Source organism: Sphingorhabdus sp. 109 (genome assembly GCF_902506555.1).
In the GTDB taxonomy this organism is placed as follows: domain Bacteria; phylum Pseudomonadota; class Alphaproteobacteria; order Sphingomonadales; family Sphingomonadaceae; genus Parasphingorhabdus.
The window spans coordinates 267,033-323,256 of the sequence record NZ_LR732707.1 but is presented as its reverse complement, the minus strand read 5'-3'; the positions used below and the strand labels follow the sequence as shown (position 1 = coordinate 323,256).

57 protein-coding genes, 1 tRNA gene and 1 other RNA gene are annotated in these 56,224 nt (G+C 58.4%); 24 read left to right on the top strand and 35 right to left on the bottom strand.

Features of this window, described 5'->3' with window-relative positions; all coding sequences use genetic code 11:
* Positions 1-102 precede the first annotated feature (102 nt).
* The 4 genes from BOSE62_RS01620 to BOSE62_RS01605 all read left to right on the top strand — a co-directional run bounded on the left by BOSE62_RS01620 (position 103) and on the right by BOSE62_RS01605 (position 3,908).
* On the top strand, positions 103-1,311 hold the full coding sequence (locus BOSE62_RS01620) for a hydrolase (protein WP_159640827.1): 1,209 nt from the start codon (positions 103-105) through the stop codon (positions 1,309-1,311).
* The gene (locus tag BOSE62_RS01615) at positions 1,308-2,318 is read left to right on the top strand and encodes an arginine N-succinyltransferase (protein ID WP_159640824.1); all 1,011 of its coding nucleotides are present in this window, start codon (positions 1,308-1,310) and stop codon (positions 2,316-2,318) included. The genes BOSE62_RS01620 and BOSE62_RS01615 overlap by 4 nt, the downstream gene beginning before the upstream one ends.
* A gap of 5 nt (positions 2,319-2,323) precedes the next feature.
* The gene (locus BOSE62_RS01610; protein WP_159640821.1) at positions 2,324-3,577 is read left to right on the top strand and encodes an N-succinylarginine dihydrolase; all 1,254 of its coding nucleotides are present in this window, start codon (positions 2,324-2,326) and stop codon (positions 3,575-3,577) included.
* 100 nt (positions 3,578-3,677) lie between these two features.
* A complete protein-coding gene (locus BOSE62_RS01605) occupies positions 3,678-3,908 on the top strand; it encodes a hypothetical protein (RefSeq protein ID WP_159640818.1) in 231 nt (76 codons plus the stop codon).
* Positions 3,909-4,016: 108 nt separating this feature from the next.
* On the opposite strand, the gene ssrA is transcribed toward BOSE62_RS01605, so the two are convergent.
* The 4 genes from ssrA to mscL all read right to left on the bottom strand — a co-directional run bounded on the left by ssrA (position 4,017) and on the right by mscL (position 5,811).
* Positions 4,017-4,369, bottom strand: a transfer-messenger RNA (tmRNA) gene (ssrA, locus tag BOSE62_RS01600).
* An 81-nt stretch (positions 4,370-4,450) separates the two neighbouring features.
* Positions 4,451-4,717: a hypothetical protein gene (locus BOSE62_RS01595; protein WP_159640815.1), complete on the bottom strand. Its 267-nt coding sequence runs from the start codon at positions 4,715-4,717 to the stop codon at positions 4,451-4,453.
* A 165-nt stretch (positions 4,718-4,882) separates the two neighbouring features.
* Positions 4,883-5,113, bottom strand: a complete 231-nt coding sequence (locus BOSE62_RS01590) for a hypothetical protein (RefSeq protein WP_159640812.1) — start codon at positions 5,111-5,113, stop codon at positions 4,883-4,885.
* Positions 5,114-5,385: 272 nt separating this feature from the next.
* Positions 5,386-5,811 carry a large conductance mechanosensitive channel protein MscL gene (gene mscL, locus BOSE62_RS01585; RefSeq protein ID WP_159640809.1) on the bottom strand — a complete coding sequence of 142 codons (426 nt, stop codon included), beginning with the start codon at positions 5,809-5,811 and terminating at the stop codon, positions 5,386-5,388.
* A gap of 145 nt (positions 5,812-5,956) precedes the next feature.
* Between mscL and BOSE62_RS01580 the strand changes: the two genes are divergently transcribed.
* The 4 genes from BOSE62_RS01580 (at position 5,957) to BOSE62_RS01565 (ending at position 8,615) form a co-directional block, all read left to right on the top strand.
* Complete coding sequence (locus BOSE62_RS01580) at positions 5,957-6,547, top strand: LemA family protein (RefSeq protein ID WP_159647838.1); 591 nt, start codon at positions 5,957-5,959, stop codon at positions 6,545-6,547.
* 65 nt (positions 6,548-6,612) lie between these two features.
* Complete coding sequence (locus tag BOSE62_RS01575) at positions 6,613-7,344, top strand: TPM domain-containing protein (RefSeq protein ID WP_159647837.1); 732 nt, start codon at positions 6,613-6,615, stop codon at positions 7,342-7,344.
* Positions 7,344-8,021, top strand: coding sequence for a TPM domain-containing protein (locus BOSE62_RS01570; RefSeq protein WP_159640806.1), 678 nt, complete (start codon positions 7,344-7,346; stop codon positions 8,019-8,021). Before BOSE62_RS01575 ends, BOSE62_RS01570 begins: the two co-directional genes overlap by 1 nt.
* An 81-nt stretch (positions 8,022-8,102) precedes the next feature.
* A complete protein-coding gene (locus BOSE62_RS01565; RefSeq protein ID WP_236553767.1) occupies positions 8,103-8,615 on the top strand; it encodes an NUDIX hydrolase in 513 nt (170 codons plus the stop codon).
* Between the two features lie 40 nt (positions 8,616-8,655).
* Here BOSE62_RS01565 and BOSE62_RS01560 read toward each other — a convergent pair whose 3' ends face one another.
* Positions 8,656-8,934, bottom strand: a complete 279-nt coding sequence (locus BOSE62_RS01560) for an ETC complex I subunit (protein WP_159640803.1) — start codon at positions 8,932-8,934, stop codon at positions 8,656-8,658.
* Between the two features lie 24 nt (positions 8,935-8,958).
* On the bottom strand, positions 8,959-9,972 hold the full coding sequence (locus BOSE62_RS01555) for a polyprenyl synthetase family protein (protein WP_159640800.1): 1,014 nt from the start codon (positions 9,970-9,972) through the stop codon (positions 8,959-8,961).
* A 116-nt stretch (positions 9,973-10,088) separates the two neighbouring features.
* Here BOSE62_RS01555 and BOSE62_RS01550 point away from each other — a divergent pair, with 116 nt between their 5' ends.
* Positions 10,089-10,370: a chorismate mutase gene (locus BOSE62_RS01550; protein ID WP_159640797.1), complete on the top strand. Its 282-nt coding sequence runs from the start codon at positions 10,089-10,091 to the stop codon at positions 10,368-10,370.
* On the opposite strand, the gene BOSE62_RS01545 is transcribed toward BOSE62_RS01550, so the two are convergent.
* From BOSE62_RS01545 to BOSE62_RS01525, 5 genes are all read right to left on the bottom strand, one after another.
* A complete protein-coding gene (locus tag BOSE62_RS01545) occupies positions 10,367-11,686 on the bottom strand; it encodes a sensor histidine kinase (protein ID WP_159640794.1) in 1,320 nt (439 codons plus the stop codon). The two genes, BOSE62_RS01550 and BOSE62_RS01545, sit on opposite strands and share 4 nt — an antisense overlap.
* A gap of 95 nt (positions 11,687-11,781) precedes the next feature.
* Entirely contained in the window at positions 11,782-12,447 is a 666-nt protein-coding gene (locus BOSE62_RS01540; protein WP_159640791.1) for a response regulator transcription factor, read from the bottom strand.
* Positions 12,448-12,545: 98 nt separating this feature from the next.
* On the bottom strand, positions 12,546-12,851 hold the full coding sequence (locus BOSE62_RS01535) for a hypothetical protein (protein ID WP_159640788.1): 306 nt from the start codon (positions 12,849-12,851) through the stop codon (positions 12,546-12,548).
* A gap of 65 nt (positions 12,852-12,916) precedes the next feature.
* Positions 12,917-13,630 carry an SIMPL domain-containing protein gene (locus tag BOSE62_RS01530; RefSeq protein WP_159640783.1) on the bottom strand — a complete coding sequence of 238 codons (714 nt, stop codon included), beginning with the start codon at positions 13,628-13,630 and terminating at the stop codon, positions 12,917-12,919.
* A gap of 16 nt (positions 13,631-13,646) precedes the next feature.
* Positions 13,647-14,504: an aminotransferase class IV gene (locus BOSE62_RS01525; protein ID WP_236553765.1), complete on the bottom strand. Its 858-nt coding sequence runs from the start codon at positions 14,502-14,504 to the stop codon at positions 13,647-13,649.
* A gap of 125 nt (positions 14,505-14,629) precedes the next feature.
* Here BOSE62_RS01525 and BOSE62_RS01520 point away from each other — a divergent pair, with 125 nt between their 5' ends.
* On the top strand, positions 14,630-16,444 hold the full coding sequence (locus BOSE62_RS01520; protein ID WP_159640777.1) for an ABC-F family ATP-binding cassette domain-containing protein: 1,815 nt from the start codon (positions 14,630-14,632) through the stop codon (positions 16,442-16,444).
* On the opposite strand, the gene BOSE62_RS01515 is transcribed toward BOSE62_RS01520, so the two are convergent.
* A complete protein-coding gene (locus tag BOSE62_RS01515) occupies positions 16,445-16,975 on the bottom strand; it encodes a DUF6456 domain-containing protein (RefSeq protein WP_159640774.1) in 531 nt (176 codons plus the stop codon).
* An 85-nt stretch (positions 16,976-17,060) separates the two neighbouring features.
* Here BOSE62_RS01515 and BOSE62_RS01510 point away from each other — a divergent pair, with 85 nt between their 5' ends.
* Complete coding sequence (locus tag BOSE62_RS01510) at positions 17,061-17,624, top strand: helix-turn-helix domain-containing protein (protein ID WP_159640771.1); 564 nt, start codon at positions 17,061-17,063, stop codon at positions 17,622-17,624.
* A 24-nt stretch (positions 17,625-17,648) separates the two neighbouring features.
* Complete coding sequence (locus tag BOSE62_RS01505) at positions 17,649-18,827, top strand: glycosyltransferase (RefSeq protein WP_159640768.1); 1,179 nt, start codon at positions 17,649-17,651, stop codon at positions 18,825-18,827.
* Here BOSE62_RS01505 and BOSE62_RS01500 read toward each other — a convergent pair.
* From BOSE62_RS01500 to yajC, 4 genes are read right to left on the bottom strand one after another with little or no spacing between them, the layout of a single operon-like run.
* Positions 18,824-19,204: an Mth938-like domain-containing protein gene (locus BOSE62_RS01500; RefSeq protein WP_236553764.1), complete on the bottom strand. Its 381-nt coding sequence runs from the start codon at positions 19,202-19,204 to the stop codon at positions 18,824-18,826. The genes BOSE62_RS01505 and BOSE62_RS01500 overlap by 4 nt on opposite strands.
* Before the next feature lie 3 nt (positions 19,205-19,207).
* Positions 19,208-20,191 (bottom strand): protein translocase subunit SecF, encoded by a 984-nt coding sequence (gene secF / locus BOSE62_RS01495; protein ID WP_159640765.1) that lies wholly within the window; start codon positions 20,189-20,191, stop codon positions 19,208-19,210.
* Positions 20,188-21,792, bottom strand: a complete 1,605-nt coding sequence (gene secD / locus BOSE62_RS01490) for a protein translocase subunit SecD (RefSeq protein ID WP_159640762.1) — start codon at positions 21,790-21,792, stop codon at positions 20,188-20,190. The genes secF and secD overlap by 4 nt, the downstream gene beginning before the upstream one ends.
* A 27-nt stretch (positions 21,793-21,819) precedes the next feature.
* Positions 21,820-22,152: a preprotein translocase subunit YajC gene (gene yajC / locus BOSE62_RS01485; protein WP_159640759.1), complete on the bottom strand. Its 333-nt coding sequence runs from the start codon at positions 22,150-22,152 to the stop codon at positions 21,820-21,822.
* Between the two features lie 200 nt (positions 22,153-22,352).
* On the opposite strand from yajC, the gene BOSE62_RS01480 reads away from it, so the two are divergent.
* Together BOSE62_RS01480 and BOSE62_RS01475 are read left to right on the top strand one after the other, a co-directional pair.
* Positions 22,353-22,429, top strand: a tRNA-Pro gene (locus tag BOSE62_RS01480).
* A gap of 453 nt (positions 22,430-22,882) precedes the next feature.
* Positions 22,883-23,662: an SDR family oxidoreductase gene (locus tag BOSE62_RS01475; RefSeq protein ID WP_159640756.1), complete on the top strand. Its 780-nt coding sequence runs from the start codon at positions 22,883-22,885 to the stop codon at positions 23,660-23,662.
* 414 nt (positions 23,663-24,076) lie between these two features.
* Here BOSE62_RS01475 and BOSE62_RS01470 read toward each other — a convergent pair whose 3' ends face one another.
* The 6 genes from BOSE62_RS01470 to BOSE62_RS01445 all read right to left on the bottom strand — a co-directional run bounded on the left by BOSE62_RS01470 (position 24,077) and on the right by BOSE62_RS01445 (position 31,065).
* Complete coding sequence (locus BOSE62_RS01470) at positions 24,077-25,978, bottom strand: sensor domain-containing phosphodiesterase (protein WP_201295627.1); 1,902 nt, start codon at positions 25,976-25,978, stop codon at positions 24,077-24,079.
* Positions 25,979-26,164: 186 nt separating this feature from the next.
* Positions 26,165-26,611, bottom strand: coding sequence for a hypothetical protein (locus BOSE62_RS01465; protein ID WP_159640754.1), 447 nt, complete (start codon positions 26,609-26,611; stop codon positions 26,165-26,167).
* A 74-nt stretch (positions 26,612-26,685) separates the two neighbouring features.
* Complete coding sequence (locus BOSE62_RS01460) at positions 26,686-27,846, bottom strand: M24 family metallopeptidase (protein WP_159640751.1); 1,161 nt, start codon at positions 27,844-27,846, stop codon at positions 26,686-26,688.
* A gap of 75 nt (positions 27,847-27,921) precedes the next feature.
* Positions 27,922-29,073, bottom strand: coding sequence for a serine hydrolase domain-containing protein (locus tag BOSE62_RS01455; protein WP_159640748.1), 1,152 nt, complete (start codon positions 29,071-29,073; stop codon positions 27,922-27,924).
* Positions 29,074-29,119: 46 nt separating this feature from the next.
* Complete coding sequence (gene fghA / locus BOSE62_RS01450; RefSeq protein WP_159640745.1) at positions 29,120-29,956, bottom strand: S-formylglutathione hydrolase; 837 nt, start codon at positions 29,954-29,956, stop codon at positions 29,120-29,122.
* Positions 29,956-31,065 carry an S-(hydroxymethyl)glutathione dehydrogenase/class III alcohol dehydrogenase gene (locus BOSE62_RS01445; protein ID WP_159640742.1) on the bottom strand — a complete coding sequence of 370 codons (1,110 nt, stop codon included), beginning with the start codon at positions 31,063-31,065 and terminating at the stop codon, positions 29,956-29,958. Before BOSE62_RS01445 ends, fghA begins: the two co-directional genes overlap by 1 nt.
* A gap of 301 nt (positions 31,066-31,366) precedes the next feature.
* On the opposite strand from BOSE62_RS01445, the gene purU reads away from it, so the two are divergent.
* The 3 genes from purU (at position 31,367) to BOSE62_RS01430 (ending at position 34,463) form a co-directional block, all read left to right on the top strand.
* Complete coding sequence (gene purU, locus BOSE62_RS01440) at positions 31,367-32,227, top strand: formyltetrahydrofolate deformylase (protein ID WP_159640739.1); 861 nt, start codon at positions 31,367-31,369, stop codon at positions 32,225-32,227.
* 260 nt (positions 32,228-32,487) lie between these two features.
* Positions 32,488-33,636: an acyl-CoA dehydrogenase family protein gene (locus BOSE62_RS01435; protein WP_159640736.1), complete on the top strand. Its 1,149-nt coding sequence runs from the start codon at positions 32,488-32,490 to the stop codon at positions 33,634-33,636.
* Positions 33,636-34,463 (top strand): FAS1-like dehydratase domain-containing protein, encoded by an 828-nt coding sequence (locus BOSE62_RS01430; RefSeq protein WP_159640733.1) that lies wholly within the window; start codon positions 33,636-33,638, stop codon positions 34,461-34,463. Before BOSE62_RS01435 ends, BOSE62_RS01430 begins: the two co-directional genes overlap by 1 nt.
* 109 nt (positions 34,464-34,572) lie before the next feature.
* On the opposite strand, the gene katG is transcribed toward BOSE62_RS01430, so the two are convergent.
* Positions 34,573-36,810 (bottom strand): catalase/peroxidase HPI, encoded by a 2,238-nt coding sequence (katG, locus tag BOSE62_RS01425; RefSeq protein ID WP_159640730.1) that lies wholly within the window; start codon positions 36,808-36,810, stop codon positions 34,573-34,575.
* Between the two features lie 1,171 nt (positions 36,811-37,981).
* Between katG and BOSE62_RS01420 the strand changes: the two genes are divergently transcribed.
* Complete coding sequence (locus tag BOSE62_RS01420; RefSeq protein ID WP_159640727.1) at positions 37,982-38,188, top strand: hypothetical protein; 207 nt, start codon at positions 37,982-37,984, stop codon at positions 38,186-38,188.
* 128 nt (positions 38,189-38,316) lie between these two features.
* Here BOSE62_RS01420 and BOSE62_RS01415 read toward each other — a convergent pair whose 3' ends face one another.
* The 5 genes from BOSE62_RS01415 to BOSE62_RS01395 form a co-directional block, all read right to left on the bottom strand.
* Positions 38,317-39,003 carry a DUF4197 domain-containing protein gene (locus tag BOSE62_RS01415; protein WP_236553762.1) on the bottom strand — a complete coding sequence of 229 codons (687 nt, stop codon included), beginning with the start codon at positions 39,001-39,003 and terminating at the stop codon, positions 38,317-38,319.
* Positions 39,004-39,113: 110 nt separating this feature from the next.
* Positions 39,114-39,644 (bottom strand): hypothetical protein, encoded by a 531-nt coding sequence (locus tag BOSE62_RS01410; protein WP_159640724.1) that lies wholly within the window; start codon positions 39,642-39,644, stop codon positions 39,114-39,116.
* A gap of 68 nt (positions 39,645-39,712) precedes the next feature.
* Positions 39,713-40,504: an SDR family oxidoreductase gene (locus tag BOSE62_RS01405; protein ID WP_159640721.1), complete on the bottom strand. Its 792-nt coding sequence runs from the start codon at positions 40,502-40,504 to the stop codon at positions 39,713-39,715.
* 11 nt (positions 40,505-40,515) lie between these two features.
* On the bottom strand, positions 40,516-41,652 hold the full coding sequence (locus BOSE62_RS01400) for an acyl-CoA dehydrogenase family protein (RefSeq protein WP_159640719.1): 1,137 nt from the start codon (positions 41,650-41,652) through the stop codon (positions 40,516-40,518).
* 81 nt (positions 41,653-41,733) lie between these two features.
* Positions 41,734-42,927 (bottom strand): acyl-CoA dehydrogenase family protein, encoded by a 1,194-nt coding sequence (locus tag BOSE62_RS01395; RefSeq protein WP_159640716.1) that lies wholly within the window; start codon positions 42,925-42,927, stop codon positions 41,734-41,736.
* Between the two features lie 231 nt (positions 42,928-43,158).
* Here BOSE62_RS01395 and BOSE62_RS01390 point away from each other — a divergent pair, with 231 nt between their 5' ends.
* The 6 genes from BOSE62_RS01390 to BOSE62_RS01365 all read left to right on the top strand — a co-directional run bounded on the left by BOSE62_RS01390 (position 43,159) and on the right by BOSE62_RS01365 (position 49,792).
* Positions 43,159-43,995: an SDR family NAD(P)-dependent oxidoreductase gene (locus BOSE62_RS01390; RefSeq protein ID WP_159647832.1), complete on the top strand. Its 837-nt coding sequence runs from the start codon at positions 43,159-43,161 to the stop codon at positions 43,993-43,995.
* The gene (locus BOSE62_RS01385) at positions 43,992-45,422 is read left to right on the top strand and encodes an MFS transporter (RefSeq protein WP_159640713.1); all 1,431 of its coding nucleotides are present in this window, start codon (positions 43,992-43,994) and stop codon (positions 45,420-45,422) included. The genes BOSE62_RS01390 and BOSE62_RS01385 overlap by 4 nt, the downstream gene beginning before the upstream one ends.
* A 102-nt stretch (positions 45,423-45,524) precedes the next feature.
* Positions 45,525-46,826, top strand: coding sequence for an acyl-CoA dehydrogenase family protein (locus BOSE62_RS01380; protein WP_159640710.1), 1,302 nt, complete (start codon positions 45,525-45,527; stop codon positions 46,824-46,826).
* Positions 46,827-46,832: 6 nt separating this feature from the next.
* Complete coding sequence (locus BOSE62_RS01375; protein ID WP_159640707.1) at positions 46,833-47,921, top strand: Zn-dependent alcohol dehydrogenase; 1,089 nt, start codon at positions 46,833-46,835, stop codon at positions 47,919-47,921.
* Between the two features lie 16 nt (positions 47,922-47,937).
* Positions 47,938-48,999, top strand: a complete 1,062-nt coding sequence (locus tag BOSE62_RS01370; RefSeq protein WP_236553761.1) for a phosphotransferase family protein — start codon at positions 47,938-47,940, stop codon at positions 48,997-48,999.
* Position 49,000: 1 nt separating this feature from the next.
* On the top strand, positions 49,001-49,792 hold the full coding sequence (locus BOSE62_RS01365) for an SDR family NAD(P)-dependent oxidoreductase (protein WP_159640704.1): 792 nt from the start codon (positions 49,001-49,003) through the stop codon (positions 49,790-49,792).
* A gap of 9 nt (positions 49,793-49,801) precedes the next feature.
* Here BOSE62_RS01365 and BOSE62_RS01360 read toward each other — a convergent pair whose 3' ends face one another.
* The 7 genes from BOSE62_RS01360 to rpsM form a co-directional block, all read right to left on the bottom strand.
* Entirely contained in the window at positions 49,802-50,419 is a 618-nt protein-coding gene (locus tag BOSE62_RS01360) for a hypothetical protein (protein WP_159640701.1), read from the bottom strand.
* Between the two features lie 119 nt (positions 50,420-50,538).
* Positions 50,539-51,039 carry a hypothetical protein gene (locus tag BOSE62_RS01355; RefSeq protein ID WP_159640698.1) on the bottom strand — a complete coding sequence of 167 codons (501 nt, stop codon included), beginning with the start codon at positions 51,037-51,039 and terminating at the stop codon, positions 50,539-50,541.
* A 131-nt stretch (positions 51,040-51,170) separates the two neighbouring features.
* The gene (locus BOSE62_RS01350) at positions 51,171-53,321 is read right to left on the bottom strand and encodes a prolyl oligopeptidase family serine peptidase (protein WP_236553760.1); all 2,151 of its coding nucleotides are present in this window, start codon (positions 53,319-53,321) and stop codon (positions 51,171-51,173) included.
* An 87-nt stretch (positions 53,322-53,408) separates the two neighbouring features.
* Positions 53,409-53,831 (bottom strand): 50S ribosomal protein L17, encoded by a 423-nt coding sequence (rplQ, locus tag BOSE62_RS01345; RefSeq protein WP_159640695.1) that lies wholly within the window; start codon positions 53,829-53,831, stop codon positions 53,409-53,411.
* Positions 53,832-53,947: 116 nt separating this feature from the next.
* Entirely contained in the window at positions 53,948-55,006 is a 1,059-nt protein-coding gene (locus BOSE62_RS01340) for a DNA-directed RNA polymerase subunit alpha (RefSeq protein WP_159640692.1), read from the bottom strand.
* A 105-nt stretch (positions 55,007-55,111) separates the two neighbouring features.
* A complete protein-coding gene (gene rpsK / locus BOSE62_RS01335; RefSeq protein ID WP_067198370.1) occupies positions 55,112-55,501 on the bottom strand; it encodes a 30S ribosomal protein S11 in 390 nt (129 codons plus the stop codon).
* 50 nt (positions 55,502-55,551) lie between these two features.
* Positions 55,552-55,920, bottom strand: coding sequence for a 30S ribosomal protein S13 (gene rpsM, locus BOSE62_RS01330; RefSeq protein WP_089132899.1), 369 nt, complete (start codon positions 55,918-55,920; stop codon positions 55,552-55,554).
* Positions 55,921-56,224 lie beyond the last annotated feature (304 nt).

Here is a 56,224-nt window from a genome sequence, read left to right as displayed (position 1 = left end):
ACTTCGGATTGCAACCATAACGGTGCCCCGCACTGTAGGACAGCGTTTTTCCCCGTGACAGAGCGACTGGCATGGACTCACGACAAATGCTATCGGTTTCAAATGAAAGCAGATTCCTCCTCCGAGATGACAATATTGGAAAAGGCCAACGACCTGCCGCTTTTGCCGCGCACGCTCCAATGGGCGGAGGTCAATAGCGGCACCACCAATCTCGATGGCCTGGCGACCGTCGCAGCCATGCTCGCGGACGCTTTTTCAGTGTTGCCGGGAGAGACCAGCCTGATCGATCCCGAACCGGTCGAGGCTGTGCGCGCGGACGGCTCGGTTGACCAAGTCCGGCGCGGCCGGCATCTGGTCACTTCGGTGCGACCCGAAGCGCCGGTGCGTCTGCTGTTGACCGGCCATATGGACACGGTTTTTGCGGCGGATCACCCGTTCCAGCAGATCGTCGAGCTGGAAAGCGGCATTTTGAACGGCCCGGGCCTCGCCGACATGAAGGGCGGTCTTTCCGTCATGCTCGGCGCGCTGCAATTGCTCGAGCATAGCGAATATGCCAGCCGGATCGGCTATGACGTGATGATCAACAGCGACGAGGAAGTGGGTTCCGGATCTTCGGCAGCGCTGATCAGGCGACTGGCGAAGAGTAAAACCGCCGCCCTCACCTACGAACCCGCCCTGCCCGACGGTACGCTGGCCGGAGAACGCGGCGGCAGCGGCAATTTTTCTATCATCTTCACCGGCAAGAGCGCGCATGCCGGACGCAATCCCGACGAGGGCCGCAACGCACTGGTCGCGGCAGCGGACATGGCGGTGCGGCTGAAAGCGCTGCACCGCAAGGGGTTGAGCGTCAATCCGGCGAAGATCGACGGTGGCGGACCGAATAATTCGGTTCCCGATCAGGCCATATTGCGCGTCAACTTCCGGCCGAAGACGCTGGAAGATCAGGCTGTAGCGCAAAAGGCTCTCGACCAGATGGTCTCAGATATCGCGAAACTGCATGATGTCGGCGTTCATTGCCATGGCGGCTTTGGCCGCCCGCCCAAGCCGATTGACCCGCAGGCGGAAAGGCTGTTCGGCCTTGTGAAGCAATGCGGCGCAGAGTTGGGTCTGGATATCCGCTGGCGCGGCACCGGCGGGGTTTGCGACGGCAATAATATCGCGGCCTGCGGTATCCCGGTTGTGGATACGATGGGCGTGCGCGGCGGGGCGATCCACAGCGCCGACGAATATCTGATCACGGACAGTCTGGTCGAACGGACACAATTATCGGCGCTGACGATCATGCGGATCGCCGAAAAAGGAGGATTATGAGTTTCCGGATACGCGCGGCGCGGGTCGATGATCTGCAGCATCTCTACGAAATGGCGAAACTGACCGGCGGCGGCTTTACCAACCTGCCGGCCGACCGGGATTCGCTGACCCATAAGCTGGAACGATCCGAACGCGCCTATCAGAATGACAGCAATGAACATGGCGATGACCTGTTTGTCATGGTGCTGGAAAATGTCGAAACCGGCGCGGTGCGGGGCACCTCGCAACTGTTCACCAAGGTCGGGCAGACCTGGCCCTTCTATTCCTATCGCCTGAGCACCCTGTCGCAGACCAGCAAGGAGCTTGACCGGACGTTCAGCGCCCAGATGCTGAGCCTGGTCACCGATCTGGAAGGGGCCAGCGAAGTCGGCGGTCTGTTCCTGCATCCTGGCGAGCGCGCCGGCGGTCTCGGCATGTTGCTGGCCCGCAGCCGCTATCTGTTCATCAAGGAACATCGCGCGCGCTTCGGTGACAAGATTTTTGCCGAACTGCGCGGGATCATTGACGAGGCGGGCGGCTCGCCCTTCTGGGACGGTCTTGCCGGCCGCTTCTTTGGCATGAGTTTTCAGGAAGCAGACTATTTCAACGCCATCCACGGCAACCAGTTCATTGCCGACCTGATGCCCAAACATCCGATCTATACCGCCATGCTGAGCGAATCCGCGCGCGCCGCGATCGGCGTGCCCCATCCCAATGGCCGGGCTGCCATGCGGATGCTGGAGAACGAGAATTTCTCCTATGACGGCTATGTCGATATTTTTGACGGTGGCCCGACGATGATCGCCCGGACCGAAGATGTCACCAGCGTTCGCAATGCAAAATCGGCAATGATTAGCGCGCTCGGTGAAGGCGAGACGAAAGCGATCATTTCACGCGGCAAGCTCGGTGATTTTCAGGCGACCTATGCGATGCTGGGCGAGAATGACGACGGCGTGGTGATCGACGAACAGGCTGCCGCCAATATCGGCCTCTCGGTCGGCGACGAAATCCGGTATATTCCGCGATGAGCCGGATGGTTGAAATCAATTTTGACGGCATTATCGGGCCGAGTCACAATTTTGCCGGGCTGAGCCTCGGCAATATCGCCTCCTCGACCAATGCCGGCGCGACCGCCTATCCGCGGGAAGCGGCGCTGCAGGGTATCGCCAAGATGCGGCACAATCTGGAGCTTGGGCTGGCGCAGGGCTATTTCATGCCGCTGGACCGGCCGAACAGCGGCTGGCTGGAAGCACTGGGAACAGATGTTGCTGCCGCTGAACCGCATTTGCGCGCCGCGGCCTTCTCCGCTTCGTCGATGTGGGCGGCCAATGCCGCGACCGTGTCCCCCGCGCCGGATGCGCCCGACGACAAATGCCATCTCACCGTCGCCAATCTGCAGACCATGCCGCATCGCAGCCATGAATGGCCGGGCACGCTGGCGCAATTGCAGCTCGCCTTTGCCGATCACGAGCATTTCGCCGTGCACGCGCCGGTTCCCTCGCCATTCGGCGACGAGGGCGCGGCCAATCATATGCGGCTCTGCTCCGGCCATGACGCGCCGGGCCTCGAGATCTTTGTCTATGGCAAGAGCGGCGGCCCCTTCCCCGCCCGCCAGCATATCGAGGCGAGCAAGGCGGTGGCGCGCAAGCATGGGCTGCACGAGCAGCGCGTGATTTTCGCGCAGCAGGCGGAAATGGCTATTGCTGCGGGGGCCTTCCACAATGATGTCGTCGCGGTGGCCAACGAGCGGGTGCTGTTCACCCACGAACAGGCGTTCGAACAGCCCGATGCGCTTTATGAGGCGATCCGGGCCAAGCTGCCGGAGGCGGAGATCATCATCGTACCGGCCGACCGGGTCAGTCTGGCCGACGCGATAACATCCTATCTGTTCAACGCCCAGCTAGTGAGCCTGCCGGACGGCGGCGGCATGGCGCTGATCCTGCCGAGCGAGGCGCACGAAAATGAGGCCGTCTGGACCTATCTGACCGACCTGGTGGCGGGCAATGGTCCGATCCGCCGGCTCTGTCCGGTCGATGTCCGCCAGTCGATGGCCAATGGCGGCGGCCCGGCCTGTCTGCGGCTCCGGGTGGTTGCGGATCCGGCTACGGTCGATCCGCGCTTTATGGCAACGCCGGAGAAGCTGGATATGATCGCGCGGGTGGTGAGCGAATATTGGCCGGAAGCGATCAGTCCCGATCAATTGCAGGATCCGCCGCTGGCAGATCTTGTCAGGCAGGCCCGAAGCCGCTTGCTCGACGTCTGCCGTCTGGCCGAACTCGAAGACTGATCTTACCGCGCGACTGTCGGGTTAACTTACAGTTTACCATATTTCACAATAGAAAGCGCCGGTTTTCTGGGCTTGGCACAATGCTTGCTATGCAATCGTCATGTGGAAAAAATTCAGACGGCTGTTCGTTATCAAGACCAAGTTCGAGGCTTTCCTGATCATCTATGCGCTTGCGACCGGTGCGGTCCAGCGCGGCCAGCATTATCTCGTTGAATATCCCGGATGGGGCGGCAAGTTGCTGTTTCTGGCGGTGACCGGAGCGGTGTTCATGGCCGGGGCCAAGATGATCGAGGCCATCGACCTCAACCGGATCTACAGCTCCGAATATTGAATGCGCCGCGCAGCAGAGCCGTTTTCGCGGCGCCACTGGACTGAGGCTATGCTTACATCTTTGCGAATGAAGTGGAAGGCTTCTGTTGCCCGGTGCCTTCCAAACCGCTGAATTCCCTTCTGTTGCCCGGTGGGTTCAACCGCGCGTAGCTTTCTAACTTATGACCGTGAGGTCAATGGGTTAGGCAGCAATAGCGAGTGCTTCGTTATCGTTTGCACTTATAGGTTTTGAGCAATCACGGCATACTCAGGCCGGGTAAAAATAACGCCTTTGAACACCCGTCGATCCTGGTTCGGCCCCATCAGCAAAAGCGCTTCGCATCGCTGCAAATCGCCTGAAATGGTGGAGCCGCCGGGTACTGCCCCCGGGTCCGTAGTGTCTATTACACATCACAATTTATCACCATAGTCCGTCGAAACGGACGCTTCCTATATAGGGATATAATTCTGAATGAACAGTGCACAGACAAGAAAAAGGGCCAACCGGCCTCCCGGTTGACCCTCCTCTAGTTCCCCAAGGGGAATTCGTAATGGCTGGGCGAATTACTGGGCGAGAACGCCTTCTTCGGCATCAGCCTTGTCTTCCAGCACATCAGCCTTGTCTTCCATCGCGTCCGCCTTGTTTTCCAGCGATTCTTCAGCCGACTCGGTCATCGCATTGTCAGCAGCTTCGTCGAGACGGTCTGCTTCCATTTCGGCTTCCTGAGCCTGCACCTCGGTTTCGGTTTCCGCACCGCTAGTGTCTTCCTGTGCACAGGCGCTGAGTGCCAGAGCTGCAGTAGAAGCGGTCAAAATCATCAATTTACGCATATTAATCCCTCGTCAATTGGAAGGAGCGAAAAAGGCTCCTCGGTCCCATCAACCCGTCGACCATCAATTGGTTCCCGCGTTTCAAAAAAATATAAAAAAAGGGTCAACCGGTTGCCCGGTTGACCCTTCTCTAGTTCCCCAGAGGGAATTTCGGTTGTTGCGAGCTTACTCGGCAACAGCTTCTTCAGCTGGTGCAGCAGCTTCGTCTGCAGGAGCAGCTTCAGCGGTTGCTTCTTCAGCGACCGGAGCAACTTCTTCAGCAGCCATGGCATCTTCAGCAGGTGCTACTTCTTCGGTAGCAACTTCGTCGGTGACAACAGCATCTTCAGCTGGAGCATTGCAAGCAGACAAAGCGAATACAGCTGCGGATGCAGCCAAAACAGCGAATTTACGCATAATAATTAGTCCCCATATCGTCGTTCAAATTGGCTGAGAATCAATCCAGCCGAGCGAGCCTATAGGATTGAAAATTCCGAATGTATCTCAAAAAATGCAGATGCCCGTTATAACATTGTAATATAACGACTATTATTACAAATTTGCGGCATTTCGAATGATTTCAACCGGCCGTTTTCCGGCTACAGACATAAAAATCGTCCCCTTTGCCATGCCTGTTGTGCATCGCACAAACCAGGCTGCAAAAGGGACGATATCGCCAATCGCGAGCGTTACTTCTTCAGGCTGTCCCGGATTTCCTTCAGCAGGTCAATTTCGCTCGGACCCGGATCTGCCGCTTCTTCTTCGGCCTTCTTCATCACCTTGTTGGCGTAGCGGACAATCATGAAGATGATGAACGCCAATATGACAAAGTTGATCACCACGGTCAGGAACTGGCCCCAGCCGAGCATCGGTACGCCGGCTTCCTTCAGCGCTGCATAGTCGGTCATCGCACCGCTATAATCGGCTGGCGGCGAGCCGAGCAGGATGAACATTCCCGAGAAATCAGGCATCCCGAACAGGGCGCTGACAACCGGCATGATCACATCTTCGGTCAATGACGTGGTAATCGTTGCAAAGGCGGCGCCAATGATGACAGCGACCGCCAGATCGAGCACATTGCCCTTCAGAATAAATGCCTTGAACTCGTTTAACATAAAAATTCCCTTCCCGTTTCTAAAGCCGTGTAAATGTATGAAAAATCCAAAATTGTCGAGGGAAGTCGTTGCAAAGGCGACCATTGATACCTATTTTTACAACGTGGTGCGGCGTTTCGCCGTGTGGATGGAGGGTTTCAAAAAAATGCTGAACAAGTTGATCAAAATTCTGGTGGTGCCGGCCGTGGCCCTGTCGCTGAGCGCCTGTGGAATCAACAGCGTGCCGACAGCGGAAGAAAATGCCAAAGCCAAATGGGCTGATGTTGAAAGCACCTATCAGCGCCGCGCCGATCTTATCCCCAATCTCGTTGAGACCGTCAAAGGCTTTGCTACGCAGGAACAGGACACGCTGACCGCCGTGGTGGAAGCCCGGGCTAAAGCAACCTCGATTCAGCTCAGCGCCGATGATCTCGGCGATGCCGCGAAGGTTCAGGAATTTGCCGCCGCACAGGGTGCCCTCTCGCAAGGGCTTGGACGTTTGATGGCAACGGTGGAAGCCTATCCCGAGCTCAAATCCAACCAGAATTTCCTTGCCCTGCAAAGCCAGCTCGAAGGCACGGAAAACCGCATCAACGTAGCGCGGCGCGATTATAATGAAGCGGTCCGCGAATATAATACGACGATCCGCACCTTCCCCGATATCATCGGCGCGAAGATTATCCACGGTGCCGAACCGATGGAGCCCTTTGCTGCCACGACAGAAGGCGCGGACGAAGCGCCTGAAGTCAGCTTTTAAGAGTGAAAGCTCTTCGGCCCCTTTCGCCGCTAAAGACTACCATCTTCGGCTTGGTTATCGCCTTCATGGCGGTAACCAGCCCGGCTTTTTCCCAGAGCTTTCCCGAACTCACCGGCCGCGTTGTCGATCAGGCGGATCTGCTCAATCCTGCGCAGGAAGCCGAGCTCACTGCGAAGCTTGCGGCGCTGGAAAGCCAGTCCAATCGCCAGCTGGTTGTTGCAACGGTCAGCAGTCTCGAAGGCTATGATATCGCCGACTATGGCTATCAGCTTGGCCGGACATGGGGCATCGGACAGGATGGAGAAGGCGAAGCGGAAAAGGATAACGGCCTGATCCTGCTGGTCGCGCCCAATGAGCGCAAGGTGCGCGTCGAAGTCGGCTATGGCCTTGAAGGCATCATGACCGACGCCCTGTCGAGCATCATCATTCAGAATGATATCCTTCCCCAGTTCCGTAATGGCGATATGGCCGGCGGCATCATTGCCGGCGTCGACCGTATTTCGAACCAACTGGTGCTGCCGGAGGAAGAAGCGCTCGCGGTCGCGCAGCAGGCCAGTCAGCAAGCCAGCAAAGGCGATGGCGAGAATATTGGCCTGATCATTTTCTGGATATTCGTCCTGATATTCTTCGTCATCATCCCGATGTTCTCCAACCGCGGTGGCAAACGCTACCGGCGTGGTGCCGGCCCGGTCGTTATCTGGGGCGGCGGCAGCGGCGGTTCCGGCTTCGGCGGAGGCGGCGGCTTTAGCGGAGGCGGCGGCAGCTTTGGCGGCGGCGGCGCTTCGGGAGGATGGTGATGGCCAAAGTCAATCAGTTCACCCCGGACGATCACAAGATCGTCACGTCCGCAGTCTCGCAGGCGGAGAAATCGACCGATGGCGAAATCGTCACTATCGTCACCGGCGAGTCCGACCATTATGGAGACGTCGCCTGGGCGATATCCGGTCTGGTGGCGCTGACCGCCCTGCTGGTGATCAGCCTGTTTCCGGAAATCTATCTGGGCATCGTCGACTGGCTGGCCGGTGGCTGGAGCGGCATCACCGCCCTGCCCTATTGGGCGCTGTTCATCTTTGCGGCGCTGAAATTTTTCGGTACGCGGCTGATCCTGATCTGGAAGCCTCTGCTCTTCCTGCTCATCCCGCCACCGATCAAGAAATCACGGGTGCGCAAGCGGGCGATATCCCTGTTCCGCGTGTCCACGGATCATCGCACGGTCGGACGGACCGGCATCCTGCTCTATCTGTCGATGCGTGAACATCGCGCGGAAATCGTGGCTGATGAGGCTATTGTCGCCAAGGTGGAACCGGACGTCTGGGGCAACGCAATGGTCGGCATGATCGACCTGGTACGCGCTGGTACGCCGGGCGAAGGCATGGCCGAAGCGGTCCGCCAGATGGGCATCGTCCTGGCCGAACATTTTCCCAAATCCGACCAGAATCCCAACGAATTGCCCGACCGGCTGATTGAACTTTGACTTTCCCTTCGCCCTGAGCTTGCCGACCGGCCGTTTTTGCGGCAGGCACATGTCCAGACGCACAACAGGCACGGGATCAATATGTTCGACAATATCGAGATCATGTGGGAAGGCCGATTCATCACGGCCAAGCGCGAGGGCAAATGGGAATATGTCTCCCGCAGCCGCGGCATCAAGGCCGCGGTCATTCTCGCCGTCGACGATGGCCATGTGCTGCTGGTCGAGCAATTTCGCGTACCGCTGGGCAAAAACTGTATCGAACTGCCCGCCGGACTGGTCGGCGATCATGATGATAATGCCGAGGAAAACAGCGCTGTCGCGGCGATCCGCGAACTGGAGGAAGAAACCGGATATCGTGCGGAAGTGATGACGGATCTGGGCGAATTTTATTCATCTCCCGGCATGGTTTCCGAAAGCTTCTCGCTGTTCAGAGCCGAAGGATTGACCAGGACCGGCGTAGGCGGTGGCGTGGATGGAGAGGATATCACCGTTCATCGTGTCGCATTGCACGCGTTGAGTGATTTCATCGACAGGAAGCGACAAGAGGGCGCCGGCATCGACGTCAGGCTGATGATGTTTCTAAAGCTGGCCTGAGCAGCCGCCTGCACCGGTAGCCGTCGGCGGGGCCAGAATATTAGCGAAAATTATCCGCGTAAGCCTGGATTTTCAGGGTTTTGTGCGGTGTTGGAATGACCGCATAGGCAATACCATATTTTTCGGCATAGGCCTTTGCCGCATCGCAGCTGTCAAAGGTCAGCTTTACCTGCCGCTGGGTATCGCCGGATCCGGCCCAGCCGGTCAGGGGATCGGGTTTTCGGGCTTCTGCCGGTTCGAATTCCAATACCCATTTGTCGGTCAGTGCCCTGCCCGACTGCATCGCATTTCTGGGCGTTTGATAAATTCGTGCGGCCATATTCTGTTCCTGTGTTGAACCGGTTCAATAAGCGCGCGAAATGGCAAATTCAACCGCTTCGGTCATCGCCTCCTTCGCTTTGCCCGCAGCGAATATACCGAGTGCGTCAATTGCCCGCTGACCATAGTGGCGGGCCCGCGACATCGTGTCGTCCATGGCTCCGGTTGCGTGGATCAACGCAGTCGCCCGGGCCAGATCGTCATCGGACGATTTATGCCCGATGATCGCGTCTTTCCAGAATTTGCGCTCTTCGTCATTGCCGCGGGCATAGGCCAGTATGACCGGCAGCGTCACCTTGCCTTCGCGGAAATCGTCGCCGGCATCCTTGCCCATGGTTTCGCGATCGGATGAATAGTCGATCGCGTCATCGACCAGCTGAAAGGCTATGCCCAGATTGCGGCCATAGCTGTCCAGCGCCAGTTCGACTTCGTCGTCGCATTCCGCGACCACGGCGGAAATCCGGCTGGCCGCTGCGAACAGGGCAGCTGTCTTGGCGCCAATGATATCGAGATAGCGGTCTTCATTGGTTTCGATCTTGCGCTGCGCGGTCAACTGGTTGACTTCGCCTTCGGCGATGACAGCAGAAGCATTGGACAATATCTTCAGCACTTTGAGCGAGCCGTCCTCGACCATCAGCTCGAACGAGCGGCTGAACAGGAAGTCACCGACCAGAACGGTCGCCGGATTACCGAAAATGAGATTGGCGGCGGTTTTTCCGCGCCGCATGTCTGAGCCGTCGACCACATCATCATGCAACAGGGTCGCCGTGTGAATGAACTCGACCGCTGCCGCGAGCTTGAAATGGCGGTCTCCAGGATAGCCGATCAGCTTCGCCGCGGCCAGCGTCAGCATCGGCCGCATCCGCTTGCCGCCACCGGCGATCAGATGCCCCGCCAGTTCGGGAATAAGCGGAATTTCCGACTGCATCCGGTCCAGAATCACGCTGTTGACCTGGTTCATGTCGCTGGCGACCAGAGACATGATGGGTTCTAGTGAAGGCGCGTTATCCCGCCCGATATGATGGACCGTTGCTGACATGTTGCACCGGATGTGGCAATTCACTAGGGATAAGGCAAGTGAAATCAGGCCATATTCGGTTGCACCTCGTGCATGAGATGCCGAAATCGAAACAGGTGCAATTGGGGCAGCGTAAAATGGACGAAAAGCTTAAGCAATATCGCGAAAGCATCAACAATATCGACGCGGCGCTGGTGTTCATGCTGGCCGAACGGTTCAAGGTGACCCAGGCCGTCGGTGAATATAAAGCGAAAAACAGCCTGCCGCCTGCCGATGGCGCCCGCGAAAAGGAACAGATCGCCCGGCTCCGCCAGCTCGCCATCGACGCCAATCTCGATCCGGAATTTTCGGAAAAATTCCTGCGTTTCATCATCGACGAAGTGATTCGGCACCACGAGCGAATCCGCAGCGAGGCTTAGGACTCGACAATCTCGCTCTTCGGCAGTCTGAGCCGCACCAGCAGACCGCCCAGATCCTCGCTTTCTTCCAGCGATACCGAGCCTTCGTAGATTTCCGCGACGTCACGGACAATGGCAAGCCCCAGACCGGTGCCCGGCTTGCCGCTGTCGAGCCGGACGCCGCGGTCGAATATCCGCTGGCGCTCTGCTTCGGGAATGCCGCGACCGTCATCCTCAATCAGCAGTTCCACAAAGTCGCCGTCGCTTTCGACCGTGATGAAGACGCTGCCGCCGCCATATTTAGCGGCATTTTCAACCAGATTGCCGATCATTTCATCGAGATCTTGGCGCTCGACCGAAGCGACCGCATCCTTGTCGCCGTCAATATCGATCCGGACATGCGGATAAAGCCGGCCGACCGCCCGTTCGACCGCCTGCAGGCTTTGCCACACTCTCGCCCGGCTGTGCGCGTTGCCGCGCCGGCCGACGGCCCGGGCGCGGGCGAGATGATGGTCAACCTGCCGTCGCATCACGCCGGCCTCGCGAATCACCGTATCGGCGAGATCGTCGGCCTTGGCGGTGGCGCTGTTCATAATGACGGTAAGCGGGGTTTTCAGCGCATGGGCGAGATTGCCCGCATGGCGGCGCGCTTCCTCTGCCTGCTTCTCATTATGGTCGAGCAAGGCGTTGAGTTCGTCAACCATCGGCGTGACCTCGATCGGCATCGGTTCGACCACGCGGCGCTGCTGGCCGGTCCGCATCGCGGCGATGGCGCTGCGGATCTTGCGCAATGGCCAGAGACCGTAAAGCGTTTGCAGCGCCGCCATGCCGATCAGACCAAGCGCGAGTATCAGGAAACTGTTAATCAATATCGAGCGGATCGTGGCGATCTGGGCATCGAGACCGTCGCGGCTTTGCGCCACCTGAAACAGCCATCTGGTGTCGCTATCGGGCAGAATGATCGTACGCTCGAGCACCCGCAGCGGTTCGTCCTCAAACTGGTTGCTGTCGTAAATATGGATTTCACGGTCGTCATGGGTGATGTTGGAGACCAGCGTCCGGTCCCACAGGGATCGTGAGGGGAAATCGTCATGCCCCTTGCCGCTGATTTGCCAGTAGAGACCGCTGTTTGGCTCGAGAAAGCGCTGGTCGCCAAGCGGCCGGTTCAGGAACACCTCGCCATCCGGACCGATTTCCGCCGACGCGATCATCGCGGTCAGCACATATTCCAGCTGATTGTCGAAATTGCGGGTAACCGCATCGTTGAGCACCCGGTCCAGCGCAAAGCCGCCACCGAACAGCAGGATCATGATCCACGCCGCAGCAATACCGATCATCCGGCGACTGAGCGATCCGGTGGTCTGCGTGCCTAGCCGAGATTGGGTTGCCGGTGCCTTTTCTTCGAGCGGACGATCTATCTGGGCCGGTTCATTCAGGCTTCGGGATCCTCTAGACTATAGCCAAGTCCCCGGATGGTGGAAATGACATCGGCCCCCAATTTCTTGCGGATGCGAGTGACAAAGACTTCGATCGTGTTGGAATCGCGGTCGAAATCCTGATCGTAAATATGCTCGATCAATTCGGTCCGCGACACGACTTTGCCCTTGTGGTGCATCAGATAGGACAGAAGCTTATATTCCTGGGCGGTGAGCTTGACCGGACTGCCGTCGAGCGTGACCTTGCCCGATCTTGTATCTAGACGCACATTGCCGGCGGTCAGCTCCGACGAGGCATTGCCCGAGGCACGGCGGATGAGCGCGCGCAACCGGGCAATCAGTTCTTCGGTCTGGAACGGCTTGGCCAGATAGTCATCGGCACCGGCGTCGAGCCCGGCAACCTTGTCGGACCAGCTGTCCCGGGCGGTCAGCACCAGCACCGGAAAATTGCGCTCTTCCTTGCGCCAGCGATCGAGCACGGTCAGGCCGTCGATTTCGGGCAGGCCGAGATCCAGGATGACCGCGTCATAATCTTCGGTCGAGCCCATGAAATGGCCATCTTCACCGTCGGTCGACAGGTCGATCGCATAGCCATTGGCCTCCAGTGTCGATTTGAGCTGCTGACCCAGCGTAGGTTCGTCTTCAACGATCAAGACGCGCATGCTTGTCCTCCGAAATAAAGCCTGGTTTTCTGGAACAGCCTATATCACCATCCCCCACAGGCACAATGCTATTAGAAAATCGCGACAAGTGCAGTGAATCAGCGGGACTGGCGCAGGATCGAGCCGGTGCGGCCATCGACATCGACAAATATTACCCGGCCATCGCGAATGAACTTCAGCCGGTAGACCTGCGCACCGGGATCGAATTCGGGGCCGATATATTCGCTGTCCCTCATGCGCGGCAGAATCCGGTTCTCGATCGAACGGATCGATTTCACCTTGCCCGCCATCATCTGGGCCCTCGCCTCATTCTGCTCACCGCGACGGTCCGCAGCCGAAGCCTGCGGTGCGACAACGGACACACCGAGCACCAGGAGGGGGAAAAAGGCTGTTAATTTCAACATCAATACCCTCCTAGCCCCGGTGGTTTTAACATCACGTGAATAAGATTTCAGCGAACATGCAGTGATTATCGCGTCATTTCATAGGTAATATTGAGCGAAACGACGGTTCCGACCTGTCCCGGCGCTACCGGAGGCGCTGAGGGGGATGCCGATGCTTCCATCCGCATCATTGGCGCTTCGGACTGACGGGACATGCCCTCGCTGATCGAAAGCACCCGGACGCCGCTATATCCCTCGGCCCGGGCATAGCTCATGGCGCGCGCCTTGGCGTTGGCCAGCGCCCGCTCGCGCGCAACATCCTTCAGCTTGCTGTCATCGCTGATCGAGAATGACGGGCCGTTCAGATTGGTTGCGCCGCTGCTGACAATCGCATCGAGAATTTCGCCCAGCTTTGAGATCTCGTTCACGGTCGCCGAGACCTGATTGGACACGACATAACCGACGAAGCGGTTCTGCCGGCTTTCCTGATCATAGTCATAATCCGCCCGCAGGTTGATGCCGCTGGTCTGGATATCCTTCTCGGCGATCCCGAGCGATTTGAGCCGGTCCATGACCGCCCGGGCCTGCACCGAATTCTGGCGCAACGCTTCGGTTGCGGTTTTTGCCCGCGTCTCGACACCCGTGCTGAAAGTGGCTGTGTCCGGCGCGCTATCGACCTGTTCCGATACGCTCAGCTCGATCACGGGGTTTTGCGCGACAATTTCTACATTTGCGGCTTGCGCGATATTGATCGGGCTCAGAGCCAGGGCCGCACCGGCCAGTATAACTGGGAATTTCATAATCTTCTCCATTGATTCAGTTCGCTGTAGACGAAGCACTCTGAACGGCGGTTAAATAGTTCTGCCGGATTATTTCCGTTCTTGCCCCCGGCTGTCCGTTTCCGATCTTGTGGCCATCAATCTCCACGACCGGCATGACCAGCAGGGTAGAAGACGTCACAAAGGCTTCCGCCGCCCGCTTCGCTTCGTCTATGGAGAAAGCGCGCTCTTCGATCGTTAGTTCCATCGCCTTTGCCTGTTCGAGCATTTCAATTCGGGTGACGCCGGGTAAAATGCGCCGGTCAAGCTGGTGCGAGACCAGAGTGCCGTCCCGAGTGATGATATGGGCATTTTGCGATGTGCCTTCGGTGATCATATCATCGCGCGCCATCCAGACATCGTCGACACCAGCTGCCATGGCCTCCATTTTCATCAGCGATGCATAGAGCAGCTGGGTGGTCTTGATGTCGCATCTTTGCCAACGCAGATCGGGTCGTGTGATGATCTTCATACCGCGACCGGCCATCGGATTGGCGATCAATGCGCGAGACTGGGCAAAGGCAAATATTGTCGGGGCGGTATCGGGAGCAGGCCAGCGATAATCCCGCTCTTCCATCACTCCACGCGACACTTGCAGATAGACCATGCCTTCCTGCAAATCATTTTCCGCCACCAGATTCTGCGCTATTGTCGACCAATCGGCAAAAGCGTTGATCGAAAGTTCGCCCAGGGATCGCTCCAGCCTGGCAACATGGCGCTGCATGTCGATCAACCGGCCGTCGATCACCGAAATTACCTCATATACCGCATCGGAAAACAGCAACCCCCGGTCAAATACGGAAATTCTGGCAGAGGACCTGGAAACATATTCGCCGTTCAGATAGACTGTGTTCACGCTGTTACCGATCTCCAAAATGCCATATCCGTCCCTACAATCCGATATGGCGCGACAGGTCAATGGCCTTTGACCTGAAGAGAAGGCTTGAGCCGGAGGCCGCTTGGCCCTAACGCCCGGGAACCATGGCTCAACCCCCGATCTTTGCATATGAGAATCTCTCGCTCCATCAGGGCGAAGGCTGGCTTTTCGAAAATCTCGATCTCCACGTCGGTCCGCGTGACCGGCTGGCCCTGATCGGCCGCAATGGCGCTGGCAAAACCACGCTATTGCGCCTGATCGCCGACCAGATCGAAGCGGACAAGGGCCAGCGAATGGTCCAGCCCGGGACCAATATCGTCTATCTGGAACAGGAACCGGATTTTACCCGGTTCGAAACCCTGCGCGACTTTGCCGTATCGGGCGAGCAAGGCCCTGCCCTGCACGAAGTGGAGGCCATAGCGGATCAACTGGGCACCGATCTTTCCAAGGGGGCTGCGAAAGCCAGCGGTGGCGAGAAACGCCGCGCGGCGATCTGCCGCGCACTGGCGTCCGATCCCGACCTCTTGCTGCTGGATGAGCCGACCAACCATCTCGATCTCGGCGCGATTGACTGGCTGGAAGACTGGCTGGGGCGATACAAGGGCGCATTCATTACGATTTCGCATGACAGGACCTTTCTGACCCGTCTGACCAAACAGACAATCTGGCTAGATCGCGGCGCCTTGCGGCGGCAGGAAGTCGGATTCGGCGGCTATGATGCGTGGATGGAGAAAATTCACGCGGATGAAGCCCAAGCCGCCAGCAAGATCGACGCCAAGCTGAAGCTCGAAGCGCGCTGGCTCGAACGCGGCGTGACCGCACGCCGCAAGCGCAATCAGGGACGGCTTGAGAAACTGTGGGAAATGCGTGCTGCGCGCGCCGCGATGATCGGCCCTGCGGGCACCGCCAATCTCAAGATCCAGAATGACGACAGCCGGACAAAATCGGTCATCACCGCAGAGCATATTTCGAAATCCTTTGGCGAAGGCGAAAACAAACGCCAGATCATCCGCGACTTCTCTCTGCGCATCCAGCGCGGGGACCGGATCGGTATCGTTGGCGCCAATGGTGCGGGCAAGACGACATTGCTGAAGATGCTGACCGGAGAACTGGAGCCGGATAGCGGCACCGTCACTCTCGCCAAGACACTCAACGGCGTGTTCATTGACCAGCAACGCAGCCTGCTCGAAGGCAACAAGTCTGTCCGCGACGTGCTCGCCGACGGCAGCGACTGGGTGGATGTGCGCGGCGACAAGAAACATGTGCAGGGCTATCTCAAGGAATTTCTCTTTGCGCCGTCACTGATCGACGCCAAAGTCGGCACCTTGTCGGGCGGCGAACAGTCGCGGCTACTGCTGGCGCGGGAATTTGCGCGAATGTCCAACCTGCTGGTGCTCGACGAACCGACTAACGATCTCGACCTCGAAACGCTCGATCTCCTGCAGGAAGTGATCGCCGATTATGAAGGCACAGTGCTGCTGGTCAGCCATGACCGCGATTTTCTCGATCGGACGGTGACCGTGACACTCGGCCTGGATGGCAGCGGAACCGTCGACATTGTCGCCGGCGGCTATGCCGAATGGGAAGCCCGGCGCAAACCCCCAACCCGGACCCCGAAATCGGCGCCGAAACCGGTCCAGAAAAGCAGCAGCGACAACGCCAGAAACGCGAGTTCCAGCAAAAAGCTGAGCTACAAGGACCAGCGGGACTATGACCTTCTGCCAGCGCGAATCGAAGCGATCGACAAACGCATGGGAGAAATTGAACAGCTGCTTGCCGATCCCGACCTCTACACCCGGGACTTTCCGCGTTTCGAGGCGTTAACCAAAGAGAATAGCGCCCTGATCGAGGAAAAAGACGAGGCCGAAATGCGGTGGCTGGAACTGGCGGAAGAAGTCGAGCGTCTGGCTGGCAGCTGATCACCCCGGCAACCGATAATATCCTGCCAGCCGGTCCAGCGCGATTCTCAGCACCAGTTTGCCGGACCGCGCCGGCCAGCCGAGACGTTTCTCCGCCACCGGCACCCCCTCGCCGCCACAGATGATCCGCCAGGCGATGTCCGACAGGTCGCTTCCCAGATCGTTCATGGCCTTTTCGAAGCGCAATCTGGCTGCGAGCTGGGCTTCGGTCTCGTTCAATATTTGCGGTGCCCCACGCTTGCCGCCGGCAACCGGCGCGGCATCCCAGCGCATCGTCACACTCGGTGCCAGATTGGCGCGTTCCCAGTCGGCCCGCAGCTTTTCTCCCGCGTCGAACTGGCGGTCGGACAAATGGCCTCTCGCGTGCAGCCAGCCCAGAGGCGATTCAGCGAGATTGACCGTGACACTTCGCACCCGCCTGCGCGGCGCTTCGCGTCCCTTCCGTTCCTCGCCATCCTGCGGCAGCGCCCGTTCGGCAAGCAGACGCGGACCGGATAATGATTTGTCTCTTCTGGTTCTGCTGGCGGACATATAATCTCCTCTTTGGCTTGCAACCCTCTTGCCATTTTGGCAATATTGTAGGAAAGGATAAAACCATATAGGTTTGGAGATTTATATGATCAGCCGTATCAGAGAGGTTCGCAAGGCCAAGGGACTGACGCTGGACGATGTTGCTGGCAGGTGTGAACCGCCGACCACGGCGCAGACCATCGGCCGGCTCGAGACCGGCACGCGGACCCTGTCGCTCGGCTGGCTGAACCGGATAGCCGATGCGCTGGGCGTCGACAGCGCCACGCTTCTGTCCCTGCCCGATCAGGAGGAACTGCCCGTGGCTGCTGTTCTGGACCACAAGGGCGCGCACGCTCTGGGCAAGGTCGAACATATCTATCAGCCCGCGATCGAACCGGCGATGGTGGCGCTGCGGGTCAAGAGCAGCGTCGGCGACTATCGCACCGGCGACGATGTCTGGCTGTCGCGACGCAGCCCGGACCAGTTTGGCGGTGCGCTCAACCGCGATGTGCTGGTCCCTCGCCCCGCCGGGCGCTATCTCTTCGGCCGTCTGATCGGTCGCCAGGACAACAAGTTGCAAATCCTGCCTCTCGGCAGCGGCGCGCGTCAGCAGATTGTCAGCGATCCGGAATGGATCGGCGTCGCGGTGCGGCTGGTAAGAGAGCTTTAGGAACCGGGTGCGAGAATATTTGCCATGACCGAGCCGCTCCGCATTCTGACCCTGTCGACATTATTCCCGAACGCGGCAGCACCGAATTTCGGAATATTTGTCGAACGGCAGACGGCAGAACTGGCGCGCCGACCGGAAGCCAGCGTGACGGTTGTCAATCCGGTCGGGATACCGCCATGGCCGCTGAACCGGCTTGCCCAATATCGGTCGCTGGAAAAATTGCCGGATCATGAAATGTGGCGCGGACTCGACGTGCATCGCCCCTGCTTCCGGCTGATTCCGAGGATAGGCGGCCGCTATAATCCGGGCCGTATCACCAAGGCAGTCCTGCCGCTGGTAAAAAAGCTGCACGAAAAAACCCCGTTTGACATCGTTGACGCCGAGTTTTTCTATCCCGACGGACCAGCGGCCATGCGCATTGCCGAGGCGCTCGGCATTCCCTTCACAATCAAGGCGCGCGGCGCGGATATCCACCACTGGGGAAGCGATCCGAAATGCCGCGTTCAGCTATTGCAGGCAGCGGAAAAGGCCAGCGCCTTGCTGGCGGTATCCGGGGCACTGAAGCAGGATATGCTCGCCCTTGGAATGGCTGGAGGCAAGATTTCCGTCCATTATACCGGACTGGATCAGGACAAGTTTGTACCGGTCGACAGGGTTGCTGCGAAGCGGCAGCTTGGTGTCAACGGGCCACTGTTCATCTCCACCGGCGCTCTGATCAAGCGCAAGAGCCAGGATCTGGTAATCCGCGCCCTGCGTCATATTCCCGATGCAGAGCTGCTGCTCGCCGGAGCAGGCGAAGAAGAACAAAATTACCGCGCCCTTGCCGATCAGCTCGGCGTCACCGGCCGCGTCCGTTTTCTCGGCAGCGTGCCGCACGAACAGCTGCCACAACTGACCGCCGCTGCCGATATCGCTATTCTGGTGTCAAAGTCCGAAGGGCTCGCCAATGCCTGGGTTGAGGCACTGGCCTGCGGTACGCCTGTCATCATCAGTGAAGCCGGCGGCGCGCGTGAACTGGTGACCAGCCCGGAATCCGGCCGGATCGTCGACCAGAGTGTCGAGGCCATTGTAGCGGCCGCCAGGGCCGTTCTCGCCGCTCCGCCGGCGCAGGACATCGTCCGTTCGTCGGTCAGCCGGTTCAGCTGGCAGAATAACGGCGATCAATTGCTGGAAATCCTGGGTCAGGCGGCGGGCAGGACCTAGGCGAGCGGAAGAAGCGCGCCGATGATCCAGCGTTCCTCGGCCCGCAATACGCCCCAGGTCCGCGCCGCAGCGCGGCTGTCCATGACCTCCAGCCCCATGCCGGCGGCTTCCACTTCCCGCCGGAACGCAGCCGGCGGTTGCAACATGGCAGGGCCACTGCCCAGCAACAGGAATTCCGGTCGCGGCGACAGGTTGAGACTGGACAATATCTCTGCGAGATTGAGGCTATCGAGCGCCGATCCTTCCCAGCCAATGACCTGTTCGGGCGAGATCAGCAGGCCCTGTTCAAACCGCCGGTCACCGCTCTTGAAACCACTGGCCGTAAAGCCAGTGATGATCGGGCCGGCAAACTCGACATCCTTGCGCAGCTCTACCAAGGATCAGCCAATCTGTTCCGGACCGCCCACTTTTTCCGCTGCCGGATTATCCTGCTCGGCCGGGACAAATGTATCCGGGCCAACCTTGAGCCAGATCAGGATCGGGGCTGCCATATAGATCGAGCTGTATGTGCCGACGAACACGCCGAAGAACATCGCCACGGAAAAGCCGAAGATCACATCGGGACCCGACAGGATCAGGGCACCCAGCGCGATCAGCATGGTCAAGCTGGTCATCACGGTCCGGGCCAGGGTTTCGTTCACCGACAGGTCAAGCAGGCCGATGATGTCCATCTTGCGATATTTCTTCAGATTCTCGCGGATACGGTCGAACACCACGATCGTGTCGTTGAGCGAATAGCCGATGATTGTCAGCAGCGCGGCAACGATATTGAGGTTGAACTCCATCTGCGTCAGCGCGAACAGACCGAAGGTGAGCGCGACATCGTGCACCAGTGCAAAGAGCGCACCGACACCGAACTGCCATTCGAACCGGATCCAGATATAGATGGAAATTGCGATAATCGCGAAAAGCAGGGAATAGGCCCCGGTTTCAAACAGTTCCGACGACACCTTGCCGGACACGGACTCGACGCCATCGATGCGGACATCGGGATGGTCCGCCTTGATCGCAGCAACGATCTTTTCGGTCATTTCATTGGCCGCTTCCGGGCGCGATTCGGCTTCAGCGGGCAGACGCATGCGAATCGACACTTCATTGGCATCGCCAAAGCGCTGGATCGTCGCTTCGCCATAGCCAAGCGCGCCGACGCTTTCCCGCAATTCGGTGATCGGTGCCGTTTCGGTCTCGGTAAAGGTTGCCTGGATCATCTGGCCGCCGATAAAGTCGACGCCAAAGTTGAGGCCCTTGGCCGCGACCAGGCCAATCGAGGCGATGATCGTCAAAATGCTGAACGCCATCGCGATATTGCGCCATTTCAGAAACCTGAAATTGGTGTCGTCAGGTACGAGTTTCAGCAATTTCATATGATCAACTCCTGCGGCCGGGCTCTTCTGGCCCAGAGCGCCACGAACATGCGGGTGACAACCACGGCAGTGAATACGGACGAGATGATGCCGATCATCAGCACAACCGCAAAGCCTTTCACCGGTCCGGAGCCGAACATGAACAGCAGCACACCGGCAATGACGTTGGTCACGTTAGCGTCCAGAATGGCCCGCGAGGCTTCCTTGTAGCCGACTTCAATCGCCTGGATGACACGCCTGCCCCGTTTTCGCTCTTCGCGTATTCGTTCATTGATCAGCACATTCGCGTCCACCGCCGAACCGACGGTCAGCACGAAGCCCGCAATACCCGGCAGCGTCAACGTCGCGTTGAACATCGCCATAACGCCGATGATGATGAACAGGTTCAATGCCAGCGCGATATTGGCATACATGCCAAAGCGGCCATAGGTGACCACCATGAAGGTCAGCACAGCGACCGTACCGATAATCGCGGCAATCGTGCCCTTGTCGATCGAATCCTTGCCGAGATCGGGACCGACGGTGCGCTCCTCGACGATCTTCAGCTCGACCGGCAGCGCACCGGAGCGCAGTGCAATCGCCAGCTGGTTTGCACTCTCGACTGAAAAATTGCCTGAAATCTGGGCCGAACCGCCAAGGATCGGTTCATTGATATTGGGGGCGGACAGCACCTGTCCGTCCAGAATGATGGCAAAGGGACGGCCGACATTATTCTGCGTCAGCCGGGCAAATTTGGCGCCGCCCTCGCTGTCGAAGGTGATATTGACCACCGGCGCGTTGGTCTGCTGGTCGAAGCCCTGCCCCGCATCGGTGAGCTTGTCGCCACTGATCCCGCCGAGACGCTTGACTGCGATATTGGGCAATCCGGACGGATTATCGGGATAGGGGAAAATCTGGCTGCCAACGGGCGCGCGGCCGGCGGCGACCATATTGGGATCGGCCTCGAAATCGACCAGTTTGAATTCCAGCTTTGCCGTCTGTCCGAGCAAGGCTTTCAGCGCTTCGGGATCATCGAGACCCGGCACCTGCACCACGATCCGGTTATCACCCTGGCGAATGATCGTCGGCTCGCGCGTACCCATTTCATCGATCCGGCGGCGGATCACGTCGGTTGCCGTTTCCATCGCATTCTCGACGGCGCTTTCCAGACCCGCAGCGGTCGGCGTCAGGACAAAGCGTGTGTCGTCGCGCACCTCGATATCCCAGTCGCGCTGGCCGGTCAGACCGGCACCGGTGGTAAGCGGAACAATCGCGTCGCGCGCGGCATCGACCTGGGTGCTGTCGCGCACCATGAAGCTCAACACGCCATCGCGCCGGGAAATATCGCCGATGCCGATCCGCGGCTCGGCGCGGCGCATTTCCGCGCGCACCGATTCTTCCATCGTTTCAAGCCGGGCGGTCGCGACATCGGCCGGGTCCGCTTCCAGCAGAATATGGCTGCCGCCCTGAAGATCCAGTCCCAGGTTGATCGTTTCATTCGGCAGAAAGCTCGGCCAATATTGCCGGCCATTTTCACCCAGCAGGCTGGGAATGGACATCAGCACGCCAAAGGCCAGCAACAGGGAAATGGAAATGACTTTCCAGCGCGGGAAATCGAGCATCGAAACTAACTTTCTATATCACCGCGATCAGTCGTTCGCAGGTTTGGCGCCGCCGCGTGGCATAACATCCGTCAGAGTGGCCTTGATCGCCTTGACGCGGACGCCATTGGCGATTTCGACTTCAACATATTCATCGTCAACCTTGACCGCTTTGCCGACCAGTCCGCCGCCGGTCACGACTTCGTCATTCTTCTTGACCGAACCGACCTTTTCCTGATGCTCTTTCATCTTCTTCTGCTGCGGACGAATGAGCAGAAAATAGAAAACCGCAAAAATAAGCACCAGCGGCATGATCGATATCAGAAATCCTCCGGCCCCGCCGGCGCCAGCTGCTGCAGATAATATAGTGATTGATGTCATGAATTCGTCCCGGTTGTTGCAATGTTCATGTGTGATGCCCGGGTTCTTGTTTCAAGTCCCGGAACAGCCGCCCCAAATGTTGCGCGCGCCTATCACGGGCTTGTCACAGGTGCAACGAAATCTGTAATCCGGAAAGGTGGCACGCATGACGCAAACGACTTGCCAAGCACCGCCGACCTCCATATATGCGCAGCCTCGGTCGGGACGTAGCGCAGCCTGGTAGCGCATCACACTGGGGGTGTGGGGGTCGGAGGTTCGAATCCTCTCGTCCCGACCAATTAAACATTTCTCCCAACCAATAACCACGGTCTTCCTCGACTTTGAGGACGTTCCAACATGTGGTTGAGAAACCAGAATCCCCCATTGTGCCCCTACCTGCGCATTTTGATGTGCGCATTTTCCAGACACATGCGTTGCCGCTCAGGTTCGGGCGATCGGCCGCGATTGTTTGTCGGCGGGACCCAACCTGCTGGTCTTGGTGTAGCTCATGAAAATTGGACCGAGGCTGTTTCAGCGGGAATTATATTGAACGATGGCACATCGGTCCGGCTCGAAGATATCCACATTTATTGCAGGAAAAATCTCGCAGGCTATAAGCGCCCGCGAAATAGATATTTTCGCCGAAAGCCTGGTAAAAAATGCTAGCGGCAAAATTCTGAAGCGAGAATCGCGGGAAAGCTACGAGGATACGGCTTGATCGGCATGGGCTTGCAAAGCTGGAGATTATAATATGGATATGGGAATAAAGGGCAAACGCGCCCTCGTTTGTGCATCGTCAAAAGGATTGGGCCGCGGCTGTGCAGAGGCTCTGGCGACTGAAGGCGTTGACCTGATCATCAATGCCCGGAGCGCGGACGTGCTCGGGGAAACCGCGCAAGCCATTCGCGAGACTTATGGCGTCGAGGTGGAGGCTATAGCCGCGGACGTTACAACCGAGGCAGGGCAGCAGACGTTACTGTCAGCCGCCCAAGGCGTCGATATTCTGGTGAACAATGCCGGCGGCCCCCCGCCCGGCATGTGGAGCGACTGGAACCGTGAGGACTTTATTGCAGCCCTGGACGCGAATATGCTCGCGCCCATCGCGCTGATCAAGGCTCTGTTGCCCGCGATGATCGACAAGGGCTGGGGCAGAGTGGTCAATATCACCAGCGTCAGTGTGAAATCGCCGATTCCGATTCTCGGCCTTTCCAACTCGGCCCGTGCGGGTCTCACCGGCTATGTCGCCGGCACGGCGCGCCAGGTGGCCGGTTCTGGCGTAACCATCAACAACCTGTTGCCGGGCCTGCACGCGACGGACCGTACAATCTCGCTCGACAACATGGCGGCTCAGGCACAGAACAAGGGCCTGGATGACATCCGTCAGGACCGTTTCCGGGACATCCCCGCCGGTCGCTATGGCACGTCGGAGGAATTCGGAGCAGCCTGCGCCTGGCTATGTTCGCAGCATGCCGGTTTTGTCGTCGGCCAGAATATTCTGCTTGATGGCGGCGCATTCAACAGCACCTTCTGAATCGGTCACGACATCCGGACGACAATCTTTCCTTCGACCTTGCCTTTCGCGATGTGCGTTACGGCTTTGTGCGCGGCGTCACCCCGGTGCCTGAGCTCTCCCACGGCCGCCTTCCGGAAATCTTTTTCGGTTTTGTGGTGATAGTGAATGCTCGCCTGCTTGAAACCGGGCTCAATTCTCGAAGGGCCCCATCCAAGAGCCGGCGCCGGTAAAGCAGCCAAGGAAGCGGACGACGCACTCCATGCAGCTATGCCCGGATTGTGGGAAAGGCGTATAGGCGATTGCACAAGCGTAGAATATTGCAGCGTGAAACAGGTCGGGGATTCAGACGCAATGTCGGTTCCGAGAGCGATTCAAGGAATATCGTCGCAATTCAGGCTGTTCAGCAGCCGGCCTCTAATGTCCGCGACTGTCTCAGGAAACGGCCCTCAGCCCCTTCTTCACCTTGAGCGAATGATCCGCCCCATCCTGCCCAGCGACGGTGCGTTTTGGCATGCCAAATATCGGCGCTGGTTTCGCCCCCGCGATCTGCTGTGCATGTTCCAGCAGCAATGCGGTCGCGCTTTCGCGCGGAACGGCGGCAGAATATAGATAGCCCTGCCCCAGTGCGCAGCCGATTTCCTGCAGAAGTTCGGCCTGGCCTTCGGTCTCGATCCCTTCTGCGATCACCTTTATGTCAAGCTTTCGCGCAATATTGAGCAGCCCTTCGATGATCGCCATTCCCCTGTCCGCCACGCGCAACTGGCTGACAAAGGACCTGTCGATCTTGATGATATCGACCGGCACCGTCAGCAAATGCGTAAGCGAGGCGAAGCCGGTGCCGAAATCATCCAGTGCTATACGCAGACCATGGGCGCGCAGCGCCTTGATCTCCTGCGCGACAACCGGTTCATTCTGTCCGAGATAGACCGATTCTGTCACTTCCAGCACGACATGTTTCAATGGCACATTCTCGCGACCGAAAGCCGTCTTGATGCGTTCGTAAAGCGTGCCGCTATGGAAATCGGCTGAAGAGATATTGATCCCGACATGCTGGAAGGGAATCCCGCATTCCAGCCATGTACGGACATCGGCAGCTACCAGCGCCAGCATGCCCTCGGTCAGCTTGGCGGCGACGTCGACATCCGTTGTTGCCTGATGAAAAGACCCCGCGGAAACGATATTGCCGCCGGGCCTGCGTAGCCGGCAAAGCGCTTCCATACCGACGATCTCGCCGGTGTCGATCCGGACTACCGGCTGATAATAGGCCTCGATCCGCCCTTCATCCAGCGCGACATCGACATCCTGGATTACCTCGATCCTTCGCTTGATCGCCGTACCGATACCGGGCCAGTAGCGGACAAAGCCGCCCCGCCCCGTTTCCTTGGCATGATAGAGTGCGAAATCGGCGTGGCGGTGCACTGTTTCCGCATCCTGGTCGCCGGGAGAAAGCGCCGCGCCGCCGATTGTCGCTCGCGGCTGGATCATATGTCCACTGCAACTGGTAACAACACCTACCGCATCGAGAATGTGCGAAGCAGTTCCGCTAAGGTCAGCGACCGCCCCGGCTTCCTGCAGAATGACGGCAAATTCGTCGCCGCCCAGCCGGAATGCGTGATCGGGCAGGACACTGGTGCGGATCCGCTCTGCGACTCTTTGCAGCAACTCGTCGCCGGCCTGATGGCCGAACGTATCATTGATCATCTTGAGATTGTCGACATCGACCACCAGCAAAGCCCAGCTACCCGGTTTCTCACAGGACAGGCGGCTCAGTGCCGCGTCAAATCCCGATCTGTTTGGCAACTGGGTAAGGGCGTCAATCGACGCTCGCCGTTCCCGCTCCAGCACCCGATAATGCCCTTCGAGCGCAATGGCGCAAAGGTGGATGCTGGCGCTGACTAGCTGTTTCTCGCGGGCGCGCGGCATCCGCCTTTGCTTGAAATATAATGCAAAAGTTCCGAATACCACGCCTTCGGCGTTAAAGATCGGCACCGACCAGCAAGCCTTGAAACCGTGTGGCAGAACATGTTCCCGGAACGCTGCCCACCGGGGATCATTGTCAATATCGGTTACCACCACCGCTTCGCCCAGATAGGCTGCGCTGCCACAGGAACCGACATTCGGGCCGATCATCAAGCCGTCGATCTCTTTCGACAGCTTTTCCGGCAGGCTGGGTGCGGCTAGCGGATAAAGCGTTCCGTTATCCTCTACCCGCAAGACGGAACATGCCACGCCTGGCAATAGAAGCTCGAGTTCCAGACACAACCGCTCCACCGTTACATCCAGTGAGACGCCCGTAGCTATCATCTCGAGAATCTTGTTTTGGAACAGCAGCAACCCGCAATATCCTTTTCGCTCGAGCCAAATTTCGTTCAGATTTACCTGACCCGAGTAAACAGAAGATGAAATATTTCCGAAACGGGCCTTCACAGGGACGTTTACGGCAGGAGGGCCGGTGGATTAAGATGGAGCTGCCTTTACACGCCACTGGGTGGCAGATATCCGCCGGCGGATTCCGGAAAGCTAGATCGCCCGTCGTTCTTCATAGGCGAGCACGTCGGCGCGCAGCCGCACCGCATCCTGTAGGGCATTGTGCGGCACCGCGCTGGTTTCGCCTGAGCTGACAAGTTCGGCATCAACCAATAGAAACCGAATGTTGCGCACCGGTTTCATCAGGCCCGGGCCGATGACCAGCAACCGCGCCGCGTGGGAAATATCTTCGGGCCAGTCTGCGACCAGGACCGGTTCGGGATCATCGCCCAGATAGTCCGCGAACAGGTCCGAGACACGGTCACGCGGCACCGGCTCTATATCCAGAACCGGGATGACATGTTCGACAACCCATTGGGTCGGGTTGGTACATTCGACTGCCGCATAGAAGGCAGCCCGACCTTCCTCTTCGGGGACCAGGGCAATGGAAATGAGGTCACCGCAAAAGCCGTTGAACTCCGTATCCAGAAAATAGCGCATCTGCGATCATCCCTCCATGTTGATAGACGACACTGCCGCTCCCGCATCGCAAGGCCGGTCGCGAACCCGTCACCCTAGCCGAACGGCCGATAAATATCCGCTTGCGGCCGGGTAAACCATTGCGGCCCGGACGCTGTCATATAGAAATGGTCTTCCAGCCTTATGCCATATTGCCCAGGCACAACGATCATCGGTTCGTTGGAAAAGCACATGCCCGCCGCCAGCGGTGTCTGGTCGCCCTTCACCAGATAGGGGCCTTCGTGGATATCCAGCCCGATGCCGTGGCCGGTGCGGTGGGGAAGCCCCGGCAGGTCATAGTCGGGACCGAGGCCGTGGCTGACCAGCATATCGCGGGCGGCCTTGTCGACGTCTTCGCAGGGCGTGCCGATGGCGGCGCGGTCGAAGGCGGCCTGCTGCGCCTCTTTCTCCACGTGCCAGAGCCGTTCGATCTCGCTGTCCAGTTTCGACAGGGCATAGGTGCGGGTGATGTCGCTATTATAGCCGTCGATCGTGCAGCCGGTGTCGATCAGGATCAGCTCGCCCTTCTGCAGCGCCGGGTCGCCCGGGACGCCGTGCGGGTGGGAGGTCGCTTCGCCGAACTGGACCGCGCAAAAGCTGTTGCCGCCATCGGCGCCGCCAGCGCGGTGCAGACGGTCGATTTCGGCGATCACTTCGCTCGCCTTCATGCCCGGTCTGATCCATTCAAAAATCTTTTGATGCACTGACAGCGTGAGCTGCATCGCATGGATCATCAGGTCGATCTCGGCCTGTGATTTTATCGCGCGCAGCGGCGCGATGACATCAGCTGCAGAGCCACAGAGGACCGGCCTTTCCAGCTGCACCAGCGCATCGAACAGGCGCGCGGCGTGGCCGTAGGAACATTCCGGATCGAGCGCGCATCGCTGGTATCCCGTTTCCGCCAATAGGGACGCGATCAGCGCGAAAGGGCATTCATGCTCTTCCCAGAAGGCCATTTCCGAGGCCATCGGGAATTTGGCGCAGATCGCGGATTCCTCGAATTTCGGGCAGATGAAGATAGTGCGGTCCGCCGTGAGCAATATCCCGACAAAGCGTTCGCTCTCATAGAAGGCCTCGGCGAAGAAATAGCGCATGTTGCTGCCCGGGGTGATCAGGATCGCATCAAGGCCGTTTGCGGACATGGTCTGGCGCAGAGTGTCCAGCCGCTGCTTGCGTTCGGCATTGCCGATCGATGGCGGTCGCGATGCTGTGGTCATGGTCAAATCTCCAAATGGGGCGGGCCGCCTCCACTATAGCGGAATTGACCGACCATCAAACCAAAGCGGAAGATATTATGTCCGCTGATAAGCCGCCGATTCCACCTCTGCCAGAACATGCAGGGCGTCCGGGTCCGCAAAAGGGAGAAACTGCATCAACACCAGGCCTGCGATATTGCTCGCGGGATCGATCCAGTAATAGCAGTTGGTCAGCCCGGCCCAGGTCAGGCTCCCGGCCGCACGGCCATTTGGCCCCTCTTCCGGATTGATCAGAAAGCCGAGGCCCCACCCGCAATGCATGTCGGGAAAAGCGTCGAAGGAGTTGGCAAGCAGCGGCACCACGCTCTCCATCTGTCCCGCTTTCATCCCGCCAATCTGGTTTTTCGACATGGCCGCCACGGTCTCGGCGCTGATGATCCGGGCACCGTCGAGCGAGCCACGGTTCAGGATCATCCGCATGAAACGCATATAGTCCGCCGCCGTCGAATAGAGCCCGCCGCCGCCAGACTGATATTCCGCCGCATCACCGCCACCGATTTCGAGGGGAAAGGGAACCAGACCACCGGCCTGGCGGGAGAGCAGCGGTACCCGGCGCTCGATCTTGTCCGGTGCAACGGCAAAGCCTGTGTCCTGCATCGCCAGGGGCGCGAAAATATGCTCCTCCATATAGGCGCCGAGCGTCTGGCCGCTGGCGGCCTCGACCGCGCGACCGACCCAGTCGGTACTCACGCCGTAGAGCCAGTCGGTTCCCGGTTCGAACATCAGCGGCGTCGTAATACTGGCGATGCTGGCGGGAGCGACCTTGCCCTGCGCTTTGGCCATATCCGCTCTGGTGAACGCATAGCCCATACCGGATGTATGGGTGAGCAGATGCCGGAGCGTGATCGCGGTTTTCGCGGGTTCCACTATCGCCTTGCCGTCCCCGTCAAAGCCGGTCAGCACATCGGGGTTGGCCAGTTCGGGCAGGACCGGGTCAATCGGCTCGTCCAGCGACAGCAGGCCGCGTTCGACCAGTTGCATCGCAGCCACCGATGTGATCGCCTTGGTCATCGACGCGATCTGGAAGATACCATCCAGCGCCATCGGCTTGCCGGTAGCGGGGTCAGAAAAACCCGCTTCGGCCGATGCAAGCACCGTATCGGCATTGCCAATCATGGCAACCGCGCCAGCCACCTGCTGGTCGGCCAGCGCCTGATCCAGGGTTTTTTGTAATTCCAGCTGCTGCAATTCAATCATCCTTTTGTGAGAATATTTTTATGTTGGAAGGCTGCGGCTATCGGGCACCCAGCCGTTCGGCGTGCCAGCGCAGATGGCCTTCCATAAAGGTGGAGATGAAATAATAGCTGTGGTCATAGCCTTCGCGCATATTCAGGCTGAGCTTTATGCCCGCTTTGTCGCAGGCTTCCGCCAAGAGTTGCGGCTTCAGCTGTTCCTCTAGGAAATTGTCGCTCGTTCCCTGATCGACCAGGATGTCGGCAACGCGCGCACCATCTTCGATCAGGGCGCAGGTGTCATATTCGCGCCATGTCTGTTGATCGCTGCCCAGATAGCCCCCCAGCGCTTTTTCACCCCAGGGGCAGTTGAGCGGCGAAACAATCGGCGCAAAGGCCGACACGCTTTTATAGCGGTCCGGATTGCGCAGCGCGATGGTCAGCGCGCCATGGCCGCCCATGCTGTGCCCGAATATGGCTTGTTTTTCCATATCGGCCGGAAATTCCTTCGCGATCAACGCGGGCAATTCTTTCTCGAGATAGCTGCGCATGCGAAAATGTTTCGCCCATGGCTCTTCGGTGGCGTCGACGTAGAAGCCGGCGCCCTGTCCCATGTCATAGGCCTCGTCATCGGGCACGCCTTCGCCGCGCGGCGACGTGTCCGGCGCGACGATGATCAGGCCCAGTTCGCTGGCCGCCCGGCGATATTCGCCCTTTTCCATGACATTGGCGTGGGTACAGGTCAGGCCGGACAAATACCAGACAACCGGCAGTTTCGCGCCCTTTTCCTGATCAGGCACATAGACCGCGAAAGTCATCTCCGTGCCCGTTTCGGCGGACGCATGGGAATAGACCCCCTGCGTTCCGGCGAAACTTCTGTTGGTGGAGACGGTCTCCATCAAAAGACCACCACGCTACGGATGCTTTCGCCAGCGTGCATCAGGTCGAAGCCCTTGTTGATCTCTTCCAGCGACAGCGTGTGGGTGATCATCGGGTCGATCTCGATCTTGCCGTTGACATACCAGTCGACGATCTTCGGGACATCGGTCCGGCCGCGCGCGCCGCCGAAGGCCGTGCCTTTCCAGACCCGTCCGGTAACCAGCTGGAACGGGCGCGTCGCGATTTCCTTGCCAGCTTCCGCGACGCCGATGATGATACTCTCGCCCCAGCCGCGATGACAGGCTTCCAGCGCCTGACGCATGACGTCGGTATTGCCGGTGCAGTCGAACGTATAATCCGCGCCACCGTCGGTCAGCGCCACCAGATGCTCGACGATGTCACCCTTGATCTTGGTCGGGTTGACGAAATGGGTCATGCCGAACTTCTTGCCCCATTCCTCGCGGTCGTCGTTGATATCGACGCCGATGATCTTGTCCGCGCCTACCATCCGCGCGCCCTGCAGCACGTTGAGGCCGATACCGCCGAGACCGAAGACGATGACATTGGAACCCGGCTCCACTTTCGCCGTGTTGGTCACCGCGCCGACACCGGTGGTGACACCGCAACCGATGTAGCAGCTGGTGTTGAAAGGCGCGTCGGTGCGGATTTTCGCAACCGCGATTTCCGGCACGACGATGAAGTTGGAGAAGGTCGAGCAGCCCATATAGTGATAGATCGCTTCGCCCTTGTAGGACATGCGGCTGGTGCCGTCCGGCATCAGGCCCTGCCCCTGGGTTGCGCGGATCGCGGTGCACAGGTTGGTCTTTCCCGACAGGCAGCTTTTGCACTGGCGGCATTCCGGCGTGTAGAGCGGGATCACGTGATCGTCGGGCGCTACCGAGGTAACGCCAGCACCGACTTCGCGGACGATACCGGCGCCTTCATGGCCGAGCACGCTGGGGAATTTTCCCTCGCTGTCCAGTCCGTCGAGCGTATAGGCATCGGTGTGACAAATGCCCGTTGCCATGATCTCGACCAGCACTTCGCCCGCCTTCGGACCCTCCAGATCAAGCTCGACGATCTCGAGTGGCTTTTTGGCTTCAAAGGCTACGGCTGCGCGGGTTTTCATATATTCATTTCCTCATTATCGACCTGTTGATCACAATTGTAGTCCCCACCCGTGGCTGTTCGCAAGACAAAGCTCCCGGCAACTGGCAATTGCTGGACAGATAAAGCTTCTGGATCGGAGGGGCGCTATCTCTGGCCCTTTGCCAGAAGGAAATCACCGATTGGTCATTGGCATTTTTACCGTTGTCCGGACGCACCACGACTGGCTAGAGGCAGTTACCATCCTTTTTCAATAAATGTCTGGCAACACCCAGCCATAAATCGCATGTACCCCGCCCAGCCCCGGGATTGAAAGAAACGCTATGTCGACCGAAAAACAGATTTTGACTTTATCCTGCCCGGACCAGCCCGGTCTCGTGGCGAGTGTCGCCAAGATACTGGCCGACAACGGCGGCAATATAGTCGATTCGCAACAGTTCAATGATAGCGAGACCGCCCATTTCTTCATGCGCGTTGTCTTTGACCTGGCCGAAGGTCCGGCGCTCGGCGCCATCTCCGACGCGATGCAGGCGTTTGCCGCGGAAAAACAGGTGGAGTGGAAATTGCGAAACAGCATGGAACGGACCAAAGTCGTCGTGATGGTGTCCAAATTCGACCATTGCCTGATCGACCTGCTCTACCGGTATCGGATCGGGGAATTGCCGATGGAGATTGTAGGCATTGTCTGCAATCATCCGCGCGACGCGCTGAAAATTTCGCTGATCGAGGATGTGCCCTTCTATCATCTCCCGGTCACGAAAGACACCAAGCTGGAACAAGAAGCGCAGATCAAGCAACTGGTCATCGACAGCGGAGCGGAACTGGTTGTCCTGGCGCGCTATATGCAGATTCTCTCCGATGATCTTGCCGGCTTTCTGTCCGGACGCTGCATCAATATCCACCACAGTTTCCTTCCCGGGTTCAAGGGTGCCAAGCCTTATCATCAGGCCCATGCCCGCGGCGTCAAAATGATCGGCGCCACTGCCCATTACGTAACCGCAGATCTCGATGAAGGGCCGATCATCCACCAGGATGTGGAAGCGATAAGCCATGCCGATACGCCCGAACAGCTGGTGAGCAAAGGACGCGACATCGAACGCCGGGTCCTCTCGCAAGCGGTGCATTACCATCTGGCCGACCGGGTATTCCTGAACGGTCACAAGACTGTGGTGTTCAAAAACTGAGCGTCGTCACTGCTGTGACTCGCCGCATGACATGGCAGTAGGATGGAAGCGGGCGGTAATGCGCCAAGCTTGCAGACAATGGTTAGGCCGCGATGACGGATTCGACCATGCCATGATTGGCAGTTGATTCCCCAGCCAAGTTCGTTTCAATCATCACGCAAGACCGCAGCCAGAACGCTGTCCGGTGCCGCTGTCTTTTGCAGGCGCTGCCGAAGCAAAGCTGGGTTGCCATGGGGGACGAGAACTAAGGATAGATATGCATGCAGGATTATAGTGACATAAGGGACGAAGTCGCCAAGCTTTGCCAGAAGTTCCCCGGCGAATATTGGCGCGCACGGGACAAGGCGCGCGAATATCCGAGCGATTTTGTCGCTGCTCTCGGCGAGGCCGGCTATCTCGCCGCCCTGATCCCCGAAGAATTTGGCGGCGCCGGATTGCCGATTTCGGCAGCCGCAGCAATCCTCGAGGAAATCCAGGCGCAGGGTTGCAATGGCGGCGCCGTGCACGCGCAAATGTATATCATGGGCACAATGTTGCGGCATGGATCGGACGAACAAAAGTCTCAATATCTGCCAAAGATCGCCACTGGTGAATTGCGGCTGCAGGCCTTCGGCGTGACCGAGCCGACCAGCGGCACCGATACGCTGGCCCTGAAGACCACCGCCAAGCGGGACGGCGATGATTATGTCATCAACGGGCAGAAGCTGTGGACCAGTCGCGCCGAGCATAGCGACCTGATGCTATTGCTGGCGCGCACCACACCGCGCGACCAGGTTGCCAAGCGCACCGATGGCCTGTCGGTCTTTCTCGTCGACATGAACGCGGCGCTGGGCAACGGCCTGACGATCCGGCCGATCGACACGATGATGAACCACAGCACCACCGAATTGTTCTTCGACAATATGCGCGTGCCCGCCGCCAATCTGATCGGCGAGGAGGGCAATGGTTTTCGCTATATCCTCTCCGGCATGAATGCCGAGCGGCTGCTGATCGCGGCGGAATGTATCGGCGATGCCAAATGGTTCATCGAAAAGGCGACGGCTTATGCCAAGGAGCGGGTCCTGTTCGGCCGCCCGATTGGCCAGAACCAGGGCGTGCAATTCCCGATCGCCCGCGCCTATACGCAGATGCGCGCGGCCGAACTGCTGGTCCACGAAGGCCTGCGCAAATATGAAGCGGGCGAAAATTGCGGTGAGGAAGCCAATATGGCCAAGATGCTCGCCGCCGATGCCAGCTGGGCTGCGGGAGAGGCCTGTGTCCAGACGCACGGCGGTTTCGGCTTTGCCGCCGAATATGATGTCGAGCGCAAGTTCCGCGAGACAAGGCTCTATCAGGTTGCCCCGATCAGCACCAATATGATCCTCTCCTATGTCGCCGAACATGTGCTGGGTTTGCCGAGGAGCTATTGATGGCCGACTGGGCAGACTGGATCGGCAAGAGCGAGACGCGCCATGACGTGATCACGCCGGGACTTCTTCAACGATTCTGCGCGACCATTGACCAGCCGGTCACGGACGACATTCCACAGGGATTGCACTGGTGCCTTTGCCTGCCCGATACGCCGACTGCGGAACTGGCAGAAGATGGTCATCCCGCAAAGGGCGGTTTCCTTCCACCGATCCCCCTGCCCCGGCGGATGTGGGCTTCGAGCAGCGTCTCGTTCGACTGCCCTCTGCAACGGGGCGACGAGATCACGCGCGTGTCAACCGTGGCCAGCATAGACGAGAAATCGGGCAAATCTGGTGATCTTGTGTTCGTCGCTGTCGATCGTGAAACCCGCGTTGGCGAGCTTGTGGCGATCAGGGAGCGGCAGAACATCGTCTATCGCGAGCCAGCAACGATCGCAGAACCGGCCATTTTGCCCAGCAACGAAACGCCAGACCTCAGCGACTGGGCCTGGCAGCAGACAATCCTGCCAACCGAGCCGCTGCTGTTCCGCTATTCCGCCCTGACCTTCAACAGCCACCGCATCCATTATGATCGCCCCTATGCGATGCAGGACGAAGGCTATCCCGGGCTGGTCGTGCAAGGTCCGCTGATGGCGACAATGTTGCTCAATCTCGCCGCAAGCGAACTGGGCGCAAACAGGCTCTCCAGCTTTTCCTTCCGGGGACAGGCGCCCGCTTTTGCCAATGCCGCGATCTATCTCGTCGGCAAACCGGAAGGCGAGACGATGACGCTCGCCGTGATTGGCCATGACGGCAAAGAGGTCATGAGCGCGCAGGCCCGGATTTAGACGTCACATCATATTCCGTTCGCGCTGAGCCTGTCGAATCATGATCGCATAAAAAAGCCCGGCGGCTGCGGGTCACGCGGCCACCGGGCTTGTCAGCATTGAAAGCGATCTAGAACCGGTCGGCGTTCATCACCTTGGTCCAGGCCGCAGCGAAATCTTCGACAAATTGCTGGTCGGCATCATCGGAAGCGTATACTTCCGAAACCGCCCGCAATTCCGAATTGGATCCGAAAATCAGATCCACCGGCGTCGCGGCCCAGGTCAGTTCGCCCGTCTCGCGGTCGCGGCCCTCGTACAATCCGGGATTTTTGCCCGACTTCGACCATTTGGTCTTCATGTCGAGCAGATTGACGAAAAAGTCGTTGCTCAGCTGGCCGGGACTATCGGTGAACACGCCGTGGGACGACTTGCCCGCATTGGCGTTCAGCGTCCGCAGCCCGCCGACCAGCACCGTCATTTCCGGTACCGTCAGATTGAGCGCGTCGGCCTTGTCGACCAAAGCCGCCGCTGGTGCCAGATCGGCACCGGAAGCATAATAGTTGCGGAAGCCGTCGGCCTTGGGCTCGAGATAGGCGAAGGACGCCGCATCGGTCTGAGCCTGCGTGGCATCGACCCGGCCGGGCGTGAACGACAGGCTGACCTTGTGGCCAGCCTTGCTGGCCGCCTGCTCGACCGCAGCATTGCCGCCAAGAACGATCAGGTCAGCCAGCGAAACCTGCTTGCCGCCCGAAGCGCTGCGGTTGAAATCCTTCTGGATCGCTTCCAGCTTGCCCAGCACCTTGGTCAGTTCCGCCTTGTCGTTGACGGCCCAGCCGCGCTGCGGATCCAGCCGCAGCCGCGCACCATTGGCCCCGCCGCGCATATCGCTGCCCCGGAAGGTCGAGGCCGAGGCCCAGGCCGTCCGCACCAGTTCGGGCGTGGTCAGACCGGACGCGAGGATTTTCGACTTCAGCTGCGCGACATCCGCGTCACCGATCATCGCATAGTCAGCCGCCGGCAACGGATCCTGCCAGACGAAGCTCTGGCTCGGCGCATCGGCACCGAGATAGCGGGCCGAGGGCCCAAGATCGCGATGGGTCAGCTTGAACCAGGCGCGGGCGAAGGCCGCCGCGAATTCATCAGGGTTCTGGTGCCAATGCTCGGCGATCTTGCGGAAACCGGGGTCTTCCTTGATCGCGATATCGGTGGTGAACATGATCGGCGCATGGGTCTTGCCCGGAATATGCGCGTCGGGAACCATATTGGCGGCGTTCGGATCGCTCGGGATCCACTGCGTGGCACCGGCCGGGCTCTTGGCCTTGACCCATTCGAACCCGAACAGATTGTCGAGATACTGGTTGGTAAACGCGATCGGATTGGCCGACCATGCGCCTTCGAGACCGCTGGTAATCGTGTCCTCGGCATTGCCCTTGCCGCATTTATTGGCCCAGCCGAGACCCTGTGCTTCGATACCGGCGGCAGAGGGTTCTGCATCCATGCATTCCTCGGGCTTGTGCGCGCCATGCGCCTTGCCGAACGTATGGCCACCGGCGATCAGCGCCAGCGTTTCTTCGTCATTCATCGCCATATTGCCGAATGCGCGCCGGATATCGGCAGCGGCCGAGATCGGATCATGATTGCCGTTTGGCCCTTCCGGATTGACGTAGATCAGGCCCATCTGGGTGGCGGCAAGCGAGCCTTTGAGATCGCCTTTGCCGTCGCGACGATTGTCCTCCAGCATCTTCGCCTCGGGGCCCCAGAACACCAGATCGGGCTGCCAGGCGTCGACACGGCCGCCGGCGAAACCGATGGTCTTGAAGCCCATATCCTCGAGCGAGACGTTGCCGGTCAGCACCATCAGGTCGCCCCAGGACAATTTCCGGCCATATTTCTGCTTGATTGGCCAGACCAGACGCCGCGCCTTGTCGAGGCTGACATTGTCGGGCCAGCTGTTGAGCGGCTCGAAACGCTGTTCGCCGCCATCCGAGCCGCCGCGTCCGTCACCGACGCGATAGGTGCCGGCGCTGTGCCAGGCCATGCGGATGAAGAACGGACCATAATGGCCATAATCGGCCGGCCACCAGTCCTGAGACGTGGTCAGGACCTTGCGGATATCTTCCTTGACCGCAGCGAGATCGAGCGTGGCGAACTCGGCCGCATAGTCAAAGTCCGGTCCATAGGGATTGGATTGCGCCTCATGCTGGCGAAGCGCCGCGAGGTCGAGGCTCTGCGGCCACCAGTCCTTGTTGGACATGGCGCCCGGCGGGTCCTGAACGACCGTTTTTTGCGCCTGTGCCGGGCTCGCGATGGCCAGCGGCGTCATCGACGCGGCGAGCAAGGCAAAAAGTGAAACCTGTGACTTGAACATCTCTCTCTCCTGTTTTTGTCTCATCGTGACGCGGGAATTTTACGTCCAACCGGACAAATGGCGAAACCGGTAAATTTCCTGAGAGTAATTGAGGATATCGATCAAATGCGCAACGCGAGAGGCTCGAGCCGTTTGCCCGACCATCGGCAGGGGTCCGAAGCATAGGGCGGCGCGGTGCTTTTCGCGCACAGCAAAAGAAGCCCGACGGCCGGGTCGCTAAACCGCCGGACTTCTCCTGTTTACCCTAAAAGGGCGGGATACGGCATCAGCTTCGTATTGAGTGAAATAGTTCATCAGATCGATGCCGCAGGATCTTGTTAACCGAGTCTTTTCATGAGCGCTGTGATCGCCATCACGGCCAACAGGAAAAGCGAAGACTTTTTGCCTTGCCCGTCCCGAGAATGCGTGCGCCCTTCCCTTTATTAGGCCGTCTCGGAACAGAATTTTCGCCAATGTCCAGATGACCCTGTCGGATCGTTTTCCTTGCGATTCAGGCGATTTGCGCCGCCATATCCAGATCTACGATAAGGAGACAGCGGATGAGTTATCCGACGGGACAAGAAGGCGGGGCGGGATTCCCCCGCTCATCGAACCGCCGCAACCGGCCAAAAAAAAACGGGAGCTTACCCGAAGATAAGCTCCCGCTGCGCCTCTGTTGGGGCAACCTTCCTCTTGCGATTCCGGTCGCCGCTTGTTTGGCGTCCGGTTTCCGGTCCAGTGCGTTAATGGTCAGTGGTTATCCACGAATATGCTTGCGCTTATCCGCTTCGGTTGCCGACCCGCAATTGGTCCAGTCACCTGATGATCCTCGTCAGACTGATCCGTTCCGGCTTGCGCCTTCCCTTTTCGGACTGTCTCCGATCATCGACCGAGAGATCATTTTCCTCTTCTTGCGAAAAACAAACTGCTCGTCTCGACCATCTTCCGGTTTCCGGGCTGTCCTGCGGGTCATTGCTGACTGATCGCTGGTTCGTCCGGTTGCCTTCCGATGACCTATATATGACTCTCCAGGCCGAGTCGCACCTAGAGCATAATCACAAGTTATCCACAGCACAGGCATTCAGTGGTGGAAAACTCCTGCCGGAATGGTGGATAAAAGTGGAAAGCAGGATTTTCGCCTGTTCAGCGGAGAAATCGTCCGCTGGTCCGGCCTTTCACTCGGGAGGGGGTGGTGAAAGGACCGGACCGTTGGACCAATCCCGGCGCCTTTTTGGGAGGAGGATGCGGCAGCCGGGATTGTAACTTTTTTGCCTCAGACCTGAACCGTCGAGAACAGCACGATGCTGCTGACGGAGAGGGCGGCGACAATATTGAAAAGCGTTTTCATGGATTTTCTCCTTATTACAAACGCCTATCAAACATCTCTTTTCCTGCGTAACTTACAGGCTGCAAATGGTCGCATGGCCATTAGGTTTCAATTGAAAATGGAGTAATTTCAGTTGCGCGTTTTGCAACTGACTAACCGGCTTGCATTGTCGCAAAATACCAGACAACTACCTGATTTCCTTAAAAAATACCCTTGAGCAAAGTCTTGCCCTTGTCGAGCGGATCGCTGCGGAACTTGGCTTCCTCATTGCCGATATAGGTGAATATGCCATCCATTGCTTGGTCGGTGACGCTATCGGTGAGACCATCGCGCGAAATATCAGCCCCGCCAAGTCTGGCCAGCGACGAGATCGATCCGAGCTTTTCAACCTGCTGGTACGCGCCAAGCTCCGTCAGCGCTTTTTCGACCAGCGGACGGACCTTTACCGCCAGCTCTTCGCCAGACGTGCGTCGCAAATAGTCCGAGCCAGCCTCATTGCCCCCGGTTACAATCCCGACTCCGTCCTGCAACGTGAGATTGTCGATCGCCGAACGGAACAGCGGTTTGGCTTCGAGAGCCGCCCGACCGGCCGCCTCGTTGAGCGTCTTGGTAATGTCCTTGGTCAGCCCCGCCTTGCTGGTGAAACGCAGGATGCTCGTTGCCTTTTCCAGCGGACCGGGCAACAGCACCCGCACCGCCTTGTCGGCATAGAAAGCGCCCGGCTGCGACAGTTTGTCGAGCGCGCTGTCCGACGCATCGGCCAATAGGCTTTTCACGCCGGTGGACTGCGCCATAGCCGGTGTGGCCGTAAAGGAAACGATTGCCAGCGGCGCTCCCGCCAGCGCAAGCGCGGCGATTATTTTTGCCGAAGTTTTTCCGTGACGCATGACCATGTCTCCTGTTTTCACTCAGGCGATCATAGCATATTCCGGTGGCCGGCCCCTGAACAATCAGGACGATCGGGTAAAATCATGCAAATCCACAGTTGTACTCTGACCTATTTCTGTTCGGAAAACTCCAGAACGCCCTTGGTCTCCTTGCCCGACAATCCGGTGAGCGCCAGCGCGAACGGATCGCCTTCGTCGGTCTGCCCCGACAGGCTGGTTCCCTCGCGTGCCACCCTGAAATCATTGCCGGTCAATTGCTTCTCATACCAGTCGGCCAGTTCGTCCGCTCCTATGGGGGATTTGAAACCGACCCTGACCTTGCCACCTTGCTCGTCCTTGTCTTCTATATCGAAGCTGGTGATGCTGCTGCCGGGGTAAAGATCGACATCTTTCATGTCGAAATTATCGCTGTCCAGCGTGATCGACGGCAAGTCGATCTCCATCGAGAACCCTTCCGCCTTGATCGACAATTTGCTGTCTTCGCCGTCGCCGCCGATGTTGATTTTTTCGCTGTCTGACTTGTTTTCGTCGCTGAAGTCGATCGAAACCGAGGATCCGTCAGATGATTCGTCCTCAACCTTGCTGCAGGCAGTCAGACCAAGCGGCAGGGCCGCCACCAAGATCAGATATTTCATCGACACGGGCTTTCTCCATACTGTATTAGTCGATCAATACAGTATGGAGATTATCCGGTCAAGCGAAAGCCCGATCAGCCGTCTATAGACGCTCCGGGATTGGCGGCATTGACGATGCCGCCATCAACGGGGATGGTGGTCCCGATGACATAGTCACCGGCGGCACTCGCCAGATAGACAGCGGCGGAAGCCATGTCCTCGGGTCGTCCTATGCGCTTCGCCGGAATGCCTTTTTCGACCGCGTCTTCGTGGTCGCGGGCCGCCTTGTTCATGGTCGAGGCGAAGGCGCCGGGTGCGATGCCGGTCATGATGATATCTTCCTGCACCAGCTTGGAGGCCATTTTGCGGGTCAGATGGATGACCGCCGCTTTCGAAGCCTGATAGCTATAGGTCTCCCAGGGGTTGACCTTCATACCGTCAATCGATGCGATATTGATAACCTTGGCCGGGCGCTCGAAACTCGCCGCCGCCTTCAGTTGCGGATGCAGCGCCTGGGTCAGGAAGAACAGGCCTTTGACATTGGTATCCATGACCTTGTCCCAGCCGGATTCGGGGAAATCGACATATTCCGCGCCCCAGGCGACGCCGGCATTGTTGACCAATATGTCCAGCTTTTCTTCGCGCGCAGCGATTTCTGCGGCCAGCGCCTTGCAGCCCTCATAGGTCGAAATATCGCCCTGGATATAGGTGCAATTTTCGCCGAATTCGGCAGCGGCCGCTTCGCCCTGATCCGCCTTGCGACCGGAAATATAGACTTTAGCGCCCTGTGCCAGAAAGCCTTCGGTAATCATTGCGCCAATACCGCGCTGTCCGCCGGTAACGAGGGCAACGCGGCCTTCGAGCGAGAAGAGTTTGTTAAAATCCATAATCCTGTCCTTTAATAGCCGTGCATTTCGGCAACGAGATTGGTGTGATAATTCGCGTCACCCATGAATTCCTGCAGCGCGCGGTCCCGCTTCATGTAGAGGCCGATGTCATATTCATCGGTCATGCCGACCCCACCATGCATCTGCACGCCTTCCTTGACCGAAAGCGCGGTTGCCCGGCCCGCCTTGGCCTTGGCCACCGACACCATCAGCTCCGCCTGGGATGATCCTTCGTCGAGCATTTGCTGGGCTTTCAAAACGGCAGCGCGGGCTATTTCCATCTCGCTGTACAGATGCGCCATGCGATGCTGCAGCGCCTGGAACGAGCCGATCAGTTCGCCAAACTGTTTGCGACCCTTGATATAATCGACGGTGATATCCATCGATCCCGCGCCCACGCCAAGTGTTTCGGCAGCGGCGCCAGCGCGGCCGGCGTTCAGCAAACGGCGCAGCACAGTGTCACCATCGTCCACCTCGCCGATCACCGCGTCGGCATCAACCGTCACGCCGTCAAATTGGACATGGGCCGCCATCGCGCTGTCGACCAGCCGCGCGCTGTCCCGTGAAACACCCGCCGCATTGGCATCAACCGCGAACAGGGTCAGGCCTTTGTCGTCACCGGCCGCACCGCTGGTCCGTGCAGCAACGATCAGCATATCCGCAGAGCCTCCCTGCACAACAAACTGCTTTTTGCCGTCCAGCTTGAAGCCATTGCCCTCGCGGGTTGCGGCCATGCCGATCTGGTCCGGGCGATGCTTCGCACCTTCGTCAATCGCCAGACCGAGAACGGTTTCGCCTGCCAGAATGCCCGGAAAATATTTGTCGCGCAGCGTCTTGCCACCAGCATTGAGCGCTTCCACGCCGGCAACCGCAGTGGTCAGAAAGGGCGACGGCGTCAGATTGCGACCGATTTCCTCGAGCACGGTTCCCGCTTCGATATGGCCAAGACCGAGCCCCCCCTCGTCTTCGCCAATCATTATGCCGGTAAAGCCCATTTCCGCGAACTGCTTCCACAGGGCGTGCGAGAATCCGTCCTTGCACTGCCTGTCCCGAAATTCGCGAAGATGCGCTACCGGCGCCTCGCCCTTCATGAATTCGGCTGCGCTGTCGTGGAGCATCTGCTGGTCTTCGTTCAAATAAAGCGGCATGTTCTAGTCCTTGTCTGAGATTGTACGCGGCGGGGTCGGGCACGGGCCGGGTCCGCCATCATCGCTATGGGATATGGCCTGTCAGGCGCCGGGCAGTCGCAATATCTGTTTGGATATGACGTTCAGCATCACTTCGCTGGTGCCGCCTTCGATGCTGTTCGCCTTGGTCCGCAGCCAGCTGCGTGCGGTCATCCCGCCATTGCTCGCATCGCTTTCCCACTCCAGCACTTCGCTGCCGCCGGCCGCCATGATCAGCTCGTGGCGGCGCTTGTTGATTTCGGTGCCGGCATATTTCATCATATTGGGCTGCGCCGGGTGGCAAAGCCCCGCCTTGAACGTATCGCCAAAGCGCTCCGCCATGGCACGGAAAGCCAGGACTTCAATGTCCATCTCGGCCATTTGCGCGCGCAGCATCGGATCGTCGAGACGACCCATTTCATCGCGTCCGACCTGGTCGGCAAATTTGGCGCCCAGCGATGTCGCGCCTTCCGAACCGCCGCCGGAAATCATGCTGCGCTCGTGACCCAGCAGATATTTGGCAACGTCCCAGCCCTTGTTGACTTCATAGACGACCGAGGAAACGCCCTCGCCATATTCCTTCGGCACCTTCACATCATCGAAAAATGTTTCGCAGAAGGCCGACTGGCCGGAGATCAGAACGATTGGCTTGGTCGTCACACCCTCGCTGGCCATGTCGAACAGCATGAAGGAAATGCCCTTGTGCTTTTCATTCTTGTCGGTCCGCGTCAGACAGAAGATCCAGTCGGCCTTGTCGGCATAGCTGGTCCAGATTTTCTGGCCGTTGATCAGGAAATGATCGCCCTTGTCGACCGCGCTGGTTTGCAGCGAGGCCAGATCGGAACCGGAACCCGGTTCGGAATAGCCCTGGCACCAGCGGATTTCGCCGCGCGCAATCGGCGGCAGAAAATGTTTCTTCTGCGCTTCGGTACCGAAATGCAGCAGAGCGGGGCCAAGCATCCAGATGCCGAAGCTCGACAACGGCGACCGGCATTTGAGCCGCGCCATTTCCTGGCCGAGGATCTTGGTTTCGGCCCGCGACAATCCGCCACCGCCATATTCTTTCGGCCAGTCCGGAACCGTCCAGCCTTTCGCCGCCATGACATCCAGCCATTCCTTCTGCCCCGGTTTGAAGGTCGCATTGCGTCCGCCCCAGACGGCATCTTCTTCGCCGGTCATCGGCTCGCGCATCTCCGGCGGGCAATTGGCTTCGAGCCATGCTGCGGTCTCCGCGCGGAATGTTTCCAGATCGGACATCACGATTTTCCTTTTAATTGAACAATTAAAGTTGGACTATCATATTTGCGCAGATCGATTCAATGATTCCCTTCGCCTGACGGAGAAAAAAATCGGAGAATGCGGCGCAGCATTTGACACGAATAATCCGGCCTCGTGATTTCCGTAACGGAAACGGAGGGTGGCGGCACTGGCGATTGACGCTGACGGGCTTCGCAGCTTTAATGCCGGAAAAAACAGGAGCGGATGAAGATGAGATTCAAGGGCAAGACCGCCGTAATTACCGGCGGTTCGTCGGGTATAGGGCGCGCCAGCGTCGAACTGTTCCTCCGCGAAGGCGCCACCGTCATCATGGGTGATATTGACGAAGCGGAAGGCACCGCAATGATGTCGTCCCTTGGCGAGGGCTTTTTCTTCAAGACATGCGATGTCACCCGGGAAGAAGAAATCCGGGCCTTGATGGATTATGCTGCCGAAGAGACCGGCGGCATCGATATCGTCTTCAACAATGCCGGCGCCGGTGGCCCCCGTGCTCCGATAGACGAAATCAGCGGTGACGAGTGGGACTTCGCCATGGCGCTGTTGTTGAAATCGGTCGCCATGGGCATTCGCCACGCCGCACCCCATCTCAAAGAGCGGGGCGGTGGAGCGATCGTCAATACTGCGTCCATCTGTTCGTTTCAGGCAGGTTACGGCCCGATCGCCTATTCCACCGCGAAAGCGGGCGTATTGCATCTAACCAAGGTTGCGGCAGCCGAGCTGGCGCAATATAAAATCCGGGTAAACGCAATCTGCCCCGGGTTCATCCAGACCAATATTTTTGCGGCGACCGTCGGGGCCAACAAGGAAGAAACGCAGGCAATAAACACGGTGCTTGGTCAAGCCGCTGCCAGTGCGCAACCGGTAGCGCGTCCCGGCGTGCCCGACGATATTGCCGAAGCGGCAGCCTATCTCGCGTCCGACGCAGCGGGTTTTGTCACCGGCACCCATATACTGGTTGACGGCGGCATGCTGGTCGGCACCGAAGGCAGCTGGAATCCCGAGAAACCAGGCATGCTGGACGCTATTCTGCCGGAGCATTTGCGTTGATCGAAACCTCCGACGAGCTGCCGCTCCGAACCAAGATACTCTATGGCTTCGGTGCCTCCGCCTACGGCATCAAGGATAATGGTTTCTCCGTTTTCCTGCTCTATTATTATAATCAGGTCGTCGGCATGCGCGCCGACGTCGTCAGTCTGGCGATTGCCATTGCCCTGTTCGTCGATGCCTTTATCGACCCGCTGATCGGCCAGATGACCGACCGGACCCGAACCCCGATCGGGCGTCGTCATCCCTGGCTCTACGGCGCCGCCATTCCGATCGCCATTGCCTGGCTGTTGTTATGGCACCCGCCGGAGACCAGTGCCACGCTGCAATTCTTCTATCTGCTGACCATGGCGATGCTCGTCCGGATCACCTTGTCCGCCTACGAAGTCCCCTCGCTGGCGCTGCTGCCGGAACTCAGCCGCGACTATCATGACCGCACCAGCACCCTGCGCTATCGCACCCTGTTCGGCTGGGCCAGCGGCCTTGGCATCATGGTCTTTGCTTATGGCGTATTGCTGGTACCGAGCGAGACATATCCCGTCGGCATGCTCAACGTCGACGGCTATTCGACATTTGCCATGGTCGGTGCCTGCATCATGGCCATGGCCGTTCTGGTGTCTTCTGCCAGCACCCATAAACGGATCGTCGGGCGCTACAAGGCAGAGAGCAGCCCGCCGAAGACGGCCGAAGGCTTCGCCGAAATGCTCGCCACATATCGCTTTTCACCCTTTCTGTTGCTGATGTTTGCCGGTGTTTTCGCCTTCACCAACCAGGGCCTGCTATTTTCGATGACGCCGTATCTGCTCACGCATGTCTGGGAATTCGGCTCGGCCGAAATGACCCTCTATTCGGCCGTGCTTTTCATCGGCGTCATATTGGCATTTCTGCTGGTCACTCCAATCTCCAAGCGTACCGGCAAGCCAAAAGGCGCTGCCTTGCTGACGTTTTTTGCAGTGATCATGGGCACGGCGCCGTACTGGCTGCGGATGATCGATCTGTTTCCGGCGCCCGGCTCACCGAATCTGATTCCGCTGCTGTTCTTCTTTCTCGTCATCGGCATAGCCGCCAGCATCTCGGCAATGATCCTGACCATGTCGATGATGGCCGATGTTACCGACGCTTATGCCTTTGAAGTTGGCAAGCGCACGGAGGGCCTGTTCTCCTCCGGCATGTGGTTCATGCAGAAAATGGTCGGCGGCATGGGCATTTTGCTGTCCGGCCTGATCATTTCCTCCATCCAGTTGCCTGCACAGGCGGTACCCGGCACGGTCGACCCCGCGATTGTCGATAATCTGGCGCTGATCTTCGTCGCGATGGTGACCGTGATCGGTCTGGCCGGCACATGGGCCTATACCCTGTTCCCGCTCGGTGAGCAGGACCATAGCGACCGCATCGCGAAGCTTTCCGCTACAATGCCGAAGGTGAAATGAAGCCACATGAATAAAACTCCGCCGGCTGGTTGTTTTCACGGTGGCAAAGCCAGACGGCCTCTGATACGTTAATCGCATAGTTAAAAAGAAAAGGATTTGGGCATGGATTTCGATCTCACAGAAAAGCAGGAATATTGGCGCAACCGGGTCCGCGACCATATCGAGACTCACCTTCGTCCCCGCATGGCCGACTATCACGAGGAAGAATCGACCGGCGAGCGCTGGAAGGTTCTGCAGGTGATCGAGGAAGAGAAGAAAAAGGCCAAGGAAGCCGGCATCTGGAACCTGTTCATGCCGCCAGCCAATCCCAATCTGACCCATATTGACGACGTCTTCGAATTCGAAGGCCCCGGTCTCACCAATCTCGAATATGCGCTCTGCGCCGAAGAAATGGGCCGCGTCGGTTTTGCCTCCGAAGTGTTCAACTGCTCGGCTCCCGACACCGGCAATATGGAAGTGTTCCACCGCTACGGCACGCTGGAGCAGAAAGAACAATATCTCCGCCCGCTGATGAACGGCGAAATCCGCTCGGCGTTCCTGATGACCGAGCCAGCCGTGGCATCATCCGACGCGACCAATATCGAAACCGCGATTGTCCGCGATGGCGATGAATATGTGATCAACGGCCGCAAATGGTGGTCTTCGGGCCTCGGCGATCCGCGCTGCAAAATCGCCATCGTCATGGGCAAGACCTCGTTCGAGGGCAGCCGATACACACAGCAGTCGCAGATTCTCATGCCGACCGACGCACCGGGTGTGAACATCATCCGCCATCTGCCCGTGTTCGGTTATGACGATGCCCCGCACGGTCATATGGAAGTCGAGATGAAGGATGTCCGCGTTCCGGCATCAAACATCATTCTCGGCGAAGGCCGCGGCTTTGAAATTGCCCAGGGTCGCCTCGGGCCTGGTCGCATCCATCACTGCATGCGCACCATCGGCGTGGCCGAAGAAGCGCTTGAAAAAATGGTCAAGCGGCTGCAATCGCGTGTGGCCTTTGGCAAGCGCATCTCCGAACATAGTGTCTGGGATGAACGCGTCGCCCGCGCCCGTATCGACATCGACATGAGCCGCCTGCTCTGCCTGAAAGCGGCGGACATGATGGACAAGGTCGGCAACAAATATGCCAAGGCCGAAATCGCGATGATCAAGGTTCAGGCACCTACCATGGCGCTGAAGATCATCGATGACGCAATCCAGGCGCATGGCGGCGGCGGTGTCACCACCGACTTTGGTCTTGCTCAGGCCTATGCCCATCAGCGGACCCTGCGCCTTGCCGACGGACCAGACGAAGTGCACAATCGCACGATCGCCAAGATGGAATATGGCAAATATGCCGAATCCGCCGATGGCAGCAAGATGAAGGAAGATTTTTCATCCGGTGATCTCGCCGTCACCCGCTAGGAGATTATGATGAAAGCCGCTGTTCTGGTCGAAGCGGGGAAACCGCTTGAAATTGAAGATGTGGTCATTTCCAAACCGGGACCGCACGAAGTGCTGATCCGGACGGCGGCCTGCGGGCTTTGCCATTCGGATCTGCATTTTATCGAAGGCGCCTATCCACACCCCCTGCCCGCCATTCCGGGACACGAGGCGGCGGGCATTGTCGAGGCTGTCGGTAGCGAGGTGCGTACCGTGGCCGTCGGCGATGCGGTGATATCCTGCCTTTCGGCTTATTGCGGACATTGCGAATTTTGCGTGTCCGGCCGGATGTCCTTGTGCCTCGGCGCAGATACAAGGCGCGGCGAAGGTGAAGCGCCGCGGATCACCCGGCCAGATGGATCGGCCGTGGGCCAGATGCTCAACCTGTCGGCTTTTGCCGAACAGATGCTGATCCACGAACATGCCTGCGTTCGGATTGATCCGGACATGCCGCTGGACCGTGCTGCCGTGATCGGCTGTGCAGTGACGACCGGAGCGGGGACGATCTTCAATTCATGCAAGCTGACACCAGGCGAAACCGTTGCCGTCGTCGGTTGCGGCGGGGTCGGCCTAGCCACTATCAACGCGGCAAAAATAGCTGGCGCAGGTCGGATTATCGCCGCCGATCCGATCAAGGAAAAACGCGATCTGGCGATCAAGCTGGGCGCGACCGATGTGGTTGACGCCATGGCCGACGATGCCGCCGGGCAGATCGTCGAAATGACCAAGGGCGGCGTCGACCATGCCATCGAAGCTGTAGGCCGTCCGGCCTCCGGCGATCTCGCGGTCGGATCGCTGAAACGCGGCGGCACCGCAACGATCCTCGGCATGATGCCGCTCGATCACAAAGTGGGGCTGAGCGCGATGGATTTGCTGTCCGGCAAGAAACTGCAGGGCGTGCTGATGGGCGAGAATCGCTTCCCGATCGATATCCCTCGGCTGGTGGATTTCTACCTGCGCGGGATGCTCGATTTGGATAGCATTGTCGCGGAAACCATTCCGCTAGAGCAGATCAACGATGGTTTTGAAAAAATGAAAAAAGGCGATGCGGCGCGGTCTGTCATCACGTTTAACTAAAGGAATAGAAACTTCGATGAATCCACAGGACGATATGACCGGCACGATGGAAGTGCCCGAGAAAGACAAGCTGGACGAAGCAAGCCTCGCCCGCTGGATGGAAGCCAATGTGGAAGGTTTCGCCGGTCCGCTGACCCTGACCAAGTTCAAGGGCGGACAATCCAACCCGACCTACAAGATCGACACGCCGACGACATCCTATGTGCTGCGCAAGAAGCCGTTCGGCAAGCTCCTGCCCTCGGCGCACGCCGTGGATCGTGAATTCCGGGTCATCGCGGGTCTCTATCCGGCCGGCTTCCCGGTCGCCAAGCCTTATGGCCTGTGCGATGACGACAGCGTCATTGGTACGATGTTCTATATCATGGGCATGGCCGATGGCCGGACACTCTGGGACGGCACCCTGCCCGACAGCGATCCCGCCGAGCGCAAGGCCATCTATCACGAGATGATCGACACGCTGGCCATGCTGCACAGCTATGACCCGGCTGAACTGGGCCTGGAAAAGCACGGCAAGCCCGGCAATTATTGCGAGCGGCAGATTTCGCGCTGGACCCAGCAATATCGCCTGTCCGAGCTGCAGGAAATTCCCGAGATGGACAAGCTGATCGAATGGCTGACCAAAACCATTCCGGAACAAAAAGGTTTCGCGATTGTCCACGGTGACTACCGGCTCGACAATATGATTTTCGCCCATGACGAACCCAAGGTGATCGCCGTTCTCGACTGGGAGCTTTCGACCCTCGGCGACCCGATTGCCGATTTTGCTTACTGGCTGATGGCCTATGAAATGGAACCCGAAGGCCGCAGCGGCATCAAGGGCGTCGATCTGGACGCCTTGGGCATTCCCTCTCGTGAAGAAGCCATTGCCCGCTATTGCGAAAAATCGGGCATGGCGGAGCTACCACCGATGGACTGGTATCTGGCCTATAATCTCTTCCGGATTGCTGCTATTCTGCAGGGCATACAGAAGCGTGTTGTCGATGGCACCGCAAATAGTGCCACAGCCGCCGAAATGTCGGACCGCGTAACGCCATTGGCACAAGCAGGGTGGGCAGTCGCACAAAGAGCAGGAGCCTGAAATGGATCTCAAGGACAAAGTCGCCATCATTACCGGTGCCGGAAGCGGAATTGGCCGTGCCGCGGCTTTGCTCTTTGCCGAACATGGTGCCAAGGTCATCGCCAGCGATGTCACCGATGCGGTGGAAGACACCGCCAAGGGATCCGAAGGCAATATCATCGCGATCAAGGCCGATGCCGGATCGGAAGGCGATGTCGAAATGCTGGTGGAAGCCGCTGAACAGCGCTTTGGCGATCTGCATGTCTTCTTTGCCAATGCCGGTATCGGTGGCGGCTTTGAAGGCATTTTCGACAGCAGCGTTGCCGAATGGCAGGAAGTTTTGCGGGTCAATCTGATCGGGCCGTTTCTCGCCTGCAAATATGCCGGCAAGGTGATTGCGGAAAGCAAGCACGGCGGCTCCATCATCTGCACCGCCAGCGTCGCCGGCATCCGGTCGGGCGCCGGTGGTCCGGCCTATTCCGCGTCCAAGGCCGGCGTCATCAATCTGGTAAAAGTCGCCTCGCAGCAATTTGCGACATCCAATGTCCGCTGCAACGCCATTTGTCCCGGTATCACCGAGACCGGCATGACCCAGTTCATCTATGACAAGGCACGCGAAAAGGGCAAGGAAGACCGGCTCGGTTATCTGAACCCGCTACGCCGTGGCGCGGCGCCTTCAGAGATGGCAGAAGTGGCGCTGTTTCTGGCCTCCGACCGCTCCTCCTATGTCAACGGACAGGCGATTGCGGTCGACGGTGGCCTGAGCGCATCGCACCCGGTCACCCGTCAGGATTTTGGCAGGACTGCTGTCTAGGATCGGCCGCTAGTTCGCAAAGGCCAGGTCGCCGTTGCCCAGCTGCACGAAATCGACGCGCCCTTGGCTGGCACCACATAAAAAGGTGCGCTGATTGCTGTTGGTCAACGTGCCTTCAACACGCCAGCCGGCACCATCACGCGACACCGCCTGAATTTCGGAAACGCGCGTATCGCGGCCGGCTTGCCGCTCTGCCGCATCGGAACAGGCGCTGATGGCCTGGTCCATATCGCCGGTGCTGCTGTCATATCGATTGTCGGAGCGGCGGTCATCATAGCGCGGGGCGGTATCGCGATAATCGCGATCGTCATAGCGGCGGTCGCGATTGCTCTGAGAGGCTGCGCTGGCGATCGCAGCGATACCGCCAATCACCAATATGCCGGCCAGAACGTCGCCGCCATCAATCCCGCTGCGATGGCGCCGGTGTCCTCGATAGCCCCGATAACCACGATAGCTGCGCCAGCCTTCTACCGTGTCATTTTCGGCACTCCAGCCGAGCGGACCGGTATCAAGCGGGGTGGCAACAGCCGCAACGCTAGACATTGGCGCAGCCATGGCTGGCGCAAATCCGGTAAAAATCAATGCAGTGGAAGCCGCAATCGCGGAAATTCTGGTCATCTTGGTCATGTCGTCACCCCGTTTTGTGCAAATCCCGCACATGGAGATCCGCCGTTCCCTCATTCATAGTTGGCCCAGCCTGTCGCCAGGCTGAACCATCATTGCCGGTCTGGACTTGCGCACCGGTTCTAGCGGCGGGCATATTTGAGCCCGCTATATCGAATGTCGCTCACCCGGTTGCCTTCGACATAACACGTAAACTTCCCGCTATCGGAATAGCCGTTCCGGTTATAGCGACCGCGATTCTGCTCGACCAGGATCTTGCCCTTGACGCGATAGCCATTGCGGGTCCGGTCGACATCGCGAATATCGGTTACCGATGCACGGCCCCGATAGGTCGCGCCATTTTCGGCGGCACGGACGCAGCGGTTTACGGCCTGGCGCTGGTTGATCTGGCGATAGCGGTTATTGGCATATCGGTCGCCGCGATAATCCGTATCACGATAGTACCGATCCTTGCTGCTCGAACTCGCAATCGCGGCGATCGCGCCGATGATCGCGACACCGGCGATGACTTCACCGGCACTCGGTCCGCCATTTCCGTTATCCTTGGCCATTGCGGGGGTAGCAGAAACGGCCATTGCAGCAGCAGCAGCGGTTCCGACAAGAGCCTTGTTCAACTTGTTCATGTCCACTTTCCTTTCTCACTGCCCGAAACCTTTTCCCGAGCTTGCAAAGCCCTTTTAGGAGATTCGGCTTGAGTGAAGGCTGAACTGGCCTGACAGGCTTTGTTCATATAAAGTGGTATTTTTATGAACGACTATTTATCGAGATGCAATCCGGTCGCGTGCGCCAGAAACCCGTAGATATCCGAATATTCCTCGATCACCTTGTCGGTCGGCTTGCCGCTGCCGTGCCCCGCCCGGGTCTCGATCCGGATCAGATGCGGAGCATCCCCCGTATCCAGAGCCTGCAAGCGCGCGGTATATTTGAAGCTGTGGCCCGGCACCACCCGGTCATCGGTATCGGCGGTCGAAACGATCAGCGCGGGGTAATCGACTCCGTTTCTGATATTGTGATAAGGCGAATAGCCAAGCAAGGTCCTGAAATCCTGTTCCTTGTCCGGATAGCCATAATCATCCACCCAGTAACGGCCGGCAGTAAAGCGGTCGAAGCGGAGCATATCCATCACGCCGACCGCGGCATGACCAGCGGTGAACAGATCCGGCCGCTGGTTCATCACAGCGCCGACCAGCAAGCCGCCATTGGAGCGACCTTCTATGGCCAGTCCGTCTTCCGGTGTGATGCCTTCAGCAATCAGATATTCGCCGGCGGCGATAAAATCATCAAAGACATTCTGCTTGTTCTGCAAGCGGCCGCCATCGTGCCACAACTTGCCATATTCGCCGCCACCCCGCAGATTGGCCGAGGCGAACACGCCGCCCGCCTTGATCCATGCCATCCAGGCCGGTTTATATTGCGGCAAGACCGAGATATTGAAGCCGCCATAGCCGTAGAGCAAAGTTGGCGCGCCCTGCGAGAGATCCTGACCCTTCATATGGACAAGGAACATCGGGATTTTCGTGCCGTCTTTGCTTTCGTAGAAGCGCTGCGTCACTTCAACCGTTTCGGGATCAAAGGGCAACGACGGTTCAGCCCAGATCGTTGGCGCTGAAGCCGACTCATAGCGGAAAACCGTGGTTGGCCGATTGAAGCTTCCGAAGGTGAAAAAGCCTTCATCACTCTTCATCGAACCACTGAGTCCCTCTATCTGGCCCGGCCCGGGCAGATCGAGCTTACCATATCCTTTGCCCTCGAGATCGAATGTCGAAAGCTGGCTCTTGGCGTCCACCAGATAGCTGATGACCAGCCGGCCGCCGACAATCGTCGCACCGTCAATGACGGCATCATTTTCCGGGACCAGTTCGGTAAATTCCGAATCTTCCGCGCCCAGATCGATTTTCACCACGCGCAGTCGCGGCGCGTCCTTGTTGGTCGTAAAATAGAGCGTGTCACCGGCACCATCGATCAGCCGCCAGTCATGTTCGAATCCGCTGACCAGCTTGCGTGTTTCCAGTTTCGGCGCATCCACCTTGATCAAGGTGATTTCATAACGATCGTCGGTACCGGAGGAGGAGGTAATTACCACCCACTCCTTGTCCGAGGTCAGTTCTGCAGAATGATTCAGTTCCGGCTGATCGGGCGTTGCAAAGACCTTTATGTCCTTGGCCTGATCCACACCGATGGGGTGGAGATAGATTGCATGATTCTCGTTCAGCGACTGGAACGCCTCGCCTTCCTCCGGTTCGGGAAAACGGGAGTATAGAAATCCGACATTATCCGGCATCCACGCCAGGTCGGTGAACTTCGCCCATTCTATTGTATCCGCCTTGACCTCGCCGGTGGCGACATCGAGCACTTTCAACGTCCGCCAGTCCGAGCCACCATCCTGCACAGCATAAACGAGCAGGCTGCCGTCGCCGGATGGTTTCCAGCCGGCCAGAGCGGTAGCGCCATCATCCGACCAGCCGGCCGGGTCGATCAGCACCCGTTCTTCACCGTCCGCGCCATTGCGGACATAAAGAATCGCCTGGTTCTGACCACCACTTTTGCGCTCGTAAAAATATTGTCCGCCTGCTTCGACCGGGATGCCGAGATCGTCAAAATCGAACAGCCCTTCCATCGACTCGGCAAGAACGAAGCGGCCATCCAACTGTTTCAGATAGGCGTCGGTAACGTGGTTCTGCGCCTTCACCCAGGCGGCGACCTCGGCATCCTCGCGCACATCATTTTCCAGCCAGCGATAGGGATCGGAAATATATTCGCCAAATTGCTCTTCGACGACATCAACGGTTCTGGTTTCGGGATAGGTCAGCGGGATTTCCTTGTTTTCTTGCTGGACTGCCAGCGCGGGGGAAGTTGCGGCCAATCCCATGGCCAATGTCAAGATCGTCAAATTCAAACTGCGCATCGCTACCCCGGACAAAAAGAAAGAGGCCGCAAGCTTATCGCTCACGGCCTCTCATATCAATTGAAACTGTATCCCGGATGAAGGAACTTAAGCGTCCTCGTATTCATCCTGTGCGCTCTGGTCCGGACCACTGTCCTGCCCCTTCGCATCCACGTCACGGTCGACCAGTTCGATCACCGCCATTGCGGCAGCGTCCGATGCACGGAAACCGGCGCGAACGATACGGGTATAACCGCCGTTGCGATCGCTGTAGCGATCAGCCAGAACATCGAACAATTTCTTTTCCTGAGTCTCGTCCATCAAACGCGCATGCGCAAGACGGCGGTTGGACAGGCCACCCCGTTTGCCGAGCGTGATCAGTTTTTCAACATAAGGACGCAGTTCTTTGGCCTTGGGCAAAGTTGTCATGATCTGCTCATGCTTGATCAGTGCAGCCGCGAGGTTCTTCAGCAGAGCCTGACGGTGAGCACCGGTCCGCTGCATACGGCGGCCCTTCATTCTATGACGCATAGATATTTCCTTCGTTCGTTATGGGGCCGTATGAGGTACCCCGCAGCAGGTGATTTATCGGGGGCATCACCAGTGAACCCCTTGTCATTCCGGACTGTGCCGGGATGACGAATGATTTACCCGAGCAGTTCCTGCTCAAGCTTCTTGGCCATTTCCTCGATATTTTCAGGCGGCCATCCGGGGATGTCCATGCCGAGACGCAGCCCCATGCTGGACAGCACTTCCTTGATTTCGTTCAGGGACTTGCGGCCAAAATTCGGGGTGCGCAGCATTTCGGCTTCGGTCTTCTGCACGAGATCGCCAATATAGATAATATTGTCGTTCTTGAGGCAGTTGGCGGAGCGGACGCTGAGTTCCAGTTCGTCGACCTTCTTGAGAAGATAGCGGTTGAGCTGGTTGGCATCGCTTTCTGCCTGGCTCTGCTGGGCGGCCATGCCGATGGGCGAGGACACCTGTTCCAGCGCTTCTTCGAAATGGACGAAAAGCTGCAGCTGGTCCTGCAAAATGCGGGCTGCGTAGGCAATCGCATCTTCCGGGGTCACCGTGCCATCGGTTTCGATGGTGAGGTTCAGCTTGTCGAAATCCAGTTCCTGGCCAACGCGGGCATTGTCGACCTTGTAGGACACCTGACGGATCGGCGAATAGAGCGAGTCGATCGGAATCAGGCCAATGGGTGCATCGGCTGGACGGTTGGCGACAGCAGGAACATAGCCTTTGCCGACATTGACGGTCAATTCCATGTTCAGCGAAGCGCCTTCGTCGAGATGGCAGATCACCATATCGGGGTTCATGATTTCGATGTCGCCGGAGACAGCGATATCGCCCGCTTTGACTTCGGCCGGACCGGTTGCGGAGAGCTGCAGACGCTTGGCGTCTTCGCTTTCCATTTTCAGAGCGATCTGCTTGACGTTGAGAACAATGTCGGTCACATCTTCACGAACACCTGGCAGCGAGGAAAACTCGTGCAGGGCGTTTTCGATCTTGATCGAGGTAACTGCCGCACCCTGAAGCGAAGACAGAAGGACGCGGCGCAATGCGTTGCCCATGGTAAGACCAAAACCACGTTCCAGAGGTTCTGCAATGAAAGTCGCCTTGCGCTTCGGATCTCCGCCGGGCTTGATGTCGAGGACGTTGGGCTTCTTCAGTTCTTGCCAGTTCTTCATATTGACAGTCATGGACTTCCCCTAGTGGTTCAAAGAGCGGGTGTGGACGTCATTACCGCTCTGAATTTTAAAAAAGTGGGACCGGCCCATCGACCTGTCCCAGAAACGCACGCGGTTTTAGACGCGGCGCCGTTTCGATGGGCGAACACCGTTGTGCGGGATCGGAGTAACGTCACGGATCGAGGTGATCGTGAAGCCAACAGCCTGAAGGGCGCGAAGAGCGGATTCACGACCGGAGCCGGGTCCTTTCACTTCGACTTCCAGCGTCCGTACGCCGTGGTCGGCGGCTTTCTTGCCAGCGTCTTCCGCTGCAACCTGAGCGGCATAAGGTGTCGACTTGCGAGAGCCCTTGAAACCCATCATGCCGGCCGAGGACCAGCTGATTGCATTGCCCTGGGCATCGGTGATGGTGACCATCGTATTGTTGAAAGTGGCGTTGACGTGCGCTACGCCTGCCGAAATGTTTTTGCGCGCACTTTTCTTTATGCGCTGCGGTTCGCGTGCCATGTGATCAATTCCTACCTAATATCTTGAAGATACTTGTCAGACGACAAGTCTTATTTCTTTTTGCCAGCAATCGCCTTGGGCTTGCCTTTGCGGGTGCGCGCATTGGTATGCGTACGCTGTCCGCGAACGGGAAGGCCCTTACGGTGACGCAGGCCGCGATAGCAGGCCAGATCCATCAAACGCTTGATGTTCATTGCAACTTCACGACGCAGATCGCCTTCAACCGTATGTTCGGCGTCGATCGTTTCGCGAATGTGCAAAATTTCCTGATCGGTGAGGTCCTGAACCCGGCGGGTCGGATCAATCTTCAATTTTTCAACAATTTCAGCCGCAGCGGTGCGTCCGATACCGTGAATGTAGGTAAGCGCAATGATTACGCGCTTGTTAGTGGGGATATTTACCCCAGCAATACGTGCCAATATATTTCTCCATGCTCCACAGGGACCGATTCGCCGGGACCTATCTCATAGCCAAGTCGTTAAAAACACACCCGAAACGCACAAAACCAGCGCGCACCACAAAGGGTGTTGCCGGTTCAAATTGGTTTCGAATGAAGCCGAAATAGGGAGAATAGCCGCCGCTGTCAACACTGGAATAGCCGGCAAACCAGCTCGTCCCTGCCGACGCGAACCGGTGCCTCATTCAAGCAGAATATTGGCAGGGTCAATTGATCGACCCTCTTTATCGGGCACAGCGACGCACATGTCGGCTGGCCCGTTCCTG

Coding starts and splice junctions, on each gene's coding strand:
- BOSE62_RS01460 (WP_159640751.1), bottom strand. CDS start 27,846: ATGACCACAGCATCGCGACCGCCATCGATCGGCAATGCCGAACGCAAG.
- BOSE62_RS01530 (WP_159640783.1), bottom strand. CDS start 13,630: ATGAAATTCCCAGTTATACTGGCCGGTGCGGCCCTGGCTCTGAGCCCG.
- BOSE62_RS01435 (WP_159640736.1), top strand. CDS start 32,488: ATGCAGGATTATAGTGACATAAGGGACGAAGTCGCCAAGCTTTGCCAG.
- BOSE62_RS01575 (WP_159647837.1), top strand. CDS start 6,613: ATGGCGGTAACCAGCCCGGCTTTTTCCCAGAGCTTTCCCGAACTCACC.
- BOSE62_RS01515 (WP_159640774.1), bottom strand. CDS start 16,975: ATGTCCGCCAGCAGAACCAGAAGAGACAAATCATTATCCGGTCCGCGT.
- rpsK (WP_067198370.1), bottom strand. CDS start 55,501: ATGGCACGCGAACCGCAGCGCATAAAGAAAAGTGCGCGCAAAAACATT.
- BOSE62_RS01395 (WP_159640716.1), bottom strand. CDS start 42,927: ATGTCCGATCTGGAAACATTCCGCGCGGAGACCGCAGCATGGCTCGAA.
- secF (WP_159640765.1), bottom strand. CDS start 20,191: ATGAAATTGCTGAAACTCGTACCTGACGACACCAATTTCAGGTTTCTG.
- BOSE62_RS01365 (WP_159640704.1), top strand. CDS start 49,001: ATGGATCTCAAGGACAAAGTCGCCATCATTACCGGTGCCGGAAGCGGA.
- BOSE62_RS01375 (WP_159640707.1), top strand. CDS start 46,833: ATGATGAAAGCCGCTGTTCTGGTCGAAGCGGGGAAACCGCTTGAAATT.
- BOSE62_RS01430 (WP_159640733.1), top strand. CDS start 33,636: ATGGCCGACTGGGCAGACTGGATCGGCAAGAGCGAGACGCGCCATGAC.
- BOSE62_RS01355 (WP_159640698.1), bottom strand. CDS start 51,039: ATGAACAAGTTGAACAAGGCTCTTGTCGGAACCGCTGCTGCTGCTGCA.
- BOSE62_RS01390 (WP_159647832.1), top strand. CDS start 43,159: ATGAGATTCAAGGGCAAGACCGCCGTAATTACCGGCGGTTCGTCGGGT.
- BOSE62_RS01540 (WP_159640791.1), bottom strand. CDS start 12,447: ATGCGCGTCTTGATCGTTGAAGACGAACCTACGCTGGGTCAGCAGCTC.
- BOSE62_RS01615 (WP_159640824.1), top strand. CDS start 1,308: ATGAGTTTCCGGATACGCGCGGCGCGGGTCGATGATCTGCAGCATCTC.
- BOSE62_RS01465 (WP_159640754.1), bottom strand. CDS start 26,611: ATGCGCTATTTTCTGGATACGGAGTTCAACGGCTTTTGCGGTGACCTC.
- BOSE62_RS01545 (WP_159640794.1), bottom strand. CDS start 11,686: ATGATCGGTATTGCTGCGGCGTGGATCATGATCCTGCTGTTCGGTGGC.
- fghA (WP_159640745.1), bottom strand. CDS start 29,956: ATGGAGACCGTCTCCACCAACAGAAGTTTCGCCGGAACGCAGGGGGTC.
- BOSE62_RS01570 (WP_159640806.1), top strand. CDS start 7,344: ATGGCCAAAGTCAATCAGTTCACCCCGGACGATCACAAGATCGTCACG.
- BOSE62_RS01370 (WP_236553761.1), top strand. CDS start 47,938: ATGAATCCACAGGACGATATGACCGGCACGATGGAAGTGCCCGAGAAA.
- BOSE62_RS01605 (WP_159640818.1), top strand. CDS start 3,678: ATGTGGAAAAAATTCAGACGGCTGTTCGTTATCAAGACCAAGTTCGAG.
- BOSE62_RS01415 (WP_236553762.1), bottom strand. CDS start 39,003: ATGCGTCACGGAAAAACTTCGGCAAAAATAATCGCCGCGCTTGCGCTG.
- rplQ (WP_159640695.1), bottom strand. CDS start 53,831: ATGCGTCATAGAATGAAGGGCCGCCGTATGCAGCGGACCGGTGCTCAC.
- BOSE62_RS01405 (WP_159640721.1), bottom strand. CDS start 40,504: ATGGATTTTAACAAACTCTTCTCGCTCGAAGGCCGCGTTGCCCTCGTT.
- BOSE62_RS01590 (WP_159640812.1), bottom strand. CDS start 5,113: ATGCGTAAATTCGCTGTTTTGGCTGCATCCGCAGCTGTATTCGCTTTG.
- BOSE62_RS01360 (WP_159640701.1), bottom strand. CDS start 50,419: ATGACCAAGATGACCAGAATTTCCGCGATTGCGGCTTCCACTGCATTG.
- BOSE62_RS01595 (WP_159640815.1), bottom strand. CDS start 4,717: ATGCGTAAATTGATGATTTTGACCGCTTCTACTGCAGCTCTGGCACTC.
- BOSE62_RS01555 (WP_159640800.1), bottom strand. CDS start 9,972: ATGTCAGCAACGGTCCATCATATCGGGCGGGATAACGCGCCTTCACTA.
- BOSE62_RS01505 (WP_159640768.1), top strand. CDS start 17,649: ATGACCGAGCCGCTCCGCATTCTGACCCTGTCGACATTATTCCCGAAC.
- BOSE62_RS01520 (WP_159640777.1), top strand. CDS start 14,630: ATGGCTCAACCCCCGATCTTTGCATATGAGAATCTCTCGCTCCATCAG.
- BOSE62_RS01565 (WP_236553767.1), top strand. CDS start 8,103: ATGTTCGACAATATCGAGATCATGTGGGAAGGCCGATTCATCACGGCC.
- mscL (WP_159640809.1), bottom strand. CDS start 5,811: ATGTTAAACGAGTTCAAGGCATTTATTCTGAAGGGCAATGTGCTCGAT.
- BOSE62_RS01350 (WP_236553760.1), bottom strand. CDS start 53,321: ATGCGCAGTTTGAATTTGACGATCTTGACATTGGCCATGGGATTGGCC.
- BOSE62_RS01400 (WP_159640719.1), bottom strand. CDS start 41,652: ATGCCGCTTTATTTGAACGAAGACCAGCAGATGCTCCACGACAGCGCA.
- secD (WP_159640762.1), bottom strand. CDS start 21,792: ATGCTCGATTTCCCGCGCTGGAAAGTCATTTCCATTTCCCTGTTGCTG.
- BOSE62_RS01620 (WP_159640827.1), top strand. CDS start 103: ATGAAAGCAGATTCCTCCTCCGAGATGACAATATTGGAAAAGGCCAAC.
- BOSE62_RS01535 (WP_159640788.1), bottom strand. CDS start 12,851: ATGTTGAAATTAACAGCCTTTTTCCCCCTCCTGGTGCTCGGTGTGTCC.
- BOSE62_RS01510 (WP_159640771.1), top strand. CDS start 17,061: ATGATCAGCCGTATCAGAGAGGTTCGCAAGGCCAAGGGACTGACGCTG.
- BOSE62_RS01610 (WP_159640821.1), top strand. CDS start 2,324: ATGGTTGAAATCAATTTTGACGGCATTATCGGGCCGAGTCACAATTTT.
- purU (WP_159640739.1), top strand. CDS start 31,367: ATGTCGACCGAAAAACAGATTTTGACTTTATCCTGCCCGGACCAGCCC.
- BOSE62_RS01550 (WP_159640797.1), top strand. CDS start 10,089: ATGGACGAAAAGCTTAAGCAATATCGCGAAAGCATCAACAATATCGAC.
- BOSE62_RS01445 (WP_159640742.1), bottom strand. CDS start 31,065: ATGAAAACCCGCGCAGCCGTAGCCTTTGAAGCCAAAAAGCCACTCGAG.
- BOSE62_RS01580 (WP_159647838.1), top strand. CDS start 5,957: ATGCTGAACAAGTTGATCAAAATTCTGGTGGTGCCGGCCGTGGCCCTG.
- BOSE62_RS01380 (WP_159640710.1), top strand. CDS start 45,525: ATGGATTTCGATCTCACAGAAAAGCAGGAATATTGGCGCAACCGGGTC.
- katG (WP_159640730.1), bottom strand. CDS start 36,810: ATGTTCAAGTCACAGGTTTCACTTTTTGCCTTGCTCGCCGCGTCGATG.
- BOSE62_RS01475 (WP_159640756.1), top strand. CDS start 22,883: ATGGATATGGGAATAAAGGGCAAACGCGCCCTCGTTTGTGCATCGTCA.
- yajC (WP_159640759.1), bottom strand. CDS start 22,152: ATGACATCAATCACTATATTATCTGCAGCAGCTGGCGCCGGCGGGGCC.
- BOSE62_RS01560 (WP_159640803.1), bottom strand. CDS start 8,934: ATGGCCGCACGAATTTATCAAACGCCCAGAAATGCGATGCAGTCGGGC.
- BOSE62_RS01340 (WP_159640692.1), bottom strand. CDS start 55,006: ATGACTGTCAATATGAAGAACTGGCAAGAACTGAAGAAGCCCAACGTC.